Source organism: Nonomuraea sp. NPDC051191 (assembly GCF_044455665.1).
Classification (GTDB): domain Bacteria; phylum Actinomycetota; class Actinomycetes; order Streptosporangiales; family Streptosporangiaceae; genus Nonomuraea.
The window spans coordinates 1-57,027 of the sequence record NZ_JBITEZ010000022.1 but is presented as its reverse complement, the minus strand read 5'-3'; the positions used below and the strand labels follow the sequence as shown (position 1 = coordinate 57,027).

Here is a 57,027-nt window from a genome sequence, read left to right as displayed (position 1 = left end):
GCGCGGTCGGGGAGCCCGGCTCGACGTTGTAGACGCACAAGGTCTGGTCGGGGTCGCCCGGCGGCTGGAGGGACTCGTAGTGGAAGTGCAGCTCGCCGACGAGAGGATGGTGGTAGTGCTTGGTGCCGTGGGTGCGGCGCAGCACGCGGTGGTCGTTCCACCAGGAGCCGAACTCCGGTGAGCGCAGGCGGAGCTCGCCGACGAGGTCGGCGAGCCGGCGATCCTGGGGATGGCGGCCGGCTTCCAGGCGGAGCATGGCGACGGTTTCCGCGGCGATGCGTTCCCAGTCGCCGGTGCGGGTTTTGGCTTCCGGGTCGAGCAGGTAGTAGCGGGCGAGGTTGCGCTGAGGCACGGCAAGGGCCTCGAAGTCGGTCAGCACCTCGCGGGCCAGGCGGTTGGCGGCCAGGACGTCCGTACGGCGGCCGAGGATGAAGGCGGGCACGTCGTGGAGGGTCTGGAGCATCAGGTGGAGGCCAGGCCTGACCCGCTGGGGGCTGACGGGGGCGTGGCGGGTGGGACGAGTCAGCAGGTCGGCGACGACGACCAGCCCGGCCTGCTTGGCGAGCTGGACGAAGTATCCGCCGACGGTGCCGGCTGCGCCGGTGACGGCGACCGTCGCGCCGGCCGGGAGCGCCAGCGTGTCGAGTGCGAGCCGGGCGGTGAGCCCGTTCATCGGGATGGTGGCGGCCTGAACGTCCGAGAACCCCACTTCGAGAGAGGCCCTGACTCAGAGGGAGAAGCAGGCCCACGACCCGATCCGGACAGAGCCGCACATCTGCCTTGTCAGCTCGTAGGCATGATCCCTTCTATGCAGCGCGTCGCTCGTCGGTCAACTCGTGAGCCAACCGGTCGGACGTCTCGGCTCGTACGACCTCGCGGGGCTTCGGGGGGCAAGGTCGGAGCGGGGGGTGACGAGGCCGCTTTCGTATGCGAAGACGATCGCCTGGGCGCGGTCTCGCAGATCGAGTTTGGCCAGGACGCGGCCCATGTGTGTCTTGACGGTCTGCTCGGCGACGACGAGGGCCGCCGCGATCTCGGCGTTGGACAGGCCACGGGCGACGTGGAGGAGCACCTCGGACTCGCGTTCGGTCAGCGACCGCACCCGGGGGGCGACGGTGGGCAGCGCGGGCCTGGACCGGGCGATCTCCTCGATGAGGCGGCGGGTCACCGAGGGGGCGAGCAGCGCGTCGCCGGCCGCCACCACCCGCACCGCCGAGACCAGGTCGGCGGGCGGCGCCTCCTTCAGGAGGAACCCGCTGGCACCGGCCCGCAGCGCCTCGTAGACGTAGTCGTCGAGATCGAAGGTGGTGAGCATCACCACCCGCGGCCGGTACTCGCCGGCGGGCGGCGCGAGGAGCAGGCGGGTCGCCCGCAGGCCATCCATCACCGGCATGCGGACGTCCATGAGGACGATGCCGGGCCGCAGCCGCCTGGTCTCGATCACCGCCTGCTCACCGTCGGCCGCGTCGCCGACGACCTCGATGTCGGCCTCGGCGTCCAGCAGGGCGCCGAATCCCGCCCGGACCATCGCGTGGTCGTCGGCGATGAGCACCCGGATCGTCACGCGCCCTCCTCCTGATGCCCGGCCCGGGTCAGGGGCAGCGTCAGCTCGACCCGGAAACCGCCCTGTGGCGCCGGCCCGGTCAGCAGGACGCCGCCCACCAGGGCGGCACGTTCGTGCATCCCGGCAAGCCCGTGGCCGGCGGCGCCGGCGGGCTCGGCGAGCGCGGGACCCGAACCGGCGGAGGGCTCGTTCTCCACCACGACCCGCAGCCCGGTGCCGTTGCCGATGATCGCGACGGCGGTGGCGGCACCCGGCGCGTGCCGGACGACGTTGCTGAGCGCCTCCTGCACGATCCGGTAGATCGGCAGCTCCGTACCGGGTGGCAGGTGCGGCGGCAGGCCCGTCACCGTCAGCTCGACGGGAATCCCGGCCCGCCTCGCGCTCTCCACCAGCACGCCCACCTGGCCGAGGCCCGGCAGCGGCGCGCGTTGCAGCGGCACGTCGTCGCTGCGCAGCACGCCCAGCAGACGCCGCATCTCGGCCAGCGACTGCCGAGCCGCCGCCCCGATGGAGTCGAACTCGCGCTCGGCGTCGGCCGGCACCCCGCCGAGCCTGCGGGCCGCACTGGCGGCCTGGACGGCGATCACCGACATGTGGTGGGCCACCACGTCGTGCATCTCCCTGGCGATCCTGGTGCGTTCCTCCAGCAGCTCACGGCGGGCCCGCTCGGCGAGGCCGACCCGTTCCTGCTCGGCGGCGCACGCCTGGGCCAGCCGCCGCGAGTGCAGGGCGTCGCCGGTGATCAGCGGCACCGGCACGACGGCCGCCACGAGCTGCAGCACCACGACGGCGTCGACGGACGACCGCGGCACCAGGGACACGACCACCACGGCGCCGAGGAGGGACAGCGCCCACACGGCCCCCAGCATCCATCGCGGCCGGTGCTGGGCCAGCGCGAACAACACGATCAGATAGGCGACCACGGACATCGGGAGCCACGGCCACGGGTTGTGCGCCGGCGGCGGCGAGACCACCAGAGGAGTGACCAGCATCCCGACGGAGATCATCAACCACGCGGTCACCGGCCGCCGCCCGCAGATCACGATCGGAGCCGCGCACGCCCCGGCGAGCGCCACCGTCAGCTCGGCCGGAGCGTCGTAGACGGTCGCGAGCATCCCCACGTTCATGGCGAACATGAAGCAGGTGAGCGCCCACGGCGCGGCGGCTCGCGCCTTGCGGAAGCGCAGCGGCGGCAGGACCGCGGGCACGGCCGGGGTGAAGACGTGCGACATGCGCCCACCGTAGCCCGTGACCTCGGCGAAGGGATCCGACCCGAAGTTGAACTCGTGCCTCCCACCTGGGTATGACCCGTGAGCCGGATGGCTCGAAAGTATGACGGGCAGGGACGGCTCCCTGGTGTGACGCACCTGGCCGGGGCCGCCTCCTAGCGTCGGGTCCCGTGAACGACAACAGGAAGACCAGGACGGCACGGCGGCTGGCCGCGCTACTGGCCGCGGTGAGCATCGCCGTGGCGGGACAGGCCGGCGCCGACGCGGCCTCTACGGGACGAGAGCCGTTGGACGGCCTGTGGCGGGCCGACGGATACGGCACGATCTTCAGCATCGTCCAGGGGCGGCTCACCACGTTCGACACGACCTCGATCAGCTGCCTGCCAGGATTGCTCTCGGCGAGACGTACGGCGGGCACACGCGGAGAGGCGTCCTTCGCGGCGCAGGAGGGCGGCCGGCGGATCGCCGTACGGACGAGCGGGCCGGGCCGCGCGCGGCTGCGTTACCTGGGCAGCGTCGGCGCCGTCGAGTTGCGGCGGCTGCCCGCCCTGCCCGCGGCCTGCGCCACGCTCACGCCAGGTGATCCGCTGAAGGTGTTCGACGTCTTCTGGACGACCTTCGCCGAGAACTACCCCTTCTTCGCACTCAAGGGCGTCGACTGGCGAGCCGTCCGGGACCGCCACCGATCCCGCATCGGCCCGGACACCGGGGAGGCGGAGCTGTTCGGCGTGCTGCGCGACATCCTCAAGGAGCTCGGCGACGCCCACACCGCGCTCCTCGCGGGCGACAGGCAGTTTGCCAGGCCGCTGCGGCCCGGCACCAGGCAGCTCGACGGACTACCGGCGTTCGTGGCCTTCGACAAGCGGGTCCGGGAGTTCGTCGAGCGGACAGCCACCCGCAAGCCCCTCCGGCAGTGGGGACAGGGCGTGATCGGGTACGCCGACCTCCCGGGCGGGTTCGGGTACCTGCGGTTGGGCGCGTTCGACGGCTACGCCGACGGCGGCTTCGAGGCCAACGCGGCCGAACTGGACCGCGCGCTCGACGAGATCTTCAGCGAGTCCCGCACCTCGGGCCCCGGCCGATTGCGCGGCCTCATCCTCGACGTCCGGGTCAATCTGGGCGGCTACGACGGGCTCGGCCTGCGGCTCGCCTCCCGGCTCACCGGCAGGCCGTACCTGGCGTACGTCAAGCAGGCCCGCAACACGCCGGAGGAGCCGCCCGGGTTCACCCGTCCCCAGCCGGTGCGGGTACGCCCGGCGTCCGGACCGGTCTACACGGGCCCCATCACGATGCTCACCAGCAGCCTGACCATCAGCGCGGGCGAAACCTTCACCCAGGCCATGATCGGCCGCATGCCCCGGCCCGAACGGATCGGAGAAAGCACCCAAGGAGCCTTCTCCGACTTCCTGTGGCGGAAGTTGCCCAACGGGTGGAGCTTCGCACTGCCCAACGAGCGTTTCCTGACCCGCGACGGCGTCTCCTTCGACGCGACCGGCATCCCGCCGCACCTGCCGGTTCCCGGCGTCCTCAGCGACGAGGAGCTCGACGGCGACCGTGACGCCGCCTTCGCCCGCGCTCTGGCCTTCCTGGCGAGCGGGCGATGACGTAGCGGCGCACGGCGCTCCCCGCCCGGCCGGGCCCAAGACCTTGATCGGGTCGCCCCTGACCAGGCGGGGACATCGCTGTCTTGTCGGAACGGATTCCGGATCCTACGGCCGCGCTTCGTGGCCGGCCTGAGCGCGATCCGGCTGACGGGTCCCGCGACCGGCGGCTGGAGGGGTGCGCGGCCGTAGGCGCTCGCCCTGCGGCCCGAACATGATCAGATACTCGACCGGACCTGGGTTGGTGTTCGCCACCCCGTGCGGGGTGCGGGTGTCGAACTCGGCGACGTCGCCGGGGGTCAGGATGAGGTCCTGGTCGCCGAGCGCGAGCCACAGCCGCCCATACAGGACACACAGCCACTCGTAGCCGTTGTGGGAGACCTGACGGGGCCGCGTGGGCGGGTTCTCAAGGGCGGGCAGGACGTGCTTGTGGGCGTGCAGGCCGCCGACGTACCGGGTCAACGGCAGCACCGCCTTGTCATCCCCGAAGCTCAGCGGCGCTCTCGCCCGCGGCTCTGCCGCGGGCGCGGGGGCGGGCGCGGTGCCGGCCAGTTCGTCCAGGGAGACGCCGTACTCCTTCGACAGCTGCAGCAGCACCTCCAGGGTGGGCTTGCGCCGGCCGGTCTCGATCCGGGACAGGGTGCTGGTCGAGATGCCGGTCGCGCAGCTGACACCGGCGAGCGTCGCGCCGTGGTGCTCGCGCACGGCTCGCAACCGGGGCCCCATCGCGGCCAGTGTGCCGTTGACGTCGTCGACCGCCACTTCCCCCCTCCTTGCCGTGCTGCTCCACCGCTCTGTCCTGCGAGTTTGCCAGAATGGCAAGGCTGGTCGCGCCGGGAGGGTGCCGCGCCGCATGATCGATGGGTAATCGCGTCCGTTGCCCGCGAACCGAGGAGAAGCCCATGCAGCCCGAGCCGACCGCCGAGCTCCGCCACCGCACCGTCGAGGCCCCGGCCGGGCGCCTGCACCTGGTCGAGCAGGGCACCGGCCCGCTGGTTCTGCTCGTGCACGGCTTCCCCGAGTTCTGGTACTCCTGGCGTCACCAGCTCCCGGCCCTCGCCGCGGCCGGACACCGGGCGGTGGCGATCGACGTGCGCGGTTACGGCCGCTCCTCCCGTCCGGAGGCGATCGACGCCTACCGGATGCTCGACCTGGTGGAGGACAACGTCACCGTGGTGCGCGCCCTCGGTGAGGAGAACGCGGTGATCGTCGGCCACGACTGGGGTGCCAACATCGCCGCCGCCTCCGCCCTGCTCCACCCCGAGGTCTTCCGCGCCGTCGGCCTGCTGAGCGTCCCCTACGCGCCGCCCGGCGGCCCCCGCCCCAGCGAGGTCTTCGGCCGGCTCGGCGGCCCCGAGCAGGAGTTCTACGTCTCCTACTTCCAGGAGCCCGGCCGTGCCGAGGCGGAGATCGAGCCCGACGTCCGGGGCTGGCTCGCGGGCCTCTACGCGGCTCTGTCCGCCGACACCATGCCTGCCCCGTACGAGCCCGACCCGCACTTCGTCGCACGCGGCGGCGGTCGGCTGCGTGACCGCTTCCCCACGGAGGTCCTCCCTGCCTGGCTGAGCGAGGACGACCTCGACGTCTACGCCGGCGAGTTCGAGCGCACAGGGATCACCGGCGCACTCAACCGCTACCGCAACATGGACCGGGACTGGGAAGAACTCGCCCCGCACCGCGGCGCCCCGATCAAGCAGCCGTCCCTGTTCATCGGCGGCGCCCTGGACGCCTCCACCACCTGGATGTCCGACGCCATCGACGCCTACCCCGCCACCCTCCCCGGCCTGAGGGCCTCCCACCTCCTGGACGGCTGCGGCCACTGGATCCAGCAGGAGTGCCCCGACGAGGTCAACCGCCTGCTGACCGGCTGGCTCGCCACCCTCCGGGGCTGAACCAGGCGGGCTACCTGACAGCTTGGCGGTTCATCCGGGGTGGGGCGGTGACGTGGCGCATGGCGGTCCGCTCGGTCGCTGTCACGTGGCGACGCCACGCGGTGGCCGACGAACTGTGGCAGCTGCACGCCCGGCGCGACCAACCGCTCCTCGTCCTACGCTGACGAGGAGCGAGCGACGCCGCACGTGCGCCTGCCGATGATCACATCCGCCCAGGTCATGGCTCTCCGAGGGCTTCACGAGGCGTAGGCGAGCTTCGGTCACCCAAGAGACGGAAGCACGTACGGGGAATGATCCGCCGTACACCTTCCCCTGACCTGCCTCACCGTACGAACGCGTTCGCCGCACTCCGGGCACCCCCCACCCGGGCCGCCCGTTCTGTGGCAGTTGCGTGCTGGGCGGCAGTGCGGAGATGGTGAAGCGCGATGTCAGGTACGCCCGGCCGTCCGGCGCACGGACGGCACGGACGGGCCGAACCTAGTGAGTTACCAGTTGGCGTCGCTGATGGGCTCCAGCCGGAACTTCTCATTGTCCTGGGTGCCGGAGTCGTACTGGTTCACGCTGGCACCCCAATCGAGGCTGGCGTTCTCGATGGCCAGCACCTTGCCCGAATGCTTGACGACGATGCGGACGTAGCCGTCACCGGCGTCGCGCAGCTCGAACTTCTCGTTGTCCTGGTGGCCGGAGTCGTACTGGTTCAGGCTGGCGCCGTAATCGAGGCTGGCGTTCTCGATGGCCAGCACCTTGCCCGAATGCTTGACGACGATGCGGACGTAGCCGTCACCGGCGTCGCGCAGCTCGAACTTCTCGTTGTCCTGGTGGCCGGAGTCGTACTGGTTCAGGCTGGCGCCGTCCTTGAGGCTGGCGTTCTCGATGGCCAGCACCTTGCCCGAATGCTTGACGATCAGCCGGGCGCGAGAAGGGTAGGGAGCCATGGTTACCTCCTTGGTAGGGGAAATCGGGGGGTAGGGGCCTGACACACACCGGACGGCGTGCCCTGCCAGTGGTCACCACATTGAGCCGGTCGACACTCAAGGGTCACCACATAAAAAGCGCCACATATTCTTCAGCCACGAATCGTTTCGGCGATAATCCAGCACGCCCCCGCGTAATCCTTCTCGTTGTACTGCACGAGCCGGAAACGCATGGAGGAGTACTTGGGGTGCTTCACCACCCCTTCGGGAGTGACTATCAGCACCTTGCCGGAATGTTTGGCGAAGAGATTGTAAGCGCCGGCAGGATCACCATCGCCAGCCCCTATCCAGTCGATGACCGGGGCAACGACGCCCCGTTCGCCTCTCTATGAAACTTGATTCTGGACGGGAAATCACCCTCCAGCCGTGGCCACATCCGGACAGGATTCAAGCCTCCGCCACTTAATCCCACCAGAGGAACCGGCGCAGGCGACTATCACTGTTCAGATCCGATGACAATGGAGAATTGATGTCAAACTATGCCGGGCCAAGGCACTGGTGCTCGTCGGGTTATCACCCATGGATAGGTGACCAAATGGCTATGTCCATGTGACGCCGGCGCCTGGCCGCTATTGGCCGGTAGACAGGTGACTGTTGACGTGAGCACGTGAAAGCGGCAGAGCCGGGGGAGGCAATGTCGTTGCGTTCTCGGTTCGGCGCACATGACGTCCACGCACGCTAGACCAGCAGCGACGCGCCGACCGCACCGACCACGAGGGTGAGGATCACGAACCAGGCGCTCAGGGGCAGGCGCACCACTCGCCACGCCCGCCGCCCACCCGGTCCCTCCGAAGAGCCCACATCGCCGACGTCGGCGACACCATCGACATCGTCCGCCGGCTCGGCGGCTGCTCGGAGGGTGGCCGCGATCGGCGCCCCCCGGTACCACTGCTGGGCCAGCGCCTCCCACAGGACCCACTCCTCGTCCTCCGAGCCGGACTCGTGACCCAGCTGTTTGAGCAGGTCACCCCGGTAGACGTCGAAGGTCACCTTGACCTGCTCGCCGTACAGCCGGGCCGGCCCGAGCGCGCACGCGTAGCCGATCAGCGCCACGGCCGCGCCTCCGGCGTAGCAGAGCAGGAACAGCCCGGCCGGCGCGCCGGTGACGAGCAGGAACAGGCCCGAGGCCGTGGAGAAGAGGCCGGCCAGGAAAGAGACCGTGAGGAAGAACTCCAGGTCGGCGCGGATGGCGGCGAGCGTGGCCCGATGGTCGGCGGGCAGCAGCGGGTACAGGCGCGGCCAGACGAGCGCGGCGTCGATCCCGTACCGCCCTTCGGGGTGGAGGACGGCGTTCTTGAGGATGTTGCCGAGCCGGGTCGGCATGACCTCCGCGAGGTCCGGCGGGTAGCCGGAGTAGAGGCGCTGGTAGTCGGGGAGCCGCTCAGGCCGCAGCCGGGCGTGGACGCGCGAGTGCCAGCGACGGCCCACCCCGGCCAGCAGACGCCAGGGACGGCGGCTCCAGTCCCCCTCGTACCAGCGCAGCAGCAGCGCGTTCAGGCCGGACAGCCAGGTCGCGACCAGCACCACGGCCGCCACGAAGGCGACCGAGTACAGCGCCTTGAGCAGCGTGTCCTGCCGGTTCCACGCGGCGAGCCCCGCCTTCGGCCCGGCCGTCGAGCCGACCGCGACCGCGCCGCACAGCCCGACGAGGACGAGCGCGGGCAGCAGGGCGTTGAGCAGGAACCGGCGTTCGAACAGCCCGGTCGTCTCCTTGAGCGCGGCGCCGAGCACTCAGACCCCGATCCGCAGCATGTGCGCGGGCACGTCGCGATTGACGCACGTGGGCAGCCGCCGCCGGTTGAACGACGCCAGCTCGTTGACCCGCCCGCAGCCCGGCTCCGCGCACACCACGTGGGCCAGGCCCGTCCTCGGCCGTCCCAGCCCGCCGCCGGCGCCGCCGCCGTGCGGTGTCATGACGTTGGACGGCGGCGTGTACGACTCCGACGCGAGGTACGCCCCCACCGCCCCGACCGGCAGCACCGCGGTCACCTCCTCGCCGTCGTGCAGCACCAGGGCCCGCGCCCCCACGTCGAGCAGCGTCACCGCCGGGGACGCCCCGTACTCGTGGAACGTCACGTCCTCGTCGGCCACGATCGCCGGCGGCAAGGACGCCGTGCCGAGCGGCGCGTAGTCGTCGAGCCCCGCGAGGTCGGCCTCGGTCACCGTGGACACGACCCGCCCAGCGGCGTTCCTGACCACGCCGATCAGCCCGCCGGCCAGCGCCGCCCGCGCCTCGGCCACCGGCGTACCCGGCGACAGCACGGCGAAGGCGTCGTCGGCCTGCGCGAACAGCGTGTCGGTCATCGTCCCGGGCACCCGGCCGGGCCCCGCGCCGGACATCTCGTCGGACATCATCATCTCCAGTCGCCCACCAGGATGAAGGGGGCCCAATGGTAGGGATCCTCGTAGATCTTCCGCTCGTAGTCGGCGGGCTCCCCGGCGGCTGCCGCGGCCCACCTGGAACGGGTCTCGCCCATCTCCAGTCGCAGCGGCCAGGGCCCGTCCTGCGGGACGCGCGGCAGCAGCCGCTCGTAGGCCGCCTGTGCGCCGGCGTAGTCGCGAGCCCTGAACCGTACGTCCGCGACGCTCTCCTCCAGCAGCAGCCGTGCGTCGAGCCCGTCCTCGCCGGCGGCGGACGCGGCCCGCTCGCACAGGCCGACGACCTCGGCGGCCGTCATGTCCCGCAGCCGCCGTTGCGCGCGGCGCAGCGCCTCGGCCTTGTCGGTCCCGGACAGCAGCTCGCGGTAGAAGTGCTGCATGAGCAGGCTGGTCGACACCTCGTCCACGGCCCACAGGCTGACCAGCACCGAGGCCGCCCCCGCGTAGATCAGCGCGCGGGTGAGGCCGATCAGCTCGTCGCCGGGGTGGCGGGCGTTCGCGCCGCTCTCGCAGGCGCTGATCGTCACAAGGTCGGCGGGCAGCGACATCGTCAGGATGCGCTCGGCCGACAGCTCGCCGTCGTCGGCGCCGTCAGGGGCCAGCAGGACGCCCGACCGCAGCGGGCGTTCCGGGTCGTAGCGGCCGTGGCAGGCCAGGTGGACGACGCGGAACCCGTCCGCGGCGTCCGCGGCGTCCTTCTCCAGCGCCGTCACGGCAGCCTGCGCGCCCATGCGCAGCGTCGCCTCGCCACCGAACAGGCGGGCGATGGCGGCGGCCTGCTCGCGCGCGTGCACGAGCGGCATGTCGGCGCGCGGATCGGCGTAGACCAGGACCCGGCGGCTGTCGGGACGGCGTTTGGCCTGGCAGTAGCGCATGACCGAGGCGCTCGGCGTGTAGCAGACGGGGTTGCGGTCGATCAGCCGGCCGTCGCCCAGGCGCAGCGCGTGCAGCGGCAGGTAGTGCAGCACGTTGTGGGGCACGAACCAGATCGTGTCGTCCGGTCGGCAGTGCCGGTCCAGCGGCGCGACCAGCGCGTCCAGCGCGGCGGGCGGGGAGGCGGCGGCTGGGCCGCGGGCCACCAGGTCGCCCACCTGGGCGCGGGTGAGGTCGATCTGCTCGACGTGCGGCTGCTCCTCGTCGTGGCGGACGACGAACAGCAGGGTGGTCTGGTCGGTGACCAGGTATTCGGCCAGGATCGTGGTCATGGGCGGCCGTCCGGGGCGAGCATCGGCCTGATGTCGTCGAAGGACACGGGATCTCCCCTTCTGAGCTGGGCGTACTCGGCGCCGTGCCGACCGGTCGCGGCGATCTCGTCCCACAGGGCGGTCAGCCTCCTCCGGGCGGCGAGGACGGCCGTGAGCGCGGCCTGCGGGTCGACGGTTCCGGCCGGCAGCGCGCGGCTGCGGGCCAGTTCGGCGTCGGCCTCCCGCTCGGCGGCGACCAGGCCGCGCAGCTCCGGCCCGGCCGCGAGCGGCAGGTTCTGTCCGAGCAGTTCCAGCAGGACGCGCGACCGGGAGCGCTCGATGAACTCGAAGGCGCGCGCCAGGGGAAGCGGGCCCGCTCCGGCCCGCTCGCCCGTGCGGACGAGGAACCAGGCGAGGACGGCCGACAGGTGCTCGGTCGAGCCGCCGGCCTCGATCCGCAGGTCCTCGCCCGCGACCTGGTCACGGATGCGTTCCTGGAGGTCGAGCGAGGCGGTCAGGTTGCGGTAGGCGCGGGGCGGGTCGGCCCGGTAGAGCGCGAGGCCGAGGACGTACCGGATCCAGCGGGCGTCCAGCGGGCGGTCGGTCTTCTCGAACAGCGCGGCGGCGCGTTCGAGCTCGTCGCTCGCCTGCTCGTGCACTCCCGCCGTCCACAGGAGCACGGCGCGGTCGGTGATCCGCTTGGCCTCGCTGTCGGGCCACTGCTCGTTGCCCATGATCAGCGGGAGCGGGAGCGGATGGAGGGGCTCCAGCCCTCTGGGCGCGGAGCGCTCGGCGAGCGTGCGCGGCAGTTCCTCGAACAGGCGGTGACGGGCCCGCAGCCGCGGCGGGTGGACCGGGTTCAGGCCGGCGCTCAGGCGTAGCCGGTTGAGCGCGCGGTCGTCCCCTCGCCGCGGCCGGCACGTGTCGGCCTCGGCCTGCCAGGCGCCCGCCCGCGCGGTGTCGCCGGTGAGCGTCGCGCACGCGGCGGCGGCGAGCAGCACGTCACGACGAAGGCGCGGGAGCAGGTCGCGCATGGTGGTCAGCGGGACCAGGTCGCGCAGCGCCTCGGCGGGCGGCAGCCCCCGTACGGCGATGACCCCGGGGACGGCCGACAGTGTGTTGCCGGAGACCGCGAACGCGGCGAGATCGGTCAATCCGTGCGCCCGCCAAAGCGCCGCCGCCTCCCGGACGGCGGCCGTGGCACGCTCCCAGGCCCCGGTGACCGAGTGGACGCCTGCCATGGCCGCGGCGCAGTGCGCGCGGGCCAGCCCGAACGCCCTGGCCACCTCCGGCGACGGCTCGCCGTGGCGTTCCTCGGCCGCGCGCAGCAGGTCGGTCGCCTGGTCGAGCCAGTCGAGGGCGGCCTGCCCGGTACGGGTCGCCGTCGCGTACGGGTGCACCTCGGCCAGCGCCCGGCTCTTGACGTCGTCGGCGAGCCGGACGGCCTGCTCGGCGATCGTGTGGACCAGCGCGAGGTCCGGCCGCGCGCGCGTCTGGTCCACCAGCCAGTGCAGGCGTGCCAGGGGGACGGGGACCAGCGTGCCGTCGAGGAAGCGGTGGGCGTCGAGATCGCGCAGGTGCCACAGGGGCAGCCTCGCGGTCCTCGCCATCTTCCAGTGGTGCCCGGCCGAGACCGCCACGAGCCAGCCCGCCAGCGTGAGCAGCGCGGGATCGGGCCGGAGGAAGCCGCCGAGCGCGAAGAGCAGGAAGCCCTTGTCGGTCACCAGCCGGGTGTAGCCGGGAGGGGTGTACCTGCCGCGGGTCACCAGCGGGAGCGCCTCCAGCAGGCCGAGTAGCGCGGCGGGCACGTACGGGTGGCTCGCGAGCCAGGGAAGCGCCTGCCAGGCCGCGGCGAGCAGATCGGCCGTGAACGCGACCACCAGCAGTCCCGTCATGGCGACCGTCGCCTCCACCTGCAAGGTGCGGGCCCGCTGGTGGCGGGTGAGCACCCGGGTGACGCGGAGATACCACAGGAACAGCGCCGTGACCGCGAACCCTGTCGCGAGCAGCTGCGCCGGGTTCACCGGGGAGCCGCGCAGCGCGCCGAGCACCGCTTGCCCTGCGGGCGTCAGCGCGACCAGCAGGTATCCGGCGCGGGCCAGGCCGAGCGGTACCGGCCGCCGGGGTGGGGTCGCGGGGGCGGGCGCGGTCACAGGGCCTCCAGCATGCGGCGGATCTCGTCGTACGAGCGCGGCGCGCCCCGGCGTAACTGGGCGTACTCGGCGCCCCGCTCGCCGGTCGCCGCCAGGCTGTCCAGCACCTCACGCAACTCGCCGCGCGCCGTCCTGAGCCGGATGACGGCCTCCTCGCCGGGCGCGCCCGTCCCGACCGCGGCCCGGCAGTCGGCCAGCCTGCGCCGGGCCGCCTCCTCGGCGCGGACCAGCTCGGCGTGCTCGGGGCCGACGTGGGCCGGCAGGTTCTCCCCGAGCAGCTCCAGCATGGACCTGGAACGTCCCCGCTCGACCAGCTCGAAGGCCGCGGTCGCCCGGCCAGGCGGCCACCCGTCGGCTCCGGCGTCGGCTCCGGGGCCGTCGCCGACCAGCAGGCGCACGATGGCGGCGTACAGGCCCTCGGCCGAGCCTCCCGCCGCCATGCGCAGCCGCGCGTCCAGGACCTGGTCGCGCAGCAGTTCCCGCAGGTCGAGCGCGTCGGTCAGGCTGCGGTAGGCGCGGGCCGGCGCGGGGGCGTACTGGGCCCTGCCGAGTTGCAGCATCACCCAGTACGCGAAGGTCGTCTGCCCGGTGCTCCGCAGCAGGCCGGCGGCCTCGCGCAGGGCGGTCTCGGCGGCGTCGGGGCGGCCGGCGCGCCACAGGCGCATGCCCGCGACGATCAGCTCCTTGGCCCGGCTCTCCGGCCAGAAGCGGGTGCCGAGGAAGAGCACCTGGGTCGGGCCGTAGGCGTCGTGGACGATCACCGTGCTGGTGGCGAGCACCATTGCGAGGTCCCACTGCCGCTGCGCGTGCATCGCCGTGGGACGCCTGCCCGCCGCCGTGCTCTGCCGGATGTGGGTACGCATGTCGGCACGGCGTACCCGGATGCGGCGGCCGGCGGCGGCCAGCTCGGCGGCCCGGTCCGGCCGGTCCAGTTCGGCGTGGCAGGCCGACGAGGCGAGCATGGCGTGGCGGCGGCTCAGTTGCGTGAGCTCCGGGGCGTCGATCAGGCGTTCGAGCTCGGTGATCGCGTCCTCGGGGCCCATGACCTGCATCGACTGTCCGTCGCTCCGGCCGCCGGTCAGGGTGATGAGGTGATGGGCGCGCAGGTCGTGCAGCCCATGGCGGGTCCACAGCTCGAATGTCCTGCGCCAGGACGCGAGGGCCTCCTCCCGCCGTCCCAGGACGAATCGGATCTCCGCCCTGGCCTGCGCCGCGTGCGCCTCGGCCAGGTCGAGCGCCCGTCCGGCAGCGGGCCGCGCGCCGTCCGGGCCGAGTGCCCGCCGCGCCTCCTCCAGCAACCCGGCGGCCGTGTCGATCCACTCCAGCGCGGTCTCGCCCGGCCGGGACGCGGTGGCGTCGAGGCCCATCAGCCGCAGGACGATGTTCTCGGTGCGGACGACCGACTGCTGCGCCTGGTCCAGCAGGGTGTGCACGAACGACAGGTCGGGCCCGCCGCGGCGCAGCACCGAGTCCGACAGCCACGCGCCCACGATCCGCTCGCGGTGCTCCCGGGGGGCGTCGATGAGCACGTGAGCGTCGTTGACCCGGGCCGCCCAGTGCGGCGCTGCCGACTCGCGGGCCATCATCCACGACAGCGGCAGTTGCAGCAGGGCCAGCCAGCCGGCCAGCCGGAGCAGCCCGGCGTCGGGATGGAGCAGCCCCGCTGTCCAGAACAGGAAGTAGCCCTTGTCGGCCAGCAGCCGTACCGGCCCGGCCAGCAGGGTCACCACGAGCCCGAGCTGCTTGGCGTACGCGAGGGGCGAGACGACCTGGAGCAGGACGACGATCGCGAGCGCCTGCCAGAACTCCCCGCCCGCCAGCCCCGGATGGTCCCGCCACGCCTCGACCAGCCACCCGCCCGCCATCGCCGCGGCGGCGATGCCCAGACCGGTGATGACCAGCTCCCACAACAGCCGGCTCAGGGCGAGATAGCGGTTGAGCACCCGGTATGCCCGGTACTGCAGCAGGTAGGAGCAGGAGATGACGGCGGCGACCCCGCACAGCAGCACCGGCTGCCCCGCACCTGACATCGCCGCGACGGCCGCCGGCAATGGCGCCAGCGAGGTGACCAGGTAACCCAGCCGGACCAGCCGCACCCGCGGCTCAACGGGGATCACCGGTGGACCTCCGCCTCAGGCGAGCCTCCCGGGAGCGCGGATCGCTCCTGCGTGCGGGCCATCAGCGTGGCCAGCCCCATGCACTGCCGCAGGTCGGGTTCCGGCAGGCCGTCGTCGCCGCGCAGGGCCGCGCGCACGGCACGCGCGTCCACGGGACGATCTCCGGCCACGACCCGACCCCCCTCGACGGCTGCGGCGGCGAGGTCCGCCAGCCTCCGTACGGCGAGCGGCGGGGCGTCCGGCAGCCGGACCCGCGCGTGCTCCCGGCGCGCGTCGGCGGGCCTGCCGAGCGAGACGGCGAGCAGCCGGACCGCCATCAGCCGGGCGACGAGCTCGTGAACCGCCGCGCCGATGCGCCGGTAGCGCAGCGCCGCCTCACGCCACTGTCCGAGCGCCTCGCCCGGCTCCCCCGCCAGCTCCAGGACGGCCGCCCTCGCCGAGCACAGCTCGGCCCGCGCTATCGCGAGCCCCCGTCGCAGCGCCGGCAGGTGCTGGGGCGGGTAGCGCGGCACGACCTCGATCTCGACCAGATCGAGCGCCTGCGCGGCGAAGTCGGTCCACCGGGTCGCGGCCATCCCGGTCAGTGGCCGCCTCAGCTCAGGGGCGGCGCCCATCGCGGGAGCCTGCCCGGGCACCGTCCACCCCTGTACGGACAGCACCGCCAGCCCGCCCAACGTGCGCGGCAGCGAGAAATCCGGACGGCCCGAACGGCTCAGGAACGCGTCGTGCAGCCATCCGCCGAGCAGCGTCTCCCGGTCGTTGTCGAACCACAGGAAAGACGCGGCGTGCCGGACCTGCTGGGGGTCCAGGAACACACGGTTCCAGCCCCCGCGCAGGACGACGAACTCGGCGGCGGCCAGCACGGCGGCAGCCGGGGCGAGTCCGGGCGACGGGTGCAGCAGGGCCAGGCAGACGGCCCCGAGGCCCTCGCGAAGCGGCGCCCGCGCCAAGCTCACCACGACGGCCCATCGCGGCAGCCGGCGCATCGGGTCGCGGCCCTTCACGGACTCCAGCACCACCATCAGCCCGACCGCGACCACGGCCAGCAGCGCGCCGCCGACGAACCCGGTCAGGAACGGGATGGCCGCCCAGCGTCCGGCGAGCCAGGCGCCGGCCGGGCTGGCCGCGATGGCGACGAAGGACACCGTCCCGAGCGCGTCGCCGCCCCGGGCGGCCAGGCGCAGCCGCCGGTTCGGCAGGGTCCGCATGCGCCGCGCGCCGACGGCGAGCTGGGCTCCTGTCAGCAGCGCGCCGGACCAGCGGGCGGCCACGTCGGCGAACCCCAGACCGGGGGCGGGCAGCAGCGCCGCACCGGCCGTCGGCGCGAGCGCCACCACCGCCTGGATCCCGTGCCAGAACCACTCGGCGGGCGTGCTTCCCCTGATGACGGCCCCCTGCCTGTCGAGCAGGAGGAGCAGCGAGGTGTACCCCCGCCAGTACTGCGGCCCGATGTGCACCAGCCGGAGCAGGTAGCCCGCGAGGACCGGCAGCGCCACGACCGTCGTCACGTGCGAGCCGGGCAGCCACAACGCCTGGCACAGCGCCACCCCGAGCGCGATCTGCGGCATCCCCGCGGCGCCCAGCGCCAACCCGGCGCAGACCACCGCCAGGGTGCCCGCGGCGCCCGTGCCCGACAGGAGGTCGACCGGTTCGTGGATCAGGAAAGTGAGCGGGGTCCAGAGCAGGACGGCCGCCGCCACGCGATGCAGCCGCAGGGCGGCCAGGGGCGGCAGCGCGATCTCCAGCAAGACGTTCTGCGGCGAGGCGCGCCTGGCGTGCTCGCGCGTCCGGATCACAGAGAGCACGAGGGCGACGCCGACGATCACGGCAGACAACCAGGGAACGGGCACGGCGGACTCCTAGGTCTCACCCATTCTCAGGAACGATCCAGCGTAACTACGCCGGACCGGCCGCGGCAATCGAACCAGGCGCTCGGCGTGACAGGGCCTGTGGCGAGGGTGACGATCTCGGTGCGGGGGTCGTGCTCGCCCGTCACACCCCACGGCACAGGGCGAACGGCGGGGTCTATGCGACGCCGGTCTGGGCGCGGACCATCCGCGCGTACCATCCGTGCCGGTCGCCGAGCAGGTCGAGGCGATCTCCGTGTTCCGCCACCCGGCCCTCGTCCAGGGCCACGACGGTGTCGAAGGAGTCGAGGACGCCGAACCTGTGGGTGATCATCACCGTCGTCCGTCCCGCCCGCTCGGCCAGGATCGCCTCGACGACCTCCAGTTCGGTCATCGGGTCGAGCGCGGAGGTGGCCTCGTCGAGGACCAGCACCGACGCGCCGGCCAGGAGCGCGCGGGCCAGGGCGATGCGCTGTCGTTCGCCGCCGGACAGCAGCGCCCCCCGCTCTCCCACCAGCGAGTCGTAGCCGTCCGGGAGTGCCGTGATCCGCTCGTGGACGCGGGTGAGCCGGCAGGCGCGCATGAGATCGTCCGCGGTGGCGTCGGGGGCGGCGTATCGGAGGTTGTCGGCGATCGACCCCTGGAAGAGGAAGGGCTCCTGTGTGGCGATGCAGACCCGTCCGGGCGACGGACGGGTGATCTTCACCCCGTCGATCCGGACCGAGCCCTCGGTGGGCGTGTGCAGGCCGGCCAGCAGGTGGCCGAGTGTCGTCTTGCCCGAGCCGCTCGGGCCGACGACCAGCGTGGTGGATCCGGCTGGGAGGGCGAGACTCACATTGTCCAACGCCGGACGGCCCCGCTCCCCTGCGGCGTACCGGAACGTGGCCCCGTGGACGGCGAGCGCGCCGGGCCCGGGGGCGGGGGCCGGCCGTGCATCAGGTCCGGGCTCCAGCTCGGGCTCCATGTCGAGGTAGTCGAAGACCCGCTCGAAGGCCCCCTGGGCGGAGCGGAACTCGGTGGAGATGTGCAGGAGTTGCCAAAGGGGCTGGTAGAGCCTGGCCTGCAGCACGGTGAAGGCGACCAGTGTGCCTGGGGTGATCCCGTCGGACAGGCCCGCCGCCACGAACACCAGATAGGGGGTCAGCACGAAGAAGACGTGTCCCGCGCTCAGCACCCCTTGGGCCACCAGTCCGGAGCGTACCCCGAGCCGGATCAGCCGCCGGCTTTCCGTGGCGAATCGGCCGGCCTCGTCCGCGCTTCTGCCGTGGACCCTGGCCAGGATGACGGCGCCCAGGCTCAGCCGCTCCGCCACGATGGCCGACAGTTGCGCGCGAGAGCGCTGGCTGACCTCCGACAGGTTCTTGAGCGCTCGCCCGGAGCGGGAGGCCACCCAGACGACGACGGGCGCGAGAATCAGGGCGGCGCCCGCGAGTTGGGGGGAAAGTGCCACCATCGCGGCGGCGGCGGCCACGAATCCGATGACGCCGGACAGCGTGCCGGGCAGGGTGTCCTTGACGGCGTTCTCGATCTGAGCGGTGTCGTTGGCCAGCCGCGACTGGATCTCGCCGCCTGGTGTCGCGGCGAAGAAGGCCGGCGCCATGCGCTGGAGACGGCCGAACAGCTCCACGCGCAGCGCGTGCACCACTTGCTGCGCGACGCGGGCCGACACCCACGACTGGCCGAGGTCCACCACACCCACCGCGCAGGCGGTGGCCGCCGCCAGGCCGGCTATCAGGGCGAGCAGCGGCAGGTCGGGACCGCCCGCGCCGAACAGCGCCCGGTCGAAGACCAGCTGGGTCAGCAACGGGACGGCGGCGTTCAGTGCGGAGTAGGCCACGACGAGCAGGACGACGAAGCAGATGGCGAGCCGGTGCGGCATGAACAGCCGCACGACCCTGCGCCAGGTCCCGGGGGCGGGAGGCTTCTCCGGAGCGAGGAGGGGACGATCGTGCACGGGCCGGGCCTGTCCTTGTCCGTTGATCGAACGTCTGCCGATCGAACGTCTGGCGATCGAACGTCTGGCGATCGAACGTCTGGCGATCGAACGTCTGGCGATCGAACAGAGCCCCGCCCGCCCGGGTCCGGGCGGGCGGGTTCCACCTGTCAGTTGTCGGTGCAGCCGAAGTGCTTGATGCAGTTGGTCAGCCGGAGCGCCTCGTTGGCGCCGGGCTCGAGCTCCTGGAGCGCCTGCAGGTCCTCGACGTCGAAGGACATGGTCGTCACCTCCTTGTGAATGCCGGGGCCGCCTGTGGCGCGGCCGTCTGTCATCGCCGTCCCGCTGCGGGAGCGGCGAGCCTGGGGGCCTCCTCCGGCATCCACAACCGGGCGGACCGGTCGCGCAGTCGGATGAGGAAGGCGACGATCCCCGCCGTACCGGCGAGAAAGGTCGGCGGGAAGTCTCCCTGGGGTCCGGGGACGAGCAGGCGGCCGCGACGGTCGGCCGCACGGATCTCCAGGCAACCGGCCAGATCTCGCGCCCACCGCCGGTAGTGGTCGTCACCGGTGAGATCGGCCATGTCGAGCAGGAATTCACCGTCGCCGGGCAGTCCGTGGCACGGCACCGGCCCTGACTGCCATCGCGTACGGTGCACGGCCGCCGCGGCCTTGCGCGCCAGGTCCAGCGCGGTCGGGTCGCCGGTGGCACGCCAGTACCGCACGAGGAAGGTGCCGATCCCGGAGGAGCCGCTGCACCAGTGCGGCCGGCGCGGGCGCACCGTGGACAGGTCGCCGCGCTGCGTCGGCCACCAGGCGGTGTCGCCGTCCACTTCGGCGTGTTCGTAGAGGGCGCGGGCGATCTCGTGGACGGTCGCCGTCCAGTCGGGCTGGTGCAGGGCCCGGCCCGCGTGGAGCAACGCGGTCCCGATGCCGGCGATGCCGTGCGCGAAACCGAAGTGGTTGGCCCCGGCCAGGCCCGAGTCGAACGTCTGCGGCGTCGGCCACTGCGGGTGGCCGTTGCCGTACGACCGCGCCTGATGCAGGTTCTGGAACGCCTCGGTGGCCCGGTCCCGAAGCGCGAGATCTCCCGAGGCCAGTGCGATGCGCAGGAGCGCCATGCCGCATCCGGCCAGCCCGTGCGTCACGTCGGAGCCGGGGTGGTCGGTCGGCAGCTGCCGCGCTGTCCGTACCGCGAACCGGGCCAGCTCGGCGTCGCCCGTGGCCGTCGCCGCGTCGTACAGCGCCCACACCGCGCCGGAGCGCCCGAAGTGCAGGCCTGGCGGCCAGACGTCCTCGGCCGCCAGCCGCCGCCTCAACCAGCGGGCGAGTTCGGCGGCCGCCTTGGCGTGCGGTTCGGCCCGCGTCAGGACGCCGAGGATTCCCGCCGCGCCGCCGTTGACCGAGCACGGATCGGCTTCGATGCCGTCGGCGGCGTCGGGCCACGGGGACGGGGCGTCCTCGCTCGTGTCCATCGTCTCCACCAGGTGCGCGATCCCGTCGTCGATCAGGCGGCCGATCCGCTGCGGCGGCCGGGACCGGTGGTGGGTGGCGGCCCGCTCCGGGGCGGGAGCGGTGAGGAAGCGAAGGCAGCTGTCCAGCGACCAGCGCCGCTCCGGTTCTGTCGCCAGCAGACCCTCCACGAGCGGTCGCAGCAGGGCGAGCGTGGGGTTGGCCGCGGCAACCGCTGCCACCCTGGCCGCCTGGCCGGGGCCTGGCGGGTCCAGGTGGGCGCCGACCGCCAGGAAGTACGCCATCGCGCCGAGACTGTAGAGGTCGGCGCCCGCGTGTGGGGCGGGCCGGAACTCCCCCGTGTGGCCCGCCAGCTCCGGGGCGAGGTAGCCCGGGGTCCCGCCCACCATGACGGTGGTGCCCGGCACGGCCGCGTGTTCCAGGTCGATGAGCCGTAGGTCACCGCCGGGCGAGAGCATCACGTTGTTCGGCGACAGGTCGCCGAACACGTAGCCTCGGCCGTGCAGCGCCTTCAGCAACGTGGTCAGGCGGCTGATGATGGGCAGGACCTGCGCCGGCGCGCCACCGAAGCCGTCCTCGCCCAGTGGCCCGGCATTCTCGTCCGACCAGCGCTGCAGCGTGATCCCCGGCACGAACTCCTCGACGAGGAAGGTGTGGCCGCCCTGCTCGAAGAAGTCCACCACGGCCGGTGTGATCCCGGCCGTGGCGAGGGCTTCCAGGCAGGAACGTTCGGCCGCGATCCGACCTCGCGCGTCCCGGCCGCTCAGATCGGCGCACGCGTGCGGACGCCCCTCCTTGACGACGACGTCGTGGCCGGTGGTGGTGTCCTCAGCGAGGTAGACGCCGCCGCGGTTGGCATGCCGTACGGCGGTACGGACGATGAACCGGTCATTGAGCATCACCGCGGCCGCCCGCGGGCGCCGGCTCGCCACCGGAACCTCGAACGGGCAGGTCGCGAACGGTGGCGGGGAGAAGCTCGGCCGCCGTTCGTCGGGAACGAGCCTGCCCTGCGGCGAACGCAGCCGAATCTCGTAGAACCCGTCGTTGCCGAGCACACGGTGCCCGCTGAAGGCGCCGTAGCGGTAGTGGACGATCCCGCCCGCCCGGTACGGACGGTCGGAAAGGATCACCGGGCCGGGAAGTCCCCGGGTGGCGTCATCGAGCAGGGCGGCCAGGCGTACCGACTCGGCGTCGTCGAGGGGATAGACGGTGATGAACTTCCCGGCCTGCGCCCGGCTGCAGTGCGGCTCAAGGAGTTTCCAGTAGTCGCTCAGCCGGGCGGGGAACTTGAAGGCGCAACGGGCCTCGGTGAGTACTCGCGAGACGCGTGCGAGCACCAGCGGGGCGGAGAGCATCGTCGCGGAGACGTGCAGCTTCCATCCCTGGTCGGGCATCGGGTAGGCGCCGGGGGTGACCTTGCACCAGAGGTTGTCCTCGGCGACCGACCAGTCCCGTGCGCCCGCGCGCCCGAATTCGGCGGTCACGATGTCGCGCAGAATGGCCGGGTCTTCTGCATGCATGCCCACGTGACCCGCTTCCACTGTCGCCGCTTCCCTGCGGAACCGAGAGTCGCGAAGCGCTCTTGCAGATGAATGGGAAATGAATTGAATGCGAGGTGAGAGCTCGTCTCCCGGCCGAAGGAGAGCGCCACTCCCCTTTACCGGCCGCATTTAGCTGAGATACAGGAGGTGCGGCACGCGAAGAGCCCGGACGCTTTCTGGGCGAGAGCTCGACGGTCGGGGCTGCGCCTTTGCGTTCGACCCCCTTTCCATTTTCCGATTTTGCGGTTTTGGAGCGCCCGATTTAAACGCTCAAACCTTTTCCCGTGGTTCTCACGCAGTTCTCCTGGCGCTCAGATTTTCATCATGTCATGTGTGACATGCTACTGATCGTGTGTGGCGCGAGGCCGCACGCCCGATCATCAAAGGGGAAATCGTTGAAGCAGATCGTCAAGCGTGGAGCCGCGGTACTCGCCGCGGGGGCGGCCGCCGCGGGGGCGCTCACGTTGAGCAGCCCGGCATCCGCCGCCACGACTACGACCACCTGCAGTGACAGCGTCCTGATCTCGGGCCTCTCCACCAAGGCCTGCGTGGATCTCACCGGCACCCAGGCGCGGTTCTACGGCACCGTCGGCGCTCCCGGCATCGCGGAGCCTGGACCCGGCGGAGTCATCACCCCACAGCGCGCGGAGGTGGAGGTGTCCGGCCACGTCGTCGGTGGCCTGTTCCTCGGCTCCCGGCGGCAGTCGGTGAGCATCTGGAACAACACCGTGACCGTTGAGGGCGCCACCGCGACCGCCCCCTGCGGATCGACGGTTCGCGCCGAGGTCAAGCTGTCCCAGGGGCCCGTGGGTCCCGGCGGGCCCAGCTTCTACGGCCCTGCCTCCGTCACGGTGGACGCGCCGGTCGGCTGCTGAAACAGATGACTCGACGGTGGGCGCGTAACAGCCGTTCCGCGCCCACGTGCGCCTGCCCGCGGCTCGCGCCGCATCAGAGCGATGAGGGATACGCCGCGGTGCCTTGAGGATCAGAGCCCGGCGCGTAAGGTTTCGCGTCCCGCCCACGATGTACGGGCGGGACGCGAAACCTTACGCGCCCGCGCCGGATCCCCGTTGCCGCGCCGCGCGTCCGACAGTTCATCGGAGGCCCAGGTGCCTTTCCAGCCGTCTTGCCGGATGAACAGCCGGCCTGCTCTGCGGGGGAAGGTCGCCCTGGTCACGGCCCTCGTCATCCTCGTCACCCCGGCGGCCTGCTCCTCGCCGGAGAACGCCCCTGTGACACCCGATGAGATATCCGCTTCCGCCGCGGGCACCCCCGGATCGGCGGGGACGCCCGGCCACGGCGCCACCGGCGGGCAACCCGGGACGCCGAACGGCACGACCCCTGGCTCGCGTCCCTCGCGCGCCTCCGGCCCCGAGGGAAGCCAGATCAGCTGGGTCCCTTTCGGCCCGGCCGATCCCGACAGCCCGCTGAACCCCGTGCGGAAGTACAACGCCCTGTGGAAGCACGACTGCGCGTCCCTGATCGGAGGCGAAGACCGCCGGCCCGACGTCTTCAGCCTGTTCGAGAGCGCGGGAGAGGTGTGCGCCGCCCTGCCTGGTGGATGCGGTGCGGCGCTTTGTCTCCGGCGCACTCGCCGCGCACGACGCCCGCCCGTCGGCTCCGCCGGCGGTCGTCGCGGGCAGTCGCTCGCCGGTGTGCCCGTTCGGCATCACTGTGGTCGAGCCGGAGCCCGACCAGGAGGATCCAGACCGCTACTCGGTGCTGATCCACGGCAGCGGCCTGTGGGTCAAGGACAGCAAGGTGACCGTCGACGGTGTCACGCGCAGCGCGAGCTTCCTGTTCGGTGAGTCAGGCCGCGCCTGGGACGGCTGTCTGCAGATCGACTTGCCCGAGAACATCCAGCAGACGACGACGTTGGAGTTCTGCGTCGAGAACGACGGCACCAGGACCTGCAGGAAGCAGACCCTGAACCCGCTCGGCCCGACCCCGTCATCGTCCCCCTCGGAGCAGCAGCCGCCTGACTCCACCCCAGAGCCCTCTGAGGTCTCCTCCTCGTGAGCCGGCCGCGACGGCGCGTCCCCCCGCGCGCGCCGGCCACCCGCCCGGCGACCCGCCAGGCAAGGCCCCCCGCCGGGCCGGCGCCGGCCGCCGTGCGGCGGCCAGGAGACGGATGGCTCCGCTAGCGGTCCTCCGCACCGCAGGCCGGCTGGTAGGGGAAGTCCGGGAAGTCCGTCGCCCATTCCTCCCGGCCGAGCCCGTGGCCGACCCGCTCGCAGACGGTGCTCGCGGCCCCGGCGGCGCTGAGGTCGTAGCGCTGGAAGGGCAGGTGTTTGCCGGCCACCGACAGCGCGTCGCCGCTGAGGGACAGCGCGAGGACCGCGCCGCCCGGCGTGGCGAGGGGCGGGCCGACAGGCCGGCGGCCCTGTTCGAACTGCACCACGCGCGCGCCCGGGTCGGTGGAGGCGTTCGCGACTGCCAGCACCTTGCCTGAGTGCTCGGCGATGCACTTGTAGCCGCCATCGGCGGGCTCCAGGCGGAAGATCTGGTTGGTCCGGCCGTGGGGGGTCCACTGGATCACCCAGCCACCGTCGGACATGTCGCATTCCTTGATGTCGAGGGCGAGCCCGGACTTCTTGTTGATCAGGGTGGCTCGGACCGGGATGTCCATGAAGGTCCTCTCGAACTGGACCGGGAGGTGGCGATGCGCCGCCTTGTCTCCAAGAAGAGACGATTACGCACCCGAAATCACCCTCCGGCGGTGACCGCTTCCGGACAGAGGCCCCGCAGCAGGAAGGCGGCAGCCCTCTGAGGCCCAAGCCTCCGGCCGGCTCAGAGATCCGAACTCCGTACAGGCTCAAGCCGCATCGGCGGCGGCTCGAAGCCGGCCCTCCGGGAACGTTTCTCCGGGTGGAGATCGCGTTGCGAGCGCGGTTTCCGGACCGGCTCCCGCGCGGCCTGAGGTCCCCCGGCCGCGCCGCGCGTCTCGCGTGGGCCGATCGCCGCACATCCTGCGACCGCTCCCCCACCGCTCCCCCGCGCCCCCACCGCGCCCGCCGCCCGGCGTACGTCCTGGCGAGCCTGAGCTCAGTCGACGATCGCGCCGCCGGTCAGGTTGGCGATCGTGCCGGTCATGGCCCCCGCGCGATCCGACGCCAGGAACGCGGCCGTCTCCGCGATCTCGGAGAGCGTCGGCAGCCTCTTGAGCAGCGTCCCCTGCGCCATCGCCCCGCCTTCCAGCATCTCCTGGACCGACTGCCCGGCCGCTGCCGCGGCCTGCTCGAAGAGCTCCCTGGTGTAGGAGCCGGCGGCCGGCGCGTCGACGACGGCGTGCGGACGGATGCCGATGACCCGGACGTTGCTCGGTGCCAGCTCCGCGGCCAGAACCCGGGAGAACGCCTCCTTGCCGGCCGCGCTCACGGCGTGCCCCAAGATGCCGCCCACGGCCAGCTTGGCGCCCGGCTCCGACAGCGTGAGGATCACACCGCCGCGCTCGCCTCCCATGTGCCGGGCCACAGCCTTGCTGGTGATGAACAACGTCCGCAAGAAGCCGTCGATCGGCCGCATGAACTCCTCCAGGGACAAATCCGCCAGCGTGGTCCCCTGGTCGTGCTGGACACTCACGGCGTTCACTGCGATGTCGATGCCGCCGGCCGTCGCCGCGACCGTGTCGGCGTGCTTGTCGACCGCCTCTTGGTCGAGCACGTCGACCAGGGCGGTCTCGGCCGTTCCGCCCGTGGCGGCTGTGTCACGGGCCACGGCGTCGAGCTTGGCCTGCGTCCGACCGGCGATGAAGACCCTCGCGCCTTCCCGGGCGAAGACCCGTGCGACGGCTCCGCCGATCGCGCCGCCGCCTCCGTAGATGACGGCGTTCTTGTCCTTGAGCAGCAATCCGCTCATCGGTGACCTCCACATGATCGTTCTTCCGGATGGACAGGCAGGCTCCGTGGTCGCGGCCATGAAGCCACCCGGCACGCGAGAGCGCACTTGCGTGATGCAAGCGAGGTTAGAGGGGTAGTCTTGCATGACGCAAGTTCTCCCTTGGGAGGTGGAGTCGCCATGCTGGGCAGGACGTACGACACGCAGGTGTGCTCGGCCGCCAGGGCGCTGGAAGTCGTCGGCGAGCGATGGAGCCTGCTGATCGTGCGTGACGCGCTGTTCGCCGGGGCCACCCGGTTCGCCGACTTCCAGCGCCTGGGCATCGCGACCAACATCCTGGCCAAACGCCTGGACAGCCTGGTCGAGGCGGGCGTCCTCGAACGGCGGTCGAGCAAGGAGCCGTCCGATCGGAGCGGCTATTCGGTGACCCGGAAGGGGCTCGACCTGGCACCCGTGATCATCGCGCTGACGGAGTGGGGTGATCGATGGGCGGCGCCCGACGGTCCGCCCATTCTGTATCGGCACACCCGTTGCGGCGGGGCGATCACCGAGCAGACCACCTGCGACACCTGCGGGGACGTCACCGAACTCGCGCAGATCCACGTCATCCACGGCCCCGGCTTCCCTGAAGCCCTCATGGCCTCGCGGAAGAATCGCCCGGATGTCGCCGACCGAGGCAGCCCGACAGCATCCGATGGGCGACCGCGGCCATAGCGGCGACCTGTTCGTCACAGGGGTTGGCCTGGCGCCGTTCCCCGGCGATGTTCCCGGTGATCTCCCTGGTCACCGACCCGTCATCAGGGCGGCGGTCAAGCCGTGGGAGGTCAGCGACGAGCTGTGGGCGGTGATCGAGCCGCTGTTGCCGCAGCGTCAGCGGCGGTTCCGGCATCCAGGGCGTAAGCGGCTGGAGAGCACCTGCCCCAAGAGCTCGGCTACGGCTCGGGCATGACGTGCTGGCGACGCCTGGCCGAGTGGAACGCCTCCGGAGTGTGGCAGCGGTTGCATGAGGTGCTGCTGGATCGGCTACGGGCTGCCGACGCGCTCGACTTCTCGCGGGCTTCGGTGGACTCCTCGCAGATCAGAGCGTTGAAGGGGGGCACAGACGGGTTCGTCGCCGGTCGACCGAGGTCGCGCCGGCAGCAAGCACCACCTGATCACCGAGGCCACCGGCATCCTCCTCGCGATCATCCTGACCGGCGCCAACCGCAATGATGTCACCCAGCTGCGCCCGCTGCTGGACGCCATCCCGAAGGTGCGCGGCAAGCGCGGCCGGCCGCGTCAGCGTCCCGACGCGGTGCTCGCTGACGGCGGCTACGACCACGACAAGTACCGCCGCCTGGTCCGCGAGCTTCAGATTCGCCCGCTGATCGCCGGCCACGGCACCGAGCACGGCTCCGGCCTGGGCAAACGACGCTGGGGCGGTGAGCAGACCTTCGCCCTGCTGCACGCCTTCCGACGCTTGCGAATCCGCTGGGAAGACGGTTGCAATCCACTTCCGGATATGCCGAAGCGGCTGAGAGGCTGGCCGAGCAGTACGAGAGCGTCACGTCCGCAGAGGTTCACCGCGAGATGCTGCACTTGTTCCCCGCACGGCCGAGCTGAGTGCTGGACATCGGTGCGGGCAGCGGCCGCGATGCGGCGGCGTTGGCGGCACTGGGCCATGAGGTCGTCGCCGCCGAACCCACCGCTGAACTTCGTGCGCGGGGGGAGGCTCCGCACGCCGGCCAGGATCTGGGATGGGTCGATGACGCGCTGCCGGACCTGACGGAACTACGCGGCACCCACGGCCTGGAGCTGATCCATCTCGCTGAGCGCGTCGATCCACATGACCGCCAGGACGTCTCGTGGACCTGGCTGGCGTTCCAGACGGCCGCCCACTCGGGGGCGACGGCCTGAACCGTCCACAGGCGCCTGACCGGCCGACCCATCGACGATCTCGCCGCCCAGCCATCGCATCTACCCAGGCCGGCAAGCAGGCGATCCGCCGGGCGGACAGATGACGATCTTCCCGGTGGCCCTGCCGGCCGCCATCCTGCCCGGCGTCCTCGGCGGCCCGCGGTGGGGTGACCGCCCTCGTCGCCGTCGTCCTGGCCGCCGCCGTCCTGGCCGTGACACCCGCGATCACCGTACGCCGCCGTACTGGCCCTGGGCGGAGCCCGGCCCGCGTACGACGGCGCTCATCTCACCGGCGCCGGCCTTGTTGAAGGCTGCGGCGATCTCGGCCGCGCGCTTGCGGTCGGCCTTCGGGAACGCCCCCACCGGTGGCTTTGGCGACCTGACGGCCGTGCACCCCTTCAGACGCGTACGGCCGGTTCGGCGGTCGCGGGGCCGGGCAACCGACCGGTGGGCAGGTCGCGCAGGCGCCGCAGCGGACTGGCGAGCAGGATCAGCCCGCTGAGCGCGAACACCGCCAGCATCGCCCACAGCGCCACCCGCACCCCGAACGCCTCCGCCAGCAGCCCCGCCACCACCGCTCCCAAGGGGATGGCGCCGAAGTTCACCACCTGCACACTCGTCGAGACCCGGCCCATCAACGCATCCGGCACGTACGTCTGCACGAACCCGGAGAAGACGACGTTGCCCGCCACGATGCCCGCGACGATCACGATCCCGGCCATGACGAACACCACCAGCCCCACCCCCTGGTCGGCCAGCGGGATCAGCAACCCGACCGGGGCGAGCCCGGCCTTGCCCAGCAGCACCGCCCGCGCGCTGCCGAAACGCGCCGCCATCCGCCGCGCCACCGCCGCGCCGACGACCCCGCCCAGGCTGGTGGCCGCGATCAGCACTCCCGTCACGCCAGGGTTCACGCCGATCTCGCCGACCAGGAAGACGACCAGGAGCGACTGGTAGCCGGTCAGCGCCAGGTTGGCGACGCAGCCGTACAGGGTGTTGCCGCGCAGCAGCGGGTCGTGCGCGACCGTGCGCACCCCCTCACGGATCTCCGGCAGCAGCCGGCGCCGCGACCGCTCGGGGACGGGCTCGGCATGCCTGATGCGTGACAGGCAGAGCGCCGACACGGCGAAGGTCACGGCGTCGACGACCAGCCCGCCGAGCGCCGAGAGGAGCTGGGCGAGCAGCCCGGCCAGGCCGGGACCCATCAGATTGGCCACCTGCTCGCTGCCCTGCAGCTTGGCGTTGGCCTCCAGCAGGTCGGGCCCCGCGACGAGGGAGGGCAGGTAGGCGCGGTAGGCGGTGGCGAAGAAGACCTTGGCGATCCCGGCGACCAGGGCGACGGCCAGGAGCTGGCCGACCGTCAGCCGACCGGCCACCGCCGCCAGCGGCACGCTCACGAAGGCGGCCAGCGACACCCAGTCCGCGGCGAGCATCACCCGGCGGCGCGGCAGGCGGTCGATCCAGGCGCCCGCGGGCAGCCCGATGAGCAGCCACGGCAGCCAGGCGGCCGCCGACAGCAGGCTGACCTCGAACGCCGAGGCCCCCAGGACGGTGATCGCGACCAGGGGCAGTGCCACGGTGGTGACGGCGCTGCCCAGGCTGCTGGCGCTCTCGCCGATCCACAACAGCCGGAAGTCCCTGTGCTGTAGCAGGCCGAACCGGCTCCCCGGAGTACGGGTCACGGACGCCCCGGCACGGCCCTGGCGAAGGTGAAGACCGTACCGCGCTCGCGGCCGTCGTCGGGCAGATCGCGCCCGGCCCACCTGTCGATGACGGCCTGCAGCTCGGCGGCGAAGTCGGCCAGCTCCTCGTCGGTCACCCGCAGCCACCCCTCCGTGGAGAACGGGCCGAGCGGCCAGCGCTCCTGCTCCTCCTGAGGCTGGTCGGCCCAGCGCCGCACGTGCCCGGTCTGCCGCTCCAGGTTGAGTGACTCCAGGGCGCGGGCGATCGTCTCCCCGGCGGCGTCGCCGGTGAAGTCGGCCGAGGACCAGCACAGCGTGGGGGTGGTACGGCGCCACCACCGCTCGCGCCGATCGCGAGCCAGCTCAGGGGCCTCCTCGATCAGCCCTGCGGCGGCCAGGGCCCGCAGGTGGTGGCTGAGGTTGCCGACGGCCTCGCCGGTGTGCCCCGACAGGCTGCTGGCGGTGCCGGGGCCCTCCAGTTTCAGCAGGTCGAGCAGGCGGCGGCGCAGGGGATGCGCCATGGCGGCGAGCACCCGCGAATCGGTGATCATGCGGTGCACCATATACGTACAAGAGTTGTTGCACAATGATCCTTGTGTATTCCGTTGGAGACTTCCCCAGGACCACAGCCATGCCTGGACGCAGGACGGCGGCGTCCGCGTGGCAAATCCGGCGGCCATTGCTCAGCCGTCGGAAAGCATCGGCAACAAAGAGATCACTGACCGCCTACCCGCTCCGGCCGGGCCGGCATCCGCAGGCGCTCGTCGGCGGAGTTGCGGCGGGCCGGGCTGATCAGCCCGGTGACCATCATCACCGCGATCCGATCGAGGCATCGTCGATCGCCTCGACCTCCAGGCTTCGGGTGACCGCCGGTGGCGTCGCCGTCCAGCGATGACACCTCGACGGACGAGAGGTGGGCGGCCCGAGCGCTTCCTGATCGTTCTCAGGCCGGCCAGGTAACTGTCCGGGCCCGTCGCCGTCGGCGTACCGTGGGAGCCGGGCACCGGGCTGATCGGCCTGTGCAGTGTCCTCGCGGTACTGACGGCCGTGCTGCCCGCGATCCGGATCAAGACGGTGGTCATTCCCCGAGGCTGAGGCGATTCGGCGCGGAACCGCCGCTCCCCACCGCGCCGCTGCCCGGCGGCGAGCGGGAAACTCCGAGGTGGACCGGCACTTCAACGGCCTGATCAGTGGCTGGGTGAGCGGGGCATGGTCATCCGGGCGCAGCGGATCGCGGCAGCCTTCGCCGCGCGAGTCCGGGCTCCTGGAGTCGTACCGGGCCGGGACCCTGCCCTTCGAGGGCGTCGTCGGGGTTGAGAAGCAGGCAGGCCTTCATCGACAGGCAGCCGCAGCCGATGCAGCCGGTGAGTTCCTGTTCGAGGTTCTCGATGGCGCGGCGGCGCTCTTCCAGCTGCTTCTTCCAGATGCGAGAGACCCGCTGCCAGTCCTTGTGGGTGGGGGCACGATCGGCGGGCAGCGTCGTGAAGACCTCGGCGACGTCCGACAGCGGGATGTGCAGGCGCTTGGCCACGATGATCAGGGATATCCGGCGCAGCATGTGCCGAGAGAAGACCCGCTGGCCGCCGATGCCGCGTTCGCTGACGATCAAGCCTTTGCGTTCGTAGAAGTGCAGCGCGGAGGCGGCTACGCCGGTCCGGCGGATGACCTCCCCGATGGTCAGGTGGTCGTCCGGGCCGGCGCGCACGGTGAGTCTCCTTCGTCGTGATCGGGACGGCGGGGTGGTCAGGTGGTTTCTCCGGATGTCTTGGCGCTGTCACGGATCAGGGCGATCACGATGACCGACAGCACGAGGCAGAGTAGTCCGATCCCGAGCTGGGTCAGGTGCCAGGACCAGGTGAACGCTTCGAGCTCCGCGGTCTCGGCCCCACGGGTGAGGCGTCCTGCGCCGACCGCGGCGGCGCGTGAGGTGTCACCCAGCTTCGCGGCGAGAAGACCGGCCAGGGAGGCACCGAACGCGGCGATCACGAGGGCCTCTGCCGCGCCACGCAGGGTGTTCAGAAATCCGGCCGCCATGCCGACGGCGTCGGCCGGGACCAGGGACATGGCCTGGCCGTCGGTGATGCCGAAGGAGGCTCCCATGCCGACGCCGATCATCACCATCGGGGCCGCGACGGTGGCGACCGCGTGATCGGCGTTCAGCGCCGTCAGCCACAGGTTCCCGGCCACGACCAAGGCCAGAGCGATCACGATCAGCAGGCGAGCCGGGACTCCCTTGTTCACCAGGGTCACCGCCACCATGGGAACGACCAGCACGGGCGCGGTCAGCAGCAGCATCGCCGCCCCCGCGGCCGAAGGGGACAGCTCTCCCGCTGACTGCAGATAGGTGGGCAGGAACACCAGAACGCCGAGGAAGCCGATCGAGGTGGTCAGGGTCGCGAGGCTCCAGCCCAGGAAGGCCCTGTTGGCGACCAGGGCAGGGGCCAGCACCGGAGCGGGGCTGCGTCGCTGCAGGACGCCGAACAGGGCCAGGCAGGCCAGGCCGGCGATCTCGCTGATCAGGATGACCGGGTGCAGCCAGCCGAGCGCGGGTGCCTCCAGCAGCGCGAACATGAGCAGGGACAGCGCGGCGACGAACAGGGCGCTACCGGCCCGGTCGACGGGGCCGCTGACGTCCGCCCGGGACTCGCGGGCACGGGTGGCGCCCAGGCCCACCAGCAGGCTGACGACGGCGTAGACCGCGAAACCGCCCCGCCAGCCCGTGGCGTCGATGAGTAGCCCCGACAAGGTGGGGCCGATGGCGATGCCGATCCCGGCCATGGTCCCCATCAGCGCGAAGGCGCGGTTGCGGGCCGCACCGTCGTAACTGGAGGCGAGAATGGCTCCACCGGCGGCCATGATCCCTGCTCCTCCGGCGCCGGAGACGATGCGGGCGGCGTCGATGACGATGATCGACGGGCTCAGCGCCGTCACGAGAAATCCGGCCGCGAAGACCAGCGCCGCGACGATGAACACCCGGCGGCGGCCGACCCGGTCGGCGGCCGATCCAGCGATGAGCGTCATGGCCGCGAAGGCGAGGTTGTATCCGGCGACAACCCAGTTCAGCGAGGCTCCGGAGGCGTCGAGATCGCTGCCGATGCTCGGCAGCGCGACCGCGGTCCCGGAGATGGACATCGCCACGATGACGACGCCGACCAGAACCAGCGGAAGCGTCAACCGTGACGGTGGATTCGTCGTGGCGGAATCTCGGGATGGGCCGGTGGTGGTGTCCATGTGGTGTTCGCTCCCTCAGGTCCATTGGACGACGGCGAACAGCCCATCACCTCAACCATGGTTGAGGGCAAACACGCAGGTCAGGAACGGGAACGTCGTCATGTCCCCAGACCGCGGTGCCCCAGTTCGGGCGAGACGTCGGCGAGCGATTCCACCACCCGCTCCCCCGCCTCATCCCAGGTGCGCAGGGTGAGCACCCCGTCCAGGGCGGCCTCCTCCGCGTTGGGCCAGGGCCGCGCCCGGGTTCCGGTGGCGATCAGCAGCCGGTCGAAGGGGAGCGGATCACCGTCGGCCAGGGCGGGCGGGGCTCGTCTCCCACCACGGTCAGAGAGCCGGTGAAGCCCTCCTCGCGCAGTGTCTCGGCGGCCCGCAGCCCCGCCAGCGACGCGCCGACGATGACGATCCTGCCCTTCCGCAGGTCATCGGCCACTGATGCTCACCGCCTCGCCGAGGACGACGGCCTGGACCGGGCACGCCACCGCGGCCTGGCGCACGCGCTCCAGCTGGTCGTCGGGGACGGCCGGCGTGTACAGCAGCGCCTCCTCCCCATGCAGTCGGAACACCCCTGGCGCGAGAAACACGCACTGCGCGTAGCCCTGGCAGCGGGTGAGGTCCACGACGATCCGCATCCCGCCATTCCCTCCGTCACCTCACCCTTGTTCCTGTCCGGAGCAGCAGCAAAGGGAATCGGACAATCGGGGATGCGTCCGGTAATCGCGCGGTCCAGGCCCGCACCTTCGGGACACGTCAGGAGCGTTCGTGAGCGACCGCCCGTGGGGACGTCAGCCGTGCGGACAAGGCCCAGCGGCCGGGACCGAACGCGGCGATGAGCAGGAACCCCCAGCAGAAGAGAGCGGCCTTCTCACCGCCGTTCTCGATCGGGAACAGCGCTTGGGGCTGGTGAACGACGAAATAGGCGTAGGCCATGGTGCCCGAGCAGATGACGGCGGCGGCGCGGGTGGCCACTCCCAGGACGACCAGGACGCCGGCGACCAGTTGGATGACCGCGGCCCACCACCCCGGCCACTCCCCGAGGCTCGGTGCGGGCCCCTGAGGTCCGCCCAGGACGCCGAAGAGGGTGGCCACGCCGTGACAGGCGAACAGCAGACCCGTCACGAAACGATAGAAAGCCAGGAACAGACCCTGCCGTTCGAGCGGCGTGTCCATCGGGACGTTGTTTCTGACCCTGTCCATGACGCCGCCCAGGCGTCCTGGCCGGGCCGGCGAGTGTTCACGTTCCGTAGTCATACCGATCTGTTCTCCCGAACGAAGATCAGAAGACATGAGAGCACTCACGTCAGCATCAAGAGTTCGGCATCTCTCCGGCAACCATGAACCACCCACGAGAGAGAGGGACGACTGCCCGTAGAAGAGCAGGCGCCCGTGCGACGATCTCGTGCTTCGTCATGCGCATGCTCGGCGCTCGTCGTGCGCCTCTGCCGTTCCGGCAAGGACGCGGCCGGTACGGGACAGTCCGGCACTGTGTATGGGCAAGCCGTCCGGAAGCCATCACGATGAACTGAGAGTCTTCAGGAAGGACGCCGTCATGTCCGTGCTCTCCACCAGGCTCACCGCGAGATACGCCGTCCCGTACCCGTTCGCCTGCGCAGGGATGGCCTTCGCGGGCGAGACGCCCGATCTGGCGGCGGCGGTCACCAACGCGGGCGGCATCGGCGCGATCGGGGCCGCGCTGCTGCCTCCCGACCGGCTGCGCGAGACCATCCGCGAGGTCAGGGACCGGACGGGGGCGCGCCGTTCAACATCAATCTCATCACCTTCTTCCCCACCGCCGACCTGGTCGAGGTGTGTGTGCAGGAGCGAGTGCCGATCGTCTCCTTCCATTGGGGCCATCCGCCCGCCGACCAGTCCGCCGCCGGGGACGACACCGTGCTCGCGTCGATCTTCGGGCCCGAGTTCCCCCGGTTCAACCCGATGCGCCTGCAGCGCAACCGCGTGGTGGCCGAGTGGAACGACCGGCTCGCGGAGATCCCCGCCGACCTCGACTCGCTCGAACCGGTCGGCACACCTTCGTCCAGGGGCAGGAGACGGCGGTCCGCAAGTTCGGCCTCCTGCCGGCGGTTGCGGGGACGCGGGCCGACTGGGAGGAGATGCCCTGGCTCATGGGGCAGGGCGTGGGCCTCATCCACGACGTCAAGCCCGCCGCGGACATCGTCCGGGACATGATGGAACAGGCCGAACAGGTGTTGACCGGCTTCAGACCCACCACCACGGAGCAGGCCCAGCCGTGATCGACAGCGTCTTCGGCCAGGACTCCGCCTGTCCAGCACCACGATCGTAGGCTCGGCCCGGGACCCCAAGGAGGTGGTGGCCGCGGCCGAGGAGACGCTGGCGTACCTGACGGACCTGTGCGCGGCCAAACGAGCCGACCCCGCCGACGACCTGATCAGCGCCATGGTGCAGATGCACGACGAAGGCGGGCGGATGAGCGACACCGAGCTGGTGAGCACGTCCTGGCTGCTCCTGGTCGCCGGGCACGAGACGACGGTCCACCTGATCGGCAACGGGATGCGCGCGCTGCTCACCCATCCCGGCCAGCCGGCCCGGCTCCGCTCCGACCCCGGCCTGATGCCCGACGCCATCGAGGAGTTCCTCCGGTACGACGGCCCGATCAGCACCTCCACCTTCCGCTTCACGACCGAGCCCGTGACGATCGGCGGGGTGGACATCCCCGCGGGGCAGCTCGTGGTGGTCTCGCTTCTGTCGGCCAACCGCGACGCCGCGCAGTACGACGACGCCGACCGCTTCGACCTCGCCAGGAAGCCGGTCACCACCTGGCCTTCGGCCACGGCATCCACTACTGCCTGGGGGCGCCGCTGGCCCGCGTCGAAGGCGAGATCGCTTCCGTCAACTGCTGGGACGCTTCCCCGCACTCGAACTCGCGGAAGCAGTTGTCCTCCTCCCGACACCCGTCACCGGTGGGCCCGCCCTTCCGGAGGCACTTGCGCGGCTGGCCCGGTTTGACGGGAGGACTTCCCGGGATGCAGTCACGTTCGGCGGCGTGGGCGGCGCTCGGAGCGGTGATCGCACCGGACGGGCCGAGGGCCACTGCTGCGCTGCCCGCCACCGCATGAACGGCGCGCTTCATGGATGACACCTCTCACACGGGAATGAGGTTTCCGCGGGCATCACCGAGGCTCGACCACCGGTGACCGTCTCGCCACTCACCGTAGTTCCGGCCGACAGGAGCGCCCGGCTCCGGCACGGCGACAGAGCCAGATCACGACGCCGGCGTGCCCTCCTGGGTCAGCGCATCGACGGACACCCCGGAAGAGAGAAGCCCTCGGGCGGCGAACCCTCGGCGAACAACATCCGCACCCGGGCCGTGCTCTTGCGCATCTCGTTCATCCCCACCCACCTGGGTGACGACGTCACCGGCTCCGACCGGCCCAACATCGCCTTCCCCTCCGACGGGCAGACCTTCACCCTCGACTCCAGCGGCCTGACCGGTGCGCCTGGGCAGCCCGGCCAGTGGGCGGCGGTTCATTGACGGGATCCCGCGCCCGGCATTCCATGAGATGACTTGAGAGCCGTCAACGCGTGTGCGGGTGGTGCATGTCGAAGGCCGGGCGCTCGGAACGGATCATGGGCATCGTGGTGAAGTTGTGCCGCGGCGGCGGACACGAGGTGGCCCATTCCAGAGAGTTTCCGAAGCCCCAAGGGTCGTCCACGGACACCCACGCCGGTTTGCGCGAGGTCCGCCACACGTTGTAGAGGAACGGCAGCCTCGACAGACCGAGGAGGAACGCGCCGATCGAGGAGATCTGGTTGAGCGTGGTGAACCCGTCGGCGGCGCTGTAGTCGGCGTGGCGGCGCGGGAAGCCCAGCATGCCGAGCCAATGCTGGACCAGGAACGTGACCTGGAAACCGATGAACAGCAGCCAGAACTGCACCTTGCCGAGCGTCTCGTCCAGCATCCGGCCGGTCATCTTCGGCCACCAGAAGTAGAACCCCGCGAACATCGCGAACACCACCGTGCCGAAGACCACGTAGTGGAAGTGGGCCACGACGAAGTACGAGTCCGTCACATGGAAGTCCAGGGGCGGTGAGGCCAGGATGACCCCGGTCAGTCCACCGATCAGGAACGTGACCAGGAACCCGATCACGAACAGGAGCGGTGTGTCGAAGGAGAGGTGGCCGCGCCACATGGTGCCGGTCCAGTTGAAGAACTTCACGCCGGTCGGGATCGCGATCGTCGCGGCGACGATGCCGAAGAAGGGCAGCGCGATGATGTAGACCTCGGGGTGCCCGAAGAACCAGAAGAGATGCTGGTAGATCATGGGCCCGCCGGAGGCGGCGTCGTAGATGTGGGTGCCGAGTTTGCGGTCGGCCTCCAGCGCCAGCAGCGCGGCGGCCAGCACGGGGAAGGCCATCAGCACGAGCATGCTGGTCAGCAGGACGTTCCAGGTGAAGACCGGCATCCGGAACATGGTCATGCCCGGTGCCCGCATGCAGATGATCGTGGTGAAGAAGTTCACCGAGCCGAGGATCGTACCGAGACCGGAGAGCACCAGCCCCATGATCCACAGATCCCCGCCGGGAGAGGGAGAGAAGGTGCTGTGCGAGAGCGGCGTGTACCGTCCGGCGCGCCGATCTGCAGCGGCATGATCACGTTGGCGAAGCCGGCGAAGAGCGGGGTGGCGAACAGCAGCAGCATCGCCGCGCCGTGCATGGTGAACAGCGAGTTGTAGGTGTCGTTGGCCAGGAACTGCATGCCGGGCTGCGCCAGTTCGGCCCTGATGATCAGTGCCATGATGCCCGCGACCGAGAAGAAGGCGAAGGAGGTGATCAGGTACAGGTAGCCGATGACCTTGTGGTCGGTGCTGGAGAGCCACCTGACGATCGTCGAGCCCGCGGAGCCGGTTTCGAGAGCGGGAGGAGGCGTCAGTGACTCGCCACCCGTCGGCTTGTATGTCGCCACCTGCGTTCTCCTTCTACCGGCACGATCCGCATGCAGATGCCTACCCTCAGTGCCTCTCTCTGTAAGTCAAGGCCGGTCCCCTCGATCTCCTATAGCTTCAAGGAGCGGTCAACAGGTCCCGGCCGACAGCGGCGCGGTTGGGAGTGGCGTGCTGCCTGACTCCGGACAGGGCCAGGGCGAAGGATCAGGGGCGGGTCGCGGCGAGTACGGACCTCGTCGCCTGCTTGCCCTGGCCCCCAGTGCGGGTCAAGCCTGGCGCCTTGCTCGATCGACCAGTGCCACGACACCTCGGCCAACAGCGCACCGCAGGCCGCGACCACCGTCGCCGTCGTACCCACGTCGCCGTCGTCCGAGCTGCCCGGCTCGGTGATCAGCACCTCCATCGCACGCCACCCGGGCTCCGCGAGATCGAGGACCGTGCTGCCCGCCACAACGCCCTCCGGTGGTCGCCCGCTGGTCGGCTGCCCGCGTCGCGACGTCCCGCCGATGCCCCCGTGCTCGGGGCGTTTCGGGATGCCGACCAGAGCGAACAACTGGCGCACGTCGCGGGCCATGGACTCCGCGGGCTGGGAGCGGGTGGACATGCGCGCACCGTACAACGACACGCCGCTCCGCTCCCCGGGTTCGCCGTTGGACGACCCGCATGGGCGCCCCCTCACTGTCTCGTCCAGGCGAGAGCCTGACTCTGGTCAGGTGCCCTCCTGCAAGGTGTCAGGTGGCTTCGAGGCCGTGCACCATCCTCACCGCACGCCAGCCAGCCCGTCGGAGCAGCCGCTGCACGGGATGGTTGGACACGTTCGTCGACGTGAACAGCTTCGCGGTTCGGCATGAGACTGCTGCAGCCTTCAGGAGGCTCGCGCCGATGCCGTACCCCCGGGCGGACTCAGCCACCATGAGCATCGTCACGAAGCCCTGCTCGAAGAAGGTGTACTCGACGACGCAGTAGCCGACCAGCCCAGCGGGGGTGTCGGCTACCAGGACGGACCTGTCGCGACACCAACGTTCGATGCTGCCGCGCCGCTCGCCGCCATCGGATCTCGCGACCGGGTCGGTCCGTCGCGAAGGCCGGCCCGGTGCCGGGTGTCCAGATCGTGTTGAAGAAGTTGTGGTTGCCTCCGGGTACGTCGTGGTGTTCGGCGTTGGAGTTGCCCGCGGCCATCGTGGCGGCGACCTTGCCGTCCTCCCACATGGCGTCGCAGGTTCCGGCGACCACGGCCAGGGGGATGCGGGTGATGCGTTCCTTGTCGGCGTCGATGCCGTTCATGGCGGGCGCGAGCGCCATGGCGGCCCGGACGTGCACGCCGGCCGGGGGCGTGTGGCTGTCCAGGGCCTGAGCGATGACACCGCCACCACCCCGTGAGTGCCCGAGCGTGCCGACCCGGTCCAGATCCACATGGCCGGTGAACTGTTTGAGTTCCCGCAGGGGGCCTTCCCCGGCGGAGAGCTGCGTCCACATCTGAAGGTGCTTGTCCAGCAGGGCCGCGCGTGCGGTGTGCCCCTCGTCCTTCTCCTGGGCCTGGATGCCGTTGGCCGCCACCGACACCACGATGTAGCCCTTGTCGGCCAGGGCCTCGGCCAGGTAGGCGTATCCCAGGTAGTTGTCGACCGGCTTGGCGCCCTTGGCGCACGGCCAGCCCTGGCCGCGGACGGGTTTGTCCCCCGCGGCGCAGGTGTCGCCCCAGCCGTGCAGCATCATCACCAGAGGGTGCTTGCCCCCGTCCAGCTTGCGAGGGTAGGTGACGGCGGCCTTCAGCTCCATGCGCTTGCCGTCCAGGCCCGGCGGAGCGTAGGCGGTGTCACCGAAGTCGTAGGTGACCTGGCCCGAACGGGCCGTGCCCTCTTGTGTGGAGACCTGCGCCGAACCCGCGACTTCAGGCTGAGGGCTGGCGCAGGCTCCCAAGGTGAGCGCGGCGACGGCCGTCGCGAGGAGGAGGCGGCGCAGAGGGCGATGGAGCATACGCATGGGAAAGAGGGGCCCTTTCGTGGCTTGGTTCTCGGGCCGAGACGGCCGCTCGGGTCCGTGGTGACGCGGCGGCATCTGGACGGTCTCCGACAGGCGGCTGTGGCGGACCAACCCTCCCGCCGGCTTCGGGCCGCTGGAGCACATGTCCGGTTGCCGGTCAGGCTTGGGCGGTGGCTTGCAGGGGGCGCATGGCGGCCGCCCGCTGGGCCGGGACGAGCGCGGCGAGCGCGCCGGCCGCGAGGGACAGCAGGCACACCAGCAGCAGCGTTCCCCAGGGGATCGTGAGCGTGTACTGCGGGATCGCCCCGTTGGCCAGGGCGCCGACCGCCCAGGCCCCGAACAGCGCGCTCACCAGCCCCAGCAGGGTGCCGAACGCGGCGATCGTGAGGGCCTCCAGGACCACCATCCGCCGGACGCCGGACCGGTCCAGGCCCAGGGCGCGCAGCATGCCGAGCTCCCGCGTCCGTTCCGACACCGACATGGCCAGGGTGTTGACGACGCCGAGGGCGGCGATCACCACGCCGATCACGAGCAGGCCGTACATCAGGGTCAGCAGGTTCCCCACGGTCCCGGCGGCCTCGGCGACGAACGCGGCGCGGTCCTGCACCCTCAGCAGGGGGCTGTTGCCCACGGCGGCGCGCAGGGCCTGCTCGGTGGCCGTCGCGTCGGCGCGCAGGAGGATCCGCTGGATGGCGCCGGGCACGAAGGCGTGCTTCTGGACCTCGGCGCGGGCCCCCAGGGCGTCCCCTGCGACCGGGTTGTCCTGGTAGACGCCGACGACGGTGTACTTGTGGAACGCCTGGTCGCGGCCGATGCGCGCGTTCACCTGCCCGCCGGTGCGCACGCCCTGGGCCTCGGCGATGGTCTTGGACAGGGCGATCCGGCCTGGACCGAGGTCGTCCAGGGAGCCGTTGACGAAGTCGAGCTTCATGACGGCGCCCACGGTCGCGGGGTCGACGCCGGAGATCTGCCGGACGTGGCCGCTGACGAACAGGGTGGAGTCGGCGACGGCGGAGGAGGTCCGCACACCGGGGACGGCGGCGACCCGCTGGACGGCGGCGGGGTCGATGCTGTTCATGGAGTTGAGGGTGCCGATCGTGTAGTCGGCGGCGAGACCGGCGGCGGCCTGGCGGTCCAGGGCCCGGCTGGTGGACTCGCCGAGGACGGCGAGCCCGCCGACCAGCGCCGTGCTGATCATCAACGCGGCGGCGGTGGCGGCGGTGCGGCGCGGGTCGCGCAGCGCGTTCTGACGGGCGAGGTGGCCGACCACGCCGAACCGGCCGGTGAGCGTGCCGAACAGCCGGATCACCGGACCGGCCAGCAGCGGCGCCAGCACGATCAGGGCGGCGCCGAGGAGGGCGCAGCCGAACATGGCGCTCTGGAGGTTGTCGACGGAGGCGTCCTCGGCTCCGCTGAGCGACACCAGCATCCCGGCGCCGAGCAGGAGCAGGGCCGTCCCGGCCGCGCCGCGGATCCAGGACCGCGAGGCGGAGGGCGGCTGCTGGGCCGAGCGCATGGCCTCCAGCGGGGCGACCCGGGCGGCGCGCAGCGACGGGACGAGCGCGGCGGCCATGGTGACGCCCACGCCGACGAACAGGGCCGCGATCAGGGGGATGGGGCCGATCGCCAACGAGCCGCGCGGCAGCGGGTGCTCGTCGGTGCTCAGGAGCGCGGGCAGCGCGGCGGCGATCCCCAGGCCCAGCAGGAAACCGGTCACGGAGGCGGCGAGGCCGAGCAGGGCCGCCTCGGCCAGCACGGAGCCGACGACCTGGCGGCGGGAGGCCCCGATGGCGCGCAGCAGCGCGATGTCGCGGACGCGCCGGGAGACGAGCATCGTGAAGGTGTTGATGATCAGGAACGAGCCGATGAACAGCGCGACCGCTGCGAAGATCATCGGGATCTTGGTGTAGCCGCGGGTCAGGGTGTCCAGCAGGATCGACTGCTGGAGGGCCTGGGCGGTGGCGCTGACCGCCTCGGCGCGCTCAGCCGGGAGCATCTCGGTGACCCGGTCGGCCAGGACGGCCTCGGCGGTGCCGGGCGCAGCGGTCAGGTCGATCCTGGTGTAGCGGCCCGGCGCGGCGAACAGCTTCTGCGCGGTGGCCAGGTCGAACAGCGCCAGGGTGCCGCCGGCGGTCACCCGGCTGTCGGCGGTGCGCACGAGGCCCACCAGCCGCTTGGTCATGACGGGGCCGTCGGTGGCCAGCGTGATCATGTCACCGAGGTGGAAGCGGCCCGCGTCGGCGGTCCCGATGTCCACCGCGATCTCCCCGCCGTCGCGGGGCGCACGGCCCTCGGCCAGCGGATACCGGCTGTCCCTGCCGTCGGGGCCGGGTGCATAGGAAGCGGCCAGGTTCGCCCAGGCGCTGCCCGCTCGCAGCGGGGTGCCGTCCGAGGCGGACAGCACGGCCATGCCGTCGGCCGACGGGCGCACGGCCGCGACTCCGGGCACGGCGGCCAGCTTCCGCACGAGGGCGTCGTCGAGGCCGTCCGCGTGCTGGTTCTCGGGAGTTCCGGGCGGCGGGTCCTTGGGGGTCACGGTGACCGCGACGCCGTCGAAGCTCTTGGCGGCGGCCGCGCGATAGGCGGCCGCGGAGGAGTCGGCGAAGACGAGGGTGCCGGAGACGAACGCGACGCCGAGGCAGACCGCGATGAAGGTCATCGCCAGGCGGCCCTTGTGGGCCAGGAGGTTGTGCAGGGCTGTGCGCAGCATGATGGGAGCTTTCGGTGCAGAAGGGGGGCGGGTCAGCGCGTCGTGCCTTGGGCCTGGAACCGGAGCATCCGGTCGAGCACCGTGCCGGAGGTCGGCCGGTGCAGCTCGTCGACGACGCGGCCGTCGGCCAGGAACACCACCCGGTCGGCGTGCGCGGCGGCCACCGGGTCGTGGGTGACCATCACCACCGACTGGCCCAGCTCGCGCACCGACTCGCCCAGGAAGCCGAGGATCTCGGCCCCGGAGCGGGAGTCGAGGTTGCCGGTGGGCTCGTCGGCGAAGACGATGTCGGGCCGGGAGACCAGGGCGCGGGCGACGGCGACGCGCTGCTGCTGGCCGCCCGACAGCTCGGCGGGCCGGTGGGCGAGTCGTTCGCCCAGGCCGACGGTGGCGATGACGGCCTCCAGCCAGGCGGGGTCGGGTTTGCGTCCGGCGATCCGCAGCGGCAGCGTGATGTTCTCCGCCGCGGTCAGGGTGGGCAGCAGGTTGAAGCCCTGGAAGACGAACCCGACCTTGTCGCGGCGCAGGGCGGTGAGCTGCCGGTCGTTCAGCGACGACAGCTCGGTCCCGCCGATGCGGGCCGAACCCGACGTCACCCGGTCCAGCCCGGCCATGCAGTGCATCAGCGTCGATTTGCCGGATCCCGACGGGCCCATCACGGCGGTGAACCGGCCTCGCGCGAACTCGACCGAGACCGCGTCCAACGCGGTGACGCGCGTCTCCCCGGAACCGTACGCCTTGGTCAGGCCGACGGCGCTGGCGGCCGGGCCGGCGACGTGGACGTCAGGGGAGGGAAAATCGTGTGACATGTGAGGACCCCGCCTAGGAAGCGTCGGCCCGCGGGATGAGACCGCGAGCCGGGAACGCTTCCATCCTCACGACGTTGACCGGCGAGAACATCGGTCCTTGGGGAGGAGTTCGGCTCTGCCGGAAGTGAGGGAAGTGGTGCGGATGCTCTGTCTTCCGGCAGAGGCGTCTCAGGCGGACAGGCCGGTCCGGTGGGCCAGGATCGCGGCCTGCACCCGGCTGGCCGAGCCGGTCTTGTCCAGGATCGCGCTCACGTGCGTCTTCACCGTTCCGATCCCGATGTACAGCCGTTCGGCGATCTCCTGGTTGGACAGTCCTTCACCCAGCATCGCCAGGACCTCCCGTTCCCGTTCGGTCAGGCGCGCGATCCGCTCGTCGGCGTGGGCGGGGTCGGCGTCCTGGGGGCCGGTGCCGTTCAGCATCCGGCTGATGACGGCGGCGGTGACGCCGGGCGACAGCACCGCGTCACCGGCGGCGGCCGCTCGGACCGCGTTGATCAGTTCCTGCGGGCCGTCGTCCTTCAGCAGGAAGCCCGCCGCGCCTTCGCGCAGCGCCCGCAGCACGTTCGCCTCCTCGCCGAAGGTCGTCAGCATCACCACGCGCGGCGCCGGGTCCAGCGCGAGCAGCGGCGCGATGGCGGCCAGGCCGTCGTACACCGGCATCCGGATGTCCACCAGCGCCACGTCCGGGCGGTGGGCGGTGGCCAGTTCCACAGCCTGGCGTCCGTCGGTGGCCTCGGCGACCACCTCGATGCCCTCGGCGTGCCGCAGGATCAGCCGCACGCCGTGCCGGATCATCGTCTCGTCGTCGGCCAGCAGGACGCGGATCGGCCGGGCTGCCTGAGTCGCAGGGCTGGTCACGGGCTCGGTCACGGGGTCTCCCAGGGTGCGCCGTCGCGAACCGACGGTACGGCGAAGCGGTCGATGGCGATCAGATGCTGCGAGGCGTCGAAGCAGTAGCGGGCGACGATCAGGCGGTCGGGGCGGCGTTCGGTGGCCCCGTTGAACGGGTAGATGCAGCCGGCCGCCGTGGCGGGGCGCGGCGGCTCGCGCCCGGTCGCCGCCGCCCGGACCGCCCCGTTGTCCAGCACGCTGAGCTCCGCGACCTGCTGGTAGGTCATGCCCAGGCGGGGCAGCGGGAGCGGCCCGGGATGGGGGTTGGGCAGGATGGCGTGCACGAAGGTCGCGGCCAGGGCCATCAACGCGCACAGCGCCACCAGCCCGAAGGCGAGCGTCAGCGACTCGACCCAGCGGCGTCCGGAGTCGGCCGGGGCGGGTACGGCGGGGGGCGCGTCCGGGGCCGCCGAGCCGGAGGCGTCCGGCGCATCGGTCCGGTTGACGAGGTCGCCGGGATCGGCCGGCACGACCGCGGCCACCTGGAACCCGCCGGACGGCAGTGCCCCGGCCTCCAGCGTCCCGCCGAGCAGCTCCACCCGTTCCCGCAGACCGGGCAGGCCACGGCCGCTCCCCGGGCTCTCGGCGGGCGGCGTGCGCGGCGGAGCCCCGTTGCGGACGGTGACGCGCACCACGTCCCGGTCATGGACGATCGTGACGGTGGTGTGGGCGGCGCCGGCGTAGCGGTGCACATTGGTCAGGGCCTCACGGACGACCCGGTGGACCGCGCGCCGCACCGGCGCCGGACGGGAGTCCAGATCGGGTCCGGTCCACTCCAGCCGCACCGCGATCCCGCCGGCGCGGGACTGGGCCACCAGCCCCTCGATGTCGGCGCGGGTGCCGGTCGCGTCGGTGAGCGCGTCCGGCCCGGTGTCGCGGCCCGGCGGCCCCAGCACCCCCAGCGACTGCCGCAGCTCGCGCATGGCGTCACGGGTGGTCTGGCGGACCAGGACCACTTCCCGGCTCAGCTCGGGGGCGGTTGCGGCCAGGGCCATCTCCAGCCCGCCGACGTGCAGCGAGATCAGGCTGAGCCGGTGCCCCACCAGGTCGTGCATCTCGGCGGCGATCCGGGAGCGTTCGTGCATCCGGGCCTCGCTGTCGGCCAGCCGTCGGGCCCGCTCGGCGGCGTCGCCGCGCTCCCGCGAGGCGACCAGCAGGCGCTCCTGCTGGCCGCGCACCGTCCCCACCAGGCCCGGCAGCACCACCGCCAGCGGCGCCATGAGCAGGCCGAGCAGCAGCCCGTACGGTGCCGGTCCGGCTCCCGACCAGGGCATGCCCGCCGTCGCCGATGCCACGGCCAGCACGCTCGCCGCCGCCAGGACCCAGGCCCGTCGCCGCGCTCGCGTCGTGCGGCGCGCGGCGGTGTAGGCGGTCGCGGCGGTGAACGGCCCGACCGCCGCGACCGGGCCGCACAGCGCCGCCAGCGCCAGCAGCACCGCCGTGGGGAACCGGTGGCGCAGCAGGAAGAGTCCCGCACCGGCGGCCACCGCCACCAGGCTCCGGATCGGTGCGTCCTCACCGGCCAGGATGACGACCATGCCCAGCGCCGCCACGGTCACGCCACCGGTCTCGACCGTCGCGCGCACGACGCCGTAGCGGCTCGCCCCGGCGAACGGGCGGCTGCCGGCGAGGCGGCGGAAATAGCTGGTCACAGGCACGCTTGCCAGTATCGAGGCAGCCACAGGCTGCCCGAGCACGGACCCCACGGCCGGTCGGCGCCTGTGCCGGAAGTCAGACCTTCACCAGCCGTGGGGGAAAGGCCGTTCAGCGGCGCACGGACCTGACCACGAAACGCGCCGGCGCCCCGACGCCGGCGGTGACCGCCCCGAAGCCCAGCAGGACGCCGACGCCCACAAGCGCGTTGGCCAGCCCCAGGGGCATACGGGAGGCGAGGCGTTCGCCGGGCTGGGCGGGCAAGGTGTCGTCAGAGGCGTTCACGATGGTCTCCTTGGTGTGAGCGGCTGACATGTTCCATCCTCGCCGGCTCCCACCTGCGCTGACATCGGTCCGAAGGCAGACCGGGGCTATGCCTGATGACCGAGTCGCCCAGGTGGCCGGCGTCAACGCCGGCGGCATCGAACAGGTCACCTGGCACCGTCACCGCCGGCGCCGTTGCGCAGGCCACGAAGAGGAAGGTCCAAGCTTCCCGTCGCGTTGCGGCGGCGGCCCGTTGTCCCGCCGCGACATCCCCCTGCGGGAGAAGACCCTGTGGCGGATGCTCTACGGGACCGCGGCCCGGGCCGCGGAGATCCTGGCGCTCAACGTCGAGGTCTTGGACCTGGAGCATCGGCGGGCGCCTGTCCGCTCCAAAGGTGGCGCCACGTACGGGATGCCGTTCACCGTGATCCCGTCCACCAGGATCTTCTGCCGGCCGTAGGCGTGGCGGGGCTGCTTGGTCCAGGGCTCGCCGCGCGCGGCGCTGCTCGTAGAACCGTTCATGGCCTGCGTACCGGTGGCGCCACCCGGTGCGGGTGTTCTGATCGCAGGCGCACATGTGCGGAGCCGGAGGCGACGGTGGTCGTCTCCGGCTCCACGGCCGGGGAGGTCATCCGACCGCGTAGGCGCGGTGGATGGTCTGGCTGACGCTGTTGTCCGCGCTGTCGGTCACCATGGCGCGCAGGGACACGAAGCCCGTTGCGCGCGGATTGTCGATCTGCGCCGTCCAGGCCGAACCCGCGGCCCTGACCCGGATGTCGCGCCAGGTCACCCCGTCATCGACGGACATCTGCAGGTGGATGGACGTCACGGCCGCCGCGGGCGCACCGGGATTGCGTTCGATCCAGACGGGCAGCCGGGTGGACGATCCGGGCTTGGCCCGGTTGTACTCGTCCAGCCCCTTGGGGGCGTAGCGGACCGCCGACAGCGGGAGTGCTTCCCGCTCGGTGGTGTGCGCCGAACGGAACGTCCACGTCGATGCCACCTTCGTGGACAGCGTGGAGTACGGCACCTGCCGGTCGGCCGTCGCACTGAGCGTGTACGTCGCGGGCTTCGCCGGGAGGCCGGCGGTCAACCGGCAGGAATCGAGCTCCCACGGGCCGCACCTGGTGTAGTCGATCGTGGAGATGACCTGACCATCCTGGGCGAGGCTGACGGTGCCGGTGGCCGCGCCATCCATGCCGACCCGGCCGGGCACGCCCTCGGAGAACAGCCGGGCGCCGTCGAACACCACGGTGTCACCCTCTCGCCAGCCGCCCAAGGTGGCGAAGGACGGACCGCTCACCGCGGCGCCCCACCTCTGACGATCGCGGCCGTGGCCGGTGGGTTCCGTGGCCCCCGTGACCGCGGATTCGCCGACGCGCAGCGCGCTGGACCACTTGTACCCTCGCGTCCGGTATTCCGTCAGCTTGCCCGGGAGCGGCACCTCGTTCGTGGGGGTCAGGAATCCGGCAGAAACGCCTTCGACGGCGTTCGCCACGAAGTAGGTGCCCTTCGCGGCCGTTCCGGCGCCGCGAAAGGTCGTGGTCACCTGGTCGAGGTCCTTCACCCTGGCCGTGTAGGTGGGGTCCTCGGGCATGCCGTCCTGGCGTTCGTCCACCAGGTCGTAGCGGACGGGAGTGGGAGAGGCGTCCTTCTTGTGGAAATGCATCCTGCTGATGTACTTCAGTCCGGGCTGCATGGAGCCGAGCACGAAGTACACGGAGCTGGGGTCGGGCCTGCCTCCGGCCCAACCGAGCCACCATGAACCGTTGATCACCCACATCTCGACCCATCCACTGGTGACAGCCGTGGGCTCGTCCAGGGCGAACCTGATCGGTTTGGCCTTGCGCGTGTCCAGGATCACCTCCGTGCCCTGTTCGCCGACCTTCACCGGCAGGTGCGTGGTCGTGATGCGCGATCCTTCGTAGATGTCGGCGTACAGGCTCCACTCGCCGGCGGGGAGCCGGTAGGTGTCCGGCGCGCCGATGAGGAGCATCCGAACACTCTCGCCCTTGCCGTTGTAGAACTCCCCGACCGCGTCGACGGGCCGGCCGTCGGTGCCGAGTGCGCTGATCTTCACGTCGTAGGCTTCCGGCTCCACGTACGCGGTGGCGACGGTTCGGATGAGAAGGTCACCCGATCGGGCGATGATGGTGCCCGGGTGATCACCGGGCTGTTTGCCGGTCCCGTCGATCGTCACGGTGACGGACGCCGTGCCTTTGGCGGGCACCTCGACCCGCTGTGCCGAGGTGCGCAGCACGTCGCCGTCCACGGTGAGGTCGAGGATGACCGGGGAGTCACCGGCGTTGGTGTAGGTGATCTCTTTGGCCGCCTGCCGCACGCCGGATTCGCCCCAGCGGAAGACCGTGCCGATGTTCGCGGGACTGGCGTACACCTCCTGGCCGATCGCGCGGACCACGTCGACGCGCCCGGCCCCCTGGTCGAAGGGTGTGGCACCGGCCTGCGGCGCGGCGCTGCCGATGAGCGCGGCCTTGAGCTGCTCTCCGTTCCAGTCCGGGTGCCGCTGGGCGAGGATCGCCGCCGCGCCCGCGACGTGCGGCGCCGCCATGGAGGTGCCGCTGTGGGCGACGTACGGGCCTCCTGCCGTGCCCTGCGCGGCCGCCGCCGTGATGTCGACGCCGGGGGCGGTCACGTCCGGCTTGATCGCATGATCGCCCAGTCTTGGGCCGCGGCTGGAGAATTCGGCCATCTGGTCGGACTTGTCGACCGCGCCGACCGTCAGTGCCGCGTCGGCGCTGCCCGGGCTGCTGACCGAGCCGGGTGTTCCGTCGTTGCCCGCCGCGATGACGAACAGCGCTCCCGTACGCGCCGACAGGGCGTTGACGGCGTGCTCCACCGGATCGACGCCGGGCGTGTCCGGGCTGCCGACGCTCATGTTGATGATCTTCGCTTTGACCTCGGCGGCGGCCCATTCCATGCCTGCCAACAGTGCCGCTTCGCTGACGTACTCGCCGCCGACCTTGCCGAGCGCGATCTTCGCTCCCGGCGCGACGCCCCGGTACTTGGCTCCGGCTCCTGCCACGATGGAGGAAACATGGGTGCCATGTCCAACGTTGTCGCTGATGTCGGGTTCGTCGGAGAAGTTTCGCGACTGCGTGACGACGTCCTTGAGATCGGGGTGAGTGGCGTCGTAACCGGAGTCGAGCACGGCGACCGTGACACCGGCTCCGGTCAGCCCCTGTTGCCACGCCTGCGGGGCCCCGATCTGCTTGACGCTCTGGTCAAGGGTGATGTGCCGCTTCCCGTCCAGCCAGATCTTCGACTTGCCCGCGGCCGGTGATCGGGCGCCACCGACCAGGTTCTGCCAGGTCTGGCCGGCTGTCACCTTGGGGACGCTCGTGGCGGCCAGTCCCAGCCCGGCGAAGTCCTTGGCCTTCCGCGTTCCGCTGAGCGTCTGTGCCGGTTCCCCCTGGGGTGACTGCACGATCAGTGGTATTTCCGATTTGTGGGCGTCGCCGTATCGCCAGGTGAGCAACTGCGTGACGTCGAACAGACGCTCATCCAGCACCCCCTGGGCCAGCAGCCGCTTCGCGTCCTCTGGAATGACGTGGAGGTGGCCCTGACGACGCTGAACGTCGAAGCGCTCCTTTCTGCCTGGTCCCGGCTCGATCCGGTGACCGTTCGCGGTGACGGTCACCCGGTCACCGGTCAGCAGCGTCACCGAGCCCGACACCTCGGTCACCGAAGATGCCGGCTCTGCCGCCTGCGCGGTGTGCGTGGTGCCGCCGGCGATGAGACATCCCGCCACGAGCGTGGCGAGGGTTCCGTGTGTTGATTTCATCTGCTCTCTCGTGGTCGATGTGCGGAGAGTTGATCGTCCGGTGGGGCAGAGACGCTGATGGCCTGGGAAGCGACTCTGCCGTGCCACCGGCAGGAACCTTGGAGGCGGACGAATCGGGGTGCCGCCCGCGCGCCACGAGCGGCACCCCTGGCGTGCTGGGTCAGACGAGCTTGCGGTAGATCCGGGACGAAACAGCCTGAGCCGCGCCCTCCCGGCCGAACTCCTGGTAGACCCGCGACGTGATCTCCACAGCCTTGGGCGAGTAGGCGGGGTAGAAGTCCTTGCCGCAGTCCAGGTCCTTCAGCGCCGCCTTGATCTCCTTGTCCAGGTACGGCCTGGCCTGCGCGGGCTTCAGGTTCGGCCGGAAGATGGCGGTCTTGCCCTTGGGCAGTTCGCCCTTCCACGCCTTCTTGGCGACGTCGGACGCCTGCCGCACGATCTTCGTGTGGCTCAGACCGTCCAGCGCGGTCGGCGCGGTCCGGTTGACGCCCAGGCACGCGGCGAACTGCTTGCCCAGCTGGACGAGCCGCTCGTCCTGGTCGAGGACGCTCAACGACTTCCGTACCGCCGCGTCGAGCTGGTCGTGGTAGTCGTCCTGGGAGGTGACGGTCTTGCCCAGCACCTCCTTCACCGCTTGGGAGAAGCAGGACTCGTCGGCGGCGCGCCACTCCTTCAGCTCATCGGCCGGCAGCGACATCAGCGTCTTGTCGTTCGGGTTCTCCTGCCGGACGGGGTTGACGACCTCGTCCTTGGGATAGACATTCGGCGACCAGACGCCGAAGCCGTACTTGGCCCGGTAGGCCCGCAGCGCCTTCAGGTCACCCGCGAGCCGCTCCTGCTCCCCGGGCTGCCACTTGTAGCGGGCCTCCGGGGAGGCCGCGTAGTCCAGGCCCCGCTCGGTCATGCAGGCGACGCGCTTGGCCTCCAGTTGCGTCTGCTTCTCGTACGCGGCGGCGTCCCCCGACGGCGACGCGGTGAGGCCGCCGAACGTGCCGGCGAGCAGGGTGACCGCGACGGCCTTGGCGATGAGCATGGATGTTCTCCTTCTTCCTTGAGGGCATGCCGGTTCGATCTGAGGGCATGCGAAACAGAACTCACGGCCGGAACGGCCGGATCAGGGGGAAAGTCTCAGCAGGGGATCTTCATGCGGGACGCCTTCGGCGACACCTCGGGCAAACCGCGGGCGAGATCGACGGCGAGCACGGCGGTGCCGGTCACGGTGCCCTTCTTCTCGGTGTACTCGACGCCGGAGGACACCTTCACCTTGCGGTCCCTGGTGCTCACCGTGCGCTCGCCCAGGTAGTGGTAGGTCTGCCGGTCGAAGATCAACTCGGACCGGGTGCCGTCGCCCCCGTCCATGGCGACGGCCAGGCCGGGGCGGCCGGCGGCGTCCATGGCGTCGCCGACGAGCACGATGCCGTCCAGCCCGGCGGCGACCTGGTACAGCGCCGCGCCGAGGCTCGGCCGTACCACGGACTCGCGGACCAGGCTCTGTAGGGAGCGCCAGATGCGCAACGGCTCCTCACCCGTGTCGGCCACGATCTTCGCGCGCACCTGGGCGGGGTCCGTCGGCCAGGCGCCCAGCCGCGCGTAGGCCGGCCGGCCGGGACAGGTTCCCGGCTCGTGCACGATGTCCTCGACGCCGTGGTCCCAGTACCTCCGGGGCGCCGGTCCCGTGCCCGACAGGCTCTGGCTGCGGCTCAGCCAGGGCTTGCCCACGTCGGCGGCCTCCCACCGCTCTTCGTTGACCATCACCTTGGTGTACTGCGTCGTGCCCGACTTGTCCTTGGTGTGCAGGCTGCGCTGGGCCAGCGTCTTGGTGTGGACGTACTCACCCTGGGAGGGCACCGTGTCACGTTGACCGGCGGCGGCCCGCGCGGCCAGGGTGAGCAGCGCCTTGGCGTCGGCCGGAGGGGCAGCGAGCAGGTACCCAGGGGTGCCCGGGTCGGAGCCGCCCAGCCCCACCTGGCTGACGACGATGCCGCCGGTGAGCAGCACCGCCATGGCGCCGACCAGGGCGACGCGCCGGATCGGCAGCGCGGTGCGCCACCGACGGTCCGACCGTGGCGCCCGTGCCTCACGGAGGAGGCGGTCACGTCCCTTCGCCGCCGCCTCCGGCGTGGGCTCGGGCTCCGCGAACACGGCCTCGACCAGCTTCAACTCGTCCATCACCACTCCCCGATCGGGTTGACGTCGCCCAGGGCCTTGCGCAGCTTCCGGCGCGCCCTGTTGATCCGGGACCCGACGGTCCCCACCGGGATGTCCAGGGCCGTGGCGATCTCCTCGTAGCCGAGCCCGCCGAACACGAGCAGGAACACCACGTCGCGATCGCCCTTCGCCAACCCCTTCAGCCCCCGTACCAGCTCCGGCCGGCTGGCCCGCGCCGCGAGCTGCGCGGTCACCCGGTCCTCGTGCCCGTCGATGGATTCCTCGGCCGCCACCTTGCTGAGCGCGTTCAGGCGGCGGCCCTCCCTGCGGCGGTGACGGGCCACCACGTTCGTGGCGATGCCGAACAACCACGACCGCACAGTCCCTCGCTGCGGGTCGAAGCCGTGCCTGCCGTTGAACGCGAGCAGAAAGGCATCCGCGACCAGATCCTCGGCCTGCTCACTGCCGAGCCGGGCAGCCAGATAACGGTGAACCTCCTGGAAGTACCGGTCGTACAGCAGGGCGAAAAGCTCGGGACTGTGCAGCGACCGCTCGACCACCGTGACGTCTTCCATCACGTCGTTGGCGTCAGGTGGTGCAGTCATGGTGTCCTTCCGAAGGCAACTGTCATCCAGTGTTCGCCGCTCGGCAGGTTTTCTTCACGGCAATTTCCGTCCAGGCAGGGCCGGCCTGCCGTCCGGTGGGCGCGGCGGGCTCAGACGCGGTCTCTCGGTTTCAGGGACCGGGAGCATGTCGGCGATCCGCCAACGGATACGGATCAAAGTTCACGCCCTCACCCCCGGCGCGAGTTCCGGGCCGCCCGCTGCCACAGCACCCGCATGAGGTCGGTCAACCGCCGGCCACGAGAAGGATCTCGTACCGCTGTGACAGCGTATTGATCGCGTGCTCCACCGGATCCAGCTCGGGGCCGCCGAAGCTCATATTGACGATCTTGGCCTTGACCTCGGTGGCCGCCCACGCCATGCCGGTGGGGGCCGCGGATTCAATGATCATCCGGGCTGGTTCACCTTGCCGATGGCCAGATTGGCATCCGACGTCACGACCCACGTCGGGACCGCCGGGGCGGTCGGGATCGTAGCCACCGTCGAGGACCCTGACCGTGACACCCTTCCCTCCTGGGAGCTGCTGCCGAGCCCGGGGTGTGCCCGCGCTGCGCTCATCCCAGGAGTGGACAGCCGACGGACCCTGCCATGCCCATTGACGCTGATGCCCTGCCCGATGACGCGGATTTCGCAGGTGTCCGCGTGCCGCCCTCCAGGGAGACGGGGTGTGGCTGGTCGGACGCCAAACGAGCGGCCGAGTACCTGGTGTGGACCGGCGTCTGATCACTGCCGCGCGCCGCGGCGCCGAACGCGTGTACGACCTGGCCGAGCGCCGCGTCCCCGCCGACCTCCCGCGAGCCTGCCCGGGTTCGCCCAACGGCTCTGGAGCGCGCGTTCCTGCCCGCCGAACCGGGTCTTTCTCACCCCGTTCGACAACCTCATCCGGGACCGCGACCGCACCCGGCGGCTGTTCGGTTTCGACTACACCTTCGAGGCATACAAACCGCCGGTACGGCCACTACGTCACCCCGTTTGCCGGCCGGAACAGGCATAAAACTACCCACACCGGCACAGCGTCTCCACGACACGCCGACCCAACAGCACTACTAGGCCTCGCCAGAAGCGGACGAGGCTGATCGAGGCAGGTGTGCTCAGCAGTTCGGCTTCTCGGAGTCTCGCCGACCGGTGGCTTGCCACACCAGAAGATCGCACCCGCATCGGAGAGCCGCTGAAGCAACGCTTTTCCGAAGTCATCGTGGACGAGAGCCAGGACTGCGGCAGCGAGGAGCTCGCAGTGCTCGGCCTGCTACGGGAATACGGCGTAGATCTCGTCATGGTCGCTGACCTGAACCAGTCGATCTACGCATTCCGCCAGGCCGTACCCGAGAAGGTACTGAGCTTCGCCGCGACGCTCCCCCAAGGTGAGCGACTCGACGGCAACTTCCGGAGCACTCCCGCCATCTGCAGGATTACCGCCAGTGTGAGAGGACTGACGCAGCTTGACCATGCCCTCGGCCCGCATCGAGAGCTCACCGTGCCCATTCGGCTCCTCCCTTACGACAAGGCCGTCCGGCTGCGCGTCCTGTACGCCGGCTCTCACCGGCACATGGCCGACCTGATCCGCAAGGACCAGCAGGTCGGCCGCATCCCCAGCGATGCCGACCCCGAGGGAACGGCGCTGGCTCTGGTGGCGCTGGCCGAAGGACTGGCCGCCTACGTGCTCACCGGCGTCATCCCCGCCATCCACGCCCGCGAACAGGTGCTGGAGGCCGTCACGGCCCTCTACCCCTGAGCAGCCGTCCACCCTCCAGAATCGTCTCGCCCACTACGGCACACTGGATCGACCTCGCCGTGCCTGCCCTATCGACCTCCGGGCAGGATCGGACCGGATTTGGGCGCTACGCGGCAAGTGCATCGGTGCGGGCAGGAACGCGCCGAGCGGCGCAGAATCAGCTCTCAGCGTCTGCGCCGCCGGGCTGCGGGGTCGTGCTCGGCGGTGATGTGGGCGGAGGTCTCCTCCCCCAGACGGACGTAGCGGCCGAGGCTGGCCAGGTGCTGGTGGCAGGATTTGGCCTGCAGACCCTGACCGATGCCGCAGGCTTGATCGGCTGGCAGGTCGAGGGCGACTCCACCGTCTGCCGCGCCCACCAGCACGCGGCCGCGCATCCCGGTACGGGCAGGCGCAGGCCGCGCATCCCGGAGGTGGTCGAGCTCGATGGCGGGAGAATCAGTTCTCCTTGACCCTCTCCCACGCGGCGGCGTTGTCGGCACGAGCCTGGTCGCGGCGCGCGGGTGTGACGCAAGCCTGGTCACCGACGTAGGCCTCCCGCCAGACATACCCCTGGACGCAGCTCTTGGGTCCGGCCGGCCCGTCGGTCCAGCGGCCGGCGGCGGCCGCGTTGTCGTCCAAGGTCTGGTAGCGGGTCTCCAGGGACACGCAGACGTAGTCGGAGTCGTCGGCCATCCGCCACACGTAGCCGTCCTGGCAGGCGTTCGGCCCCCACACATGCTGGGCGACGTTGATCCGGGCGGGCGTGGCGGCCGTGTCCTGCTCCGCCTGGTTCTTCACGGTGGGGGAGACGCAGGCCACGTCGGCCAGCGTGATCTCCCGGTGGACGTAGCCCCACCGACAGGCGCCGTTGGCGTCCAGACGGTTCGGCTGGTCGGCGTTGTCGGCGGCGGTGCTGTCGCGTACGGCAGGCGTCACGCAGGCGTTGTCCCCGGCCACGGCGGCCCGCGGGACGTAGTCGAAGCCGCACTTGCCGGTCACGTCGGTCGAGACGGTGACGGTCGCCGAGTCGGCGGTCATCGAGTCGAGCTTGATCTCGACGCCGTCGCCGCGGTAGCTCTGGATCGGCGTGGGGTTCGTGTCGTTCTCCATCAGGAGGGTGGCCCAGCTTCGTTCTTGGTACTGGTGGATGAGGATGCTGTCCTTGGGGATCGCGCTGCTGCGGCCGGTCTTCTTACGGAACTCGACGGTGAGGTACCTGTCGGGTCTCTTCGGGTCGTACGGCACGCGGACCATCAGCGCGCCGGGCCGTTCCGGCTGCTCGATGGGTGCCAGCCGTACGGTCCGGGTGCCGGCTCCGTCCTTGCCGAGCGTCGTCACCCGCCACCCGGGCAGCCAGCCGAGCTCGTCGAGGCTCGGCGCGGCCAGCGCGATCGCGCCCTCGCCGAACCGCTCGGAAGGCGGGAAGTGGGTGGTGGACGCCGACATCGTGTCGTACGGGTTGCCCACATCCGTGGGGTGCTGGTTCAGGAACTGCGACAGCCTGTGGTTCAGCCCGTTGAGCCGCCCGAACTCGTAGGCGGCGCGGTTCAGCGTCCAGGCTGTGGAGTCCAGGACGATGGTTCTGTCCCCCCGTGCGTTGTACGAGGCGCGCCCGATTCCGCCTTCGGCGGTGTTGATGATGACGAACAGCGCGCTGCCGGGCGGCCGCGTCCACCCTTGGCTCTGTGCGCTCCGCACGCAGTCCTTCGGCTTGTTCAAGGAGTACCAGCCCTCGTCGCTCCACTGCGAGTAGGTCTTGGGGATGGTGTACCAGCCGTGGACGTCGCCGCCCTCCAGGGCGACCCGGCCGCGCGACTGCTCGGCGACGAAGTCGGCCAGGCCGCCCTTGCCGAGACCTTCGGCGGTGAGCAACTCCTTGAAGAACTGCGGGGGTTCGGGCTCCTCAGGCCGGTCGAGGAACTTGCACAGCAGAACCGCGATCGGCCACTTGGCCTGCACCGGCGTGGCCGGGGCCGGCGCGGACGGCACCAGCACGGCGGTGGTCAGGGCGGCCAGCAGTGTCACTGCCAGCCGGCGGGCACCAGGGTAGAACATGACTCTCCGTCTCCTCTGATTCCAGACGATCAGGTCGGCTCAGAGCGTGGGGCGGACGGCGAGGCGCAGGCCCAGGTGGGCGTGCGCGCCGAGCAGCAGCGCGGCGCTGGCGTACACCGAGACGGTGGAGCCGCCGAGGGTCTGCGCCAGGACGGTCACCGGGAACCACAGGCCGGCGAGCAGGGGCAGCCAGCGGACCGCCCCCCGCAGGCGGCCCCGGATCGCGACGGCGAGCCCGAGGGCCAGCATGCCGAGCTGGCTGAGCGGCCAGCAGGCATCCAGGATCAGCAACGGCAGCGGGAACTCGTCGTAGGTGGCGTAGCCGAAGGACAGCACGTTGGTCACGAACGCACCGGGCAGCAGCGCCATCAGGCCCATCGGGATCACGCGGGTCCACCCGTCGCCGGCGGAGCGCGTGACGTGCACGGTCCACACGAACGCGAACAGCCCCGCGACGAACATCATGCCGGTGACGGTGTCGAGCGTCTGGACGCCGTCCTGGACCCTGTCGCCGACGATCACGGTGCCGGCGCTCCAGGCGACCGCTCCCGCGGCCAGCAGGAGACCGGAGATCCTGACCTGGGCCGGGTTCGAGCTGGGCCGGGCCACGACGGGCTCGTGCGGGTCGACGTTGCTGGGCACGATGCGGCTGGACATGATGCTCCTCGGGGTGCGCGGGTCGGTGGCAGCACTTTCCCGCCGCAGTGCCCCGGGCGCCCAGGGAGCACGGCCATGCCTGCGGTCCTGGATCGGCCCGGCCCGATCAGGGACCGCTGTCCCGGTCAGACGGGGACATCCCTCGGATCGGGGTCACTGCCCGAGGCCGGCCTCCCGGGCCTGGATGATCGCCTGGGCGCGGTCGGCGACCTGGAGCTTGGCGAAGACGTTGGAGACGTTGTTGCGCACGGTCTTGGGGGACAGCGACAG

51 protein-coding genes and 3 pseudogenes (1 of these 54 only partly in view) are annotated in these 57,027 nt (G+C 71.3%); 15 read left to right on the top strand and 39 right to left on the bottom strand.

All coding sequences use genetic code 11. The features are described from left to right. The 3 genes from ACIA8R_RS45020 to ACIA8R_RS45010 all read right to left on the bottom strand — a co-directional run. A protein-coding gene (locus ACIA8R_RS45020; protein ID WP_397043895.1) for a hypothetical protein crosses the window boundary here: on the bottom strand, positions 1-709 show its 5' portion. Its footprint begins 50 nt before the window's first position; only the first 709 of its 759 coding nucleotides appear in the window; it begins with the start codon at positions 707-709; its stop codon lies beyond the left edge, outside the window. Between the two features lie 120 nt (positions 710-829). Continuing rightward, positions 830-1,564, bottom strand: a complete 735-nt coding sequence (locus ACIA8R_RS45015) for a response regulator (RefSeq protein WP_397043893.1) — start codon at positions 1,562-1,564, stop codon at positions 830-832. Further along, positions 1,561-2,796: a sensor histidine kinase gene (locus tag ACIA8R_RS45010; RefSeq protein WP_397043891.1), complete on the bottom strand. Its 1,236-nt coding sequence runs from the start codon at positions 2,794-2,796 to the stop codon at positions 1,561-1,563. Before ACIA8R_RS45010 ends, ACIA8R_RS45015 begins: the two co-directional genes overlap by 4 nt. 167 nt (positions 2,797-2,963) lie before the next feature. On the opposite strand from ACIA8R_RS45010, the gene ACIA8R_RS45005 reads away from it, so the two are divergent. After that, positions 2,964-4,397 carry a S41 family peptidase gene (locus tag ACIA8R_RS45005; RefSeq protein ID WP_397043889.1) on the top strand — a complete coding sequence of 478 codons (1,434 nt, stop codon included), beginning with the start codon at positions 2,964-2,966 and terminating at the stop codon, positions 4,395-4,397. A 105-nt stretch (positions 4,398-4,502) separates the two neighbouring features. On the opposite strand, the gene ACIA8R_RS45000 is transcribed toward ACIA8R_RS45005, so the two are convergent. Beyond that, a complete protein-coding gene (locus ACIA8R_RS45000) occupies positions 4,503-5,156 on the bottom strand; it encodes a helix-turn-helix domain-containing protein (RefSeq protein ID WP_397043887.1) in 654 nt (217 codons plus the stop codon). 140 nt (positions 5,157-5,296) lie between these two features. Between ACIA8R_RS45000 and ACIA8R_RS44995 the strand changes: the two genes are divergently transcribed. Further along, on the top strand, positions 5,297-6,286 hold the full coding sequence (locus tag ACIA8R_RS44995; RefSeq protein ID WP_397043885.1) for an alpha/beta fold hydrolase: 990 nt from the start codon (positions 5,297-5,299) through the stop codon (positions 6,284-6,286). Positions 6,287-6,771: 485 nt separating this feature from the next. On the opposite strand, the gene ACIA8R_RS44990 is transcribed toward ACIA8R_RS44995, so the two are convergent. From ACIA8R_RS44990 to lanL, 9 genes are all read right to left on the bottom strand, one after another. Beyond that, positions 6,772-7,221 (bottom strand): RICIN domain-containing protein, encoded by a 450-nt coding sequence (locus tag ACIA8R_RS44990; RefSeq protein ID WP_364103305.1) that lies wholly within the window; start codon positions 7,219-7,221, stop codon positions 6,772-6,774. A 717-nt stretch (positions 7,222-7,938) separates the two neighbouring features. Further along, the gene (locus ACIA8R_RS44985) at positions 7,939-8,991 is read right to left on the bottom strand and encodes a hypothetical protein (protein ID WP_397043883.1); all 1,053 of its coding nucleotides are present in this window, start codon (positions 8,989-8,991) and stop codon (positions 7,939-7,941) included. Next, complete coding sequence (locus ACIA8R_RS44980) at positions 8,992-9,618, bottom strand: hypothetical protein (protein WP_397043881.1); 627 nt, start codon at positions 9,616-9,618, stop codon at positions 8,992-8,994. Then, on the bottom strand, positions 9,615-10,844 hold the full coding sequence (locus tag ACIA8R_RS44975) for a CHAT domain-containing protein (protein WP_364103314.1): 1,230 nt from the start codon (positions 10,842-10,844) through the stop codon (positions 9,615-9,617). The genes ACIA8R_RS44980 and ACIA8R_RS44975 overlap by 4 nt, the downstream gene beginning before the upstream one ends. Then, positions 10,841-12,976, bottom strand: coding sequence for a hypothetical protein (locus ACIA8R_RS44970; protein WP_397043879.1), 2,136 nt, complete (start codon positions 12,974-12,976; stop codon positions 10,841-10,843). The genes ACIA8R_RS44975 and ACIA8R_RS44970 overlap by 4 nt, the downstream gene beginning before the upstream one ends. Next, a complete protein-coding gene (locus ACIA8R_RS44965) occupies positions 12,973-15,093 on the bottom strand; it encodes a hypothetical protein (RefSeq protein ID WP_397043877.1) in 2,121 nt (706 codons plus the stop codon). Before ACIA8R_RS44965 ends, ACIA8R_RS44970 begins: the two co-directional genes overlap by 4 nt. Continuing rightward, positions 15,090-16,943, bottom strand: coding sequence for a hypothetical protein (locus ACIA8R_RS44960; protein ID WP_397043875.1), 1,854 nt, complete (start codon positions 16,941-16,943; stop codon positions 15,090-15,092). The genes ACIA8R_RS44965 and ACIA8R_RS44960 overlap by 4 nt, the downstream gene beginning before the upstream one ends. Positions 16,944-17,118: 175 nt before the next feature. After that, the gene (locus ACIA8R_RS44955) at positions 17,119-18,894 is read right to left on the bottom strand and encodes an ABC transporter ATP-binding protein (RefSeq protein ID WP_364103325.1); all 1,776 of its coding nucleotides are present in this window, start codon (positions 18,892-18,894) and stop codon (positions 17,119-17,121) included. A 310-nt stretch (positions 18,895-19,204) separates the two neighbouring features. Further along, a complete protein-coding gene (lanL, locus tag ACIA8R_RS44950; RefSeq protein ID WP_397043873.1) occupies positions 19,205-21,829 on the bottom strand; it encodes a class IV lanthionine synthetase LanL in 2,625 nt (874 codons plus the stop codon). A 452-nt stretch (positions 21,830-22,281) separates the two neighbouring features. Here lanL and ACIA8R_RS44945 point away from each other — a divergent pair, with 452 nt between their 5' ends. Beyond that, entirely contained in the window at positions 22,282-22,761 is a 480-nt protein-coding gene (locus ACIA8R_RS44945; RefSeq protein WP_397043871.1) for a hypothetical protein, read from the top strand. A gap of 682 nt (positions 22,762-23,443) precedes the next feature. Further along, positions 23,444-23,905: a hypothetical protein gene (locus ACIA8R_RS44940; protein WP_397043869.1), complete on the top strand. Its 462-nt coding sequence runs from the start codon at positions 23,444-23,446 to the stop codon at positions 23,903-23,905. Positions 23,906-24,026: 121 nt separating this feature from the next. Here the strand turns inward: ACIA8R_RS44940 and ACIA8R_RS44935 are convergent, their stop codons facing one another. Then, on the bottom strand, positions 24,027-24,515 hold the full coding sequence (locus ACIA8R_RS44935) for an RICIN domain-containing protein (protein ID WP_397043868.1): 489 nt from the start codon (positions 24,513-24,515) through the stop codon (positions 24,027-24,029). Positions 24,516-24,931: 416 nt separating this feature from the next. Beyond that, positions 24,932-25,744: an SDR family NAD(P)-dependent oxidoreductase gene (locus ACIA8R_RS44930; protein ID WP_397043866.1), complete on the bottom strand. Its 813-nt coding sequence runs from the start codon at positions 25,742-25,744 to the stop codon at positions 24,932-24,934. 159 nt (positions 25,745-25,903) lie between these two features. Here ACIA8R_RS44930 and ACIA8R_RS44925 point away from each other — a divergent pair, with 159 nt between their 5' ends. From ACIA8R_RS44925 to ACIA8R_RS44915, 3 genes and pseudogenes are all read left to right on the top strand, one after another. After that, positions 25,904-26,437 (top strand): winged helix-turn-helix transcriptional regulator, encoded by a 534-nt coding sequence (locus ACIA8R_RS44925; protein WP_397043864.1) that lies wholly within the window; start codon positions 25,904-25,906, stop codon positions 26,435-26,437. An 82-nt stretch (positions 26,438-26,519) separates the two neighbouring features. Next, a pseudogene (locus ACIA8R_RS44920) lies at positions 26,520-27,200 on the top strand (IS5 family transposase); the annotation flags it as partial. Positions 27,201-27,325: 125 nt separating this feature from the next. Further along, positions 27,326-27,619, top strand: coding sequence for a hypothetical protein (locus tag ACIA8R_RS44915; RefSeq protein ID WP_397044049.1), 294 nt, complete (start codon positions 27,326-27,328; stop codon positions 27,617-27,619). Positions 27,620-27,844: 225 nt separating this feature from the next. Here ACIA8R_RS44915 and ACIA8R_RS44910 read toward each other — a convergent pair whose 3' ends face one another. From ACIA8R_RS44910 to ACIA8R_RS44875, 8 genes are all read right to left on the bottom strand, one after another. Next, on the bottom strand, positions 27,845-27,982 hold the full coding sequence (locus tag ACIA8R_RS44910; protein WP_397043862.1) for a hypothetical protein: 138 nt from the start codon (positions 27,980-27,982) through the stop codon (positions 27,845-27,847). 35 nt (positions 27,983-28,017) lie between these two features. Then, positions 28,018-29,301, bottom strand: coding sequence for an MFS transporter (locus tag ACIA8R_RS44905; RefSeq protein WP_364103352.1), 1,284 nt, complete (start codon positions 29,299-29,301; stop codon positions 28,018-28,020). After that, positions 29,298-29,852 (bottom strand): winged helix-turn-helix domain-containing protein, encoded by a 555-nt coding sequence (locus ACIA8R_RS44900; RefSeq protein WP_364103355.1) that lies wholly within the window; start codon positions 29,850-29,852, stop codon positions 29,298-29,300. Before ACIA8R_RS44900 ends, ACIA8R_RS44905 begins: the two co-directional genes overlap by 4 nt. Before the next feature lie 662 nt (positions 29,853-30,514). Further along, positions 30,515-31,006, bottom strand: coding sequence for a redox-sensitive transcriptional activator SoxR (soxR, locus tag ACIA8R_RS44895; RefSeq protein WP_364103358.1), 492 nt, complete (start codon positions 31,004-31,006; stop codon positions 30,515-30,517). A 38-nt stretch (positions 31,007-31,044) separates the two neighbouring features. After that, the gene (locus ACIA8R_RS44890; protein WP_397043859.1) at positions 31,045-32,475 is read right to left on the bottom strand and encodes an MFS transporter; all 1,431 of its coding nucleotides are present in this window, start codon (positions 32,473-32,475) and stop codon (positions 31,045-31,047) included. Positions 32,476-32,788: 313 nt separating this feature from the next. Continuing rightward, positions 32,789-32,962: a hypothetical protein gene (locus ACIA8R_RS44885; protein ID WP_397043857.1), complete on the bottom strand. Its 174-nt coding sequence runs from the start codon at positions 32,960-32,962 to the stop codon at positions 32,789-32,791. After that, the gene (locus tag ACIA8R_RS44880; protein WP_397043855.1) at positions 32,952-33,161 is read right to left on the bottom strand and encodes a ferredoxin; all 210 of its coding nucleotides are present in this window, start codon (positions 33,159-33,161) and stop codon (positions 32,952-32,954) included. Before ACIA8R_RS44880 ends, ACIA8R_RS44885 begins: the two co-directional genes overlap by 11 nt. A gap of 118 nt (positions 33,162-33,279) precedes the next feature. Beyond that, positions 33,280-33,726 carry a DoxX family protein gene (locus tag ACIA8R_RS44875; RefSeq protein WP_397043853.1) on the bottom strand — a complete coding sequence of 149 codons (447 nt, stop codon included), beginning with the start codon at positions 33,724-33,726 and terminating at the stop codon, positions 33,280-33,282. A 292-nt stretch (positions 33,727-34,018) separates the two neighbouring features. On the opposite strand from ACIA8R_RS44875, the pseudogene ACIA8R_RS44870 reads away from it, so the two are divergent. The 4 genes and pseudogenes from ACIA8R_RS44870 to ACIA8R_RS44855 all read left to right on the top strand — a co-directional run. Then, positions 34,019-34,264 (top strand): annotated as a pseudogene (locus ACIA8R_RS44870) (nitronate monooxygenase); the annotation flags it as partial. A 376-nt stretch (positions 34,265-34,640) separates the two neighbouring features. Beyond that, positions 34,641-34,781: a hypothetical protein gene (locus tag ACIA8R_RS44865; RefSeq protein ID WP_397044048.1), complete on the top strand. Its 141-nt coding sequence runs from the start codon at positions 34,641-34,643 to the stop codon at positions 34,779-34,781. A 76-nt stretch (positions 34,782-34,857) separates the two neighbouring features. After that, positions 34,858-35,514, top strand: coding sequence for a cytochrome P450 (locus ACIA8R_RS44860; RefSeq protein ID WP_397043851.1), 657 nt, complete (start codon positions 34,858-34,860; stop codon positions 35,512-35,514). Positions 35,515-35,875: 361 nt separating this feature from the next. Then, on the top strand, positions 35,876-36,040 hold the full coding sequence (locus ACIA8R_RS44855) for a hypothetical protein (RefSeq protein WP_397043850.1): 165 nt from the start codon (positions 35,876-35,878) through the stop codon (positions 36,038-36,040). A 43-nt stretch (positions 36,041-36,083) separates the two neighbouring features. Here the strand turns inward: ACIA8R_RS44855 and ACIA8R_RS44850 are convergent. From ACIA8R_RS44850 to ACIA8R_RS44815, 8 genes and pseudogenes are all read right to left on the bottom strand, one after another. Continuing rightward, positions 36,084-37,438, bottom strand: a pseudogene (locus ACIA8R_RS44850) (cbb3-type cytochrome c oxidase subunit I). Positions 37,439-38,182: 744 nt separating this feature from the next. After that, complete coding sequence (locus ACIA8R_RS44845; protein WP_397044044.1) at positions 38,183-38,449, bottom strand: GNAT family N-acetyltransferase; 267 nt, start codon at positions 38,447-38,449, stop codon at positions 38,183-38,185. Further along, positions 38,355-39,428 (bottom strand): alpha/beta hydrolase family protein, encoded by a 1,074-nt coding sequence (locus tag ACIA8R_RS44840; RefSeq protein WP_397043848.1) that lies wholly within the window; start codon positions 39,426-39,428, stop codon positions 38,355-38,357. Before ACIA8R_RS44840 ends, ACIA8R_RS44845 begins: the two co-directional genes overlap by 95 nt. Before the next feature lie 163 nt (positions 39,429-39,591). After that, positions 39,592-42,144, bottom strand: coding sequence for an ABC transporter permease (locus ACIA8R_RS44835; protein WP_397043846.1), 2,553 nt, complete (start codon positions 42,142-42,144; stop codon positions 39,592-39,594). Positions 42,145-42,176: 32 nt separating this feature from the next. Next, a complete protein-coding gene (locus ACIA8R_RS44830) occupies positions 42,177-42,953 on the bottom strand; it encodes an ABC transporter ATP-binding protein (protein WP_364104238.1) in 777 nt (258 codons plus the stop codon). 168 nt (positions 42,954-43,121) lie between these two features. Continuing rightward, positions 43,122-43,748 (bottom strand): response regulator, encoded by a 627-nt coding sequence (locus ACIA8R_RS44825; protein ID WP_397044042.1) that lies wholly within the window; start codon positions 43,746-43,748, stop codon positions 43,122-43,124. Positions 43,749-43,819: 71 nt separating this feature from the next. Then, complete coding sequence (locus ACIA8R_RS44820) at positions 43,820-45,502, bottom strand: sensor histidine kinase (protein WP_397043844.1); 1,683 nt, start codon at positions 45,500-45,502, stop codon at positions 43,820-43,822. Positions 45,503-45,608: 106 nt separating this feature from the next. Next, positions 45,609-45,782: a hypothetical protein gene (locus tag ACIA8R_RS44815; protein ID WP_364104247.1), complete on the bottom strand. Its 174-nt coding sequence runs from the start codon at positions 45,780-45,782 to the stop codon at positions 45,609-45,611. Positions 45,783-45,870: 88 nt separating this feature from the next. Between ACIA8R_RS44815 and ACIA8R_RS44810 the strand changes: the two genes are divergently transcribed. Further along, positions 45,871-46,221: a hypothetical protein gene (locus ACIA8R_RS44810; protein ID WP_397043842.1), complete on the top strand. Its 351-nt coding sequence runs from the start codon at positions 45,871-45,873 to the stop codon at positions 46,219-46,221. 168 nt (positions 46,222-46,389) lie between these two features. On the opposite strand, the gene ACIA8R_RS44805 is transcribed toward ACIA8R_RS44810, so the two are convergent. The 5 genes from ACIA8R_RS44805 to ACIA8R_RS44785 all read right to left on the bottom strand — a co-directional run bounded on the left by ACIA8R_RS44805 (position 46,390) and on the right by ACIA8R_RS44785 (position 52,725). Then, positions 46,390-49,563 (bottom strand): S8 family serine peptidase, encoded by a 3,174-nt coding sequence (locus ACIA8R_RS44805; RefSeq protein WP_397043841.1) that lies wholly within the window; start codon positions 49,561-49,563, stop codon positions 46,390-46,392. Between the two features lie 160 nt (positions 49,564-49,723). Then, positions 49,724-50,596, bottom strand: a complete 873-nt coding sequence (locus ACIA8R_RS44800; protein ID WP_397043839.1) for a hypothetical protein — start codon at positions 50,594-50,596, stop codon at positions 49,724-49,726. Between the two features lie 95 nt (positions 50,597-50,691). Continuing rightward, the gene (locus ACIA8R_RS44795) at positions 50,692-51,732 is read right to left on the bottom strand and encodes a CU044_5270 family protein (RefSeq protein ID WP_397043837.1); all 1,041 of its coding nucleotides are present in this window, start codon (positions 51,730-51,732) and stop codon (positions 50,692-50,694) included. Beyond that, positions 51,732-52,316 (bottom strand): RNA polymerase sigma factor, encoded by a 585-nt coding sequence (locus ACIA8R_RS44790; RefSeq protein WP_364104262.1) that lies wholly within the window; start codon positions 52,314-52,316, stop codon positions 51,732-51,734. Before ACIA8R_RS44790 ends, ACIA8R_RS44795 begins: the two co-directional genes overlap by 1 nt. 244 nt (positions 52,317-52,560) lie before the next feature. Beyond that, the gene (locus ACIA8R_RS44785) at positions 52,561-52,725 is read right to left on the bottom strand and encodes a hypothetical protein (RefSeq protein WP_397043835.1); all 165 of its coding nucleotides are present in this window, start codon (positions 52,723-52,725) and stop codon (positions 52,561-52,563) included. Between the two features lie 21 nt (positions 52,726-52,746). Between ACIA8R_RS44785 and ACIA8R_RS44780 the strand changes: the two genes are divergently transcribed. From ACIA8R_RS44780 to ACIA8R_RS44770, 3 genes are all read left to right on the top strand, one after another. Further along, positions 52,747-53,328, top strand: coding sequence for a DNA glycosylase AlkZ-like family protein (locus ACIA8R_RS44780; protein WP_397043833.1), 582 nt, complete (start codon positions 52,747-52,749; stop codon positions 53,326-53,328). A gap of 93 nt (positions 53,329-53,421) precedes the next feature. Then, positions 53,422-54,066 (top strand): UvrD-helicase domain-containing protein, encoded by a 645-nt coding sequence (locus ACIA8R_RS44775; RefSeq protein WP_397043831.1) that lies wholly within the window; start codon positions 53,422-53,424, stop codon positions 54,064-54,066. Positions 54,067-54,326: 260 nt separating this feature from the next. Beyond that, on the top strand, positions 54,327-54,515 hold the full coding sequence (locus tag ACIA8R_RS44770) for a hypothetical protein (protein WP_397043829.1): 189 nt from the start codon (positions 54,327-54,329) through the stop codon (positions 54,513-54,515). Here ACIA8R_RS44770 and ACIA8R_RS44765 read toward each other — a convergent pair. From ACIA8R_RS44765 to ACIA8R_RS44755, 3 genes are all read right to left on the bottom strand, one after another. Then, on the bottom strand, positions 54,502-56,100 hold the full coding sequence (locus ACIA8R_RS44765) for a hypothetical protein (protein WP_397043827.1): 1,599 nt from the start codon (positions 56,098-56,100) through the stop codon (positions 54,502-54,504). The genes ACIA8R_RS44770 and ACIA8R_RS44765 overlap by 14 nt on opposite strands. A 39-nt stretch (positions 56,101-56,139) precedes the next feature. After that, entirely contained in the window at positions 56,140-56,757 is a 618-nt protein-coding gene (locus ACIA8R_RS44760; protein WP_397043826.1) for a hypothetical protein, read from the bottom strand. A gap of 153 nt (positions 56,758-56,910) precedes the next feature. After that, on the bottom strand, positions 56,911-57,027 hold a 117-nt coding region (locus ACIA8R_RS44755; RefSeq protein ID WP_397044040.1), incomplete at its 5' end, for a LuxR C-terminal-related transcriptional regulator.

What these genes read in the sequence shown, in the direction of transcription:
- ACIA8R_RS45010 (WP_397043891.1), bottom strand. Translation starts at nt 2,796, where the DNA reads ATGTCGCACGTCTTCACCCCGGCCGTGCCCGCGGTCCTGCCGCCGCTG.
- ACIA8R_RS44995 (WP_397043885.1), top strand. Translation starts at nt 5,297, where the DNA reads ATGCAGCCCGAGCCGACCGCCGAGCTCCGCCACCGCACCGTCGAGGCC.
- ACIA8R_RS44990 (WP_364103305.1), bottom strand. Translation starts at nt 7,221, where the DNA reads ATGGCTCCCTACCCTTCTCGCGCCCGGCTGATCGTCAAGCATTCGGGC.
- ACIA8R_RS44980 (WP_397043881.1), bottom strand. Translation starts at nt 9,618, where the DNA reads ATGATGATGTCCGACGAGATGTCCGGCGCGGGGCCCGGCCGGGTGCCC.
- ACIA8R_RS44975 (WP_364103314.1), bottom strand. Translation starts at nt 10,844, where the DNA reads ATGACCACGATCCTGGCCGAATACCTGGTCACCGACCAGACCACCCTG.
- ACIA8R_RS44935 (WP_397043868.1), bottom strand. Translation starts at nt 24,515, where the DNA reads ATGGACATCCCGGTCCGAGCCACCCTGATCAACAAGAAGTCCGGGCTC.
- ACIA8R_RS44930 (WP_397043866.1), bottom strand. Translation starts at nt 25,744, where the DNA reads ATGAGCGGATTGCTGCTCAAGGACAAGAACGCCGTCATCTACGGAGGC.
- ACIA8R_RS44925 (WP_397043864.1), top strand. Translation starts at nt 25,904, where the DNA reads ATGCTGGGCAGGACGTACGACACGCAGGTGTGCTCGGCCGCCAGGGCG.
- ACIA8R_RS44900 (WP_364103355.1), bottom strand. Translation starts at nt 29,852, where the DNA reads ATGATCACCGATTCGCGGGTGCTCGCCGCCATGGCGCATCCCCTGCGC.
- ACIA8R_RS44880 (WP_397043855.1), bottom strand. Translation starts at nt 33,161, where the DNA reads ATGCGGATCGTCGTGGACCTCACCCGCTGCCAGGGCTACGCGCAGTGC.
- ACIA8R_RS44875 (WP_397043853.1), bottom strand. Translation starts at nt 33,726, where the DNA reads ATGGACAGGGTCAGAAACAACGTCCCGATGGACACGCCGCTCGAACGG.
- ACIA8R_RS44865 (WP_397044048.1), top strand. Translation starts at nt 34,641, where the DNA reads ATGCCCTGGCTCATGGGGCAGGGCGTGGGCCTCATCCACGACGTCAAG.
- ACIA8R_RS44840 (WP_397043848.1), bottom strand. Translation starts at nt 39,428, where the DNA reads ATGCTCCATCGCCCTCTGCGCCGCCTCCTCCTCGCGACGGCCGTCGCC.
- ACIA8R_RS44835 (WP_397043846.1), bottom strand. Translation starts at nt 42,144, where the DNA reads ATGCTGCGCACAGCCCTGCACAACCTCCTGGCCCACAAGGGCCGCCTG.
- ACIA8R_RS44830 (WP_364104238.1), bottom strand. Translation starts at nt 42,953, where the DNA reads ATGTCACACGATTTTCCCTCCCCTGACGTCCACGTCGCCGGCCCGGCC.
- ACIA8R_RS44825 (WP_397044042.1), bottom strand. Translation starts at nt 43,748, where the DNA reads ATGATCCGGCACGGCGTGCGGCTGATCCTGCGGCACGCCGAGGGCATC.
- ACIA8R_RS44810 (WP_397043842.1), top strand. Translation starts at nt 45,871, where the DNA reads ATGCCTGATGACCGAGTCGCCCAGGTGGCCGGCGTCAACGCCGGCGGC.
- ACIA8R_RS44805 (WP_397043841.1), bottom strand. Translation starts at nt 49,563, where the DNA reads ATGAAATCAACACACGGAACCCTCGCCACGCTCGTGGCGGGATGTCTC.
- ACIA8R_RS44800 (WP_397043839.1), bottom strand. Translation starts at nt 50,596, where the DNA reads ATGCTCATCGCCAAGGCCGTCGCGGTCACCCTGCTCGCCGGCACGTTC.
- ACIA8R_RS44795 (WP_397043837.1), bottom strand. Translation starts at nt 51,732, where the DNA reads ATGGACGAGTTGAAGCTGGTCGAGGCCGTGTTCGCGGAGCCCGAGCCC.
- ACIA8R_RS44790 (WP_364104262.1), bottom strand. Translation starts at nt 52,316, where the DNA reads ATGACTGCACCACCTGACGCCAACGACGTGATGGAAGACGTCACGGTG.
- ACIA8R_RS44785 (WP_397043835.1), bottom strand. Translation starts at nt 52,725, where the DNA reads ATGATCATTGAATCCGCGGCCCCCACCGGCATGGCGTGGGCGGCCACC.
- ACIA8R_RS44780 (WP_397043833.1), top strand. Translation starts at nt 52,747, where the DNA reads ATGGCCAGATTGGCATCCGACGTCACGACCCACGTCGGGACCGCCGGG.
- ACIA8R_RS44765 (WP_397043827.1), bottom strand. Translation starts at nt 56,100, where the DNA reads ATGTTCTACCCTGGTGCCCGCCGGCTGGCAGTGACACTGCTGGCCGCC.
- ACIA8R_RS44760 (WP_397043826.1), bottom strand. Translation starts at nt 56,757, where the DNA reads ATGTCCAGCCGCATCGTGCCCAGCAACGTCGACCCGCACGAGCCCGTC.